The sequence below is a fragment of the Rubripirellula obstinata genome (assembly GCF_001642955.1).
Classification (GTDB): Bacteria; Planctomycetota; Planctomycetia; order Pirellulales; family Pirellulaceae; genus Rubripirellula; species Rubripirellula obstinata.
Map to the genome: position 1 here is coordinate 1 of NZ_LWSK01000051.1, position 40,765 is coordinate 40,765.

At 54.3% G+C, this 40,765-nt stretch carries 27 protein-coding genes; 17 read left to right on the top strand and 10 right to left on the bottom strand.

Annotated features, from left to right (window positions below; translation table 11 throughout):
• Nucleotides 1-693: 693 nt before the first annotated feature.
• Together RC85_RS13770 and RC85_RS13775 are read right to left on the bottom strand one after the other, a co-directional pair.
• Nucleotides 694-873, bottom strand: a complete 180-nt coding sequence (locus RC85_RS13770) for a hypothetical protein (RefSeq protein ID WP_068263744.1) — start codon at nucleotides 871-873, stop codon at nucleotides 694-696.
• Between the two features lie 289 nt (nucleotides 874-1,162).
• A complete protein-coding gene (locus RC85_RS13775; protein WP_068263747.1) occupies nucleotides 1,163-3,061 on the bottom strand; it encodes a glycerate kinase type-2 family protein in 1,899 nt (632 codons plus the stop codon).
• Nucleotides 3,062-3,108: 47 nt separating this feature from the next.
• On the opposite strand from RC85_RS13775, the gene RC85_RS13780 reads away from it, so the two are divergent.
• Nucleotides 3,109-5,583: a DEAD/DEAH box helicase gene (locus tag RC85_RS13780; RefSeq protein WP_068263750.1), complete on the top strand. Its 2,475-nt coding sequence runs from the start codon at nucleotides 3,109-3,111 to the stop codon at nucleotides 5,581-5,583.
• A 252-nt stretch (nucleotides 5,584-5,835) separates the two neighbouring features.
• A complete protein-coding gene (locus RC85_RS13785) occupies nucleotides 5,836-6,846 on the top strand; it encodes a zinc-dependent alcohol dehydrogenase family protein (RefSeq protein WP_068263753.1) in 1,011 nt (336 codons plus the stop codon).
• Between the two features lie 14 nt (nucleotides 6,847-6,860).
• On the opposite strand, the gene RC85_RS13790 is transcribed toward RC85_RS13785, so the two are convergent.
• Nucleotides 6,861-8,444: an MBL fold metallo-hydrolase gene (locus RC85_RS13790; RefSeq protein ID WP_068263756.1), complete on the bottom strand. Its 1,584-nt coding sequence runs from the start codon at nucleotides 8,442-8,444 to the stop codon at nucleotides 6,861-6,863.
• Between the two features lie 167 nt (nucleotides 8,445-8,611).
• On the bottom strand, nucleotides 8,612-9,784 hold the full coding sequence (locus tag RC85_RS13795; RefSeq protein ID WP_068263759.1) for a hypothetical protein: 1,173 nt from the start codon (nucleotides 9,782-9,784) through the stop codon (nucleotides 8,612-8,614).
• 251 nt (nucleotides 9,785-10,035) lie between these two features.
• Here RC85_RS13795 and RC85_RS13800 point away from each other — a divergent pair, with 251 nt between their 5' ends.
• Nucleotides 10,036-11,088, top strand: a complete 1,053-nt coding sequence (locus tag RC85_RS13800) for an alpha/beta hydrolase (protein WP_068263762.1) — start codon at nucleotides 10,036-10,038, stop codon at nucleotides 11,086-11,088.
• Nucleotides 11,089-11,124: 36 nt separating this feature from the next.
• Here RC85_RS13800 and RC85_RS26280 read toward each other — a convergent pair whose 3' ends face one another.
• Together RC85_RS26280 and RC85_RS13810 are read right to left on the bottom strand one after the other, a co-directional pair.
• Nucleotides 11,125-12,072: a trypsin-like serine protease gene (locus RC85_RS26280; RefSeq protein WP_084422650.1), complete on the bottom strand. Its 948-nt coding sequence runs from the start codon at nucleotides 12,070-12,072 to the stop codon at nucleotides 11,125-11,127.
• Between the two features lie 557 nt (nucleotides 12,073-12,629).
• Nucleotides 12,630-13,760: a hypothetical protein gene (locus RC85_RS13810; protein WP_068263772.1), complete on the bottom strand. Its 1,131-nt coding sequence runs from the start codon at nucleotides 13,758-13,760 to the stop codon at nucleotides 12,630-12,632.
• Between the two features lie 220 nt (nucleotides 13,761-13,980).
• Between RC85_RS13810 and RC85_RS13815 the strand changes: the two genes are divergently transcribed.
• Both RC85_RS13815 and RC85_RS13820 read left to right on the top strand, forming a co-directional pair.
• Complete coding sequence (locus RC85_RS13815; protein ID WP_160148229.1) at nucleotides 13,981-15,243, top strand: HD-GYP domain-containing protein; 1,263 nt, start codon at nucleotides 13,981-13,983, stop codon at nucleotides 15,241-15,243.
• A 305-nt stretch (nucleotides 15,244-15,548) separates the two neighbouring features.
• Nucleotides 15,549-17,006 (top strand): Gfo/Idh/MocA family protein, encoded by a 1,458-nt coding sequence (locus RC85_RS13820; protein ID WP_068263779.1) that lies wholly within the window; start codon nucleotides 15,549-15,551, stop codon nucleotides 17,004-17,006.
• Between the two features lie 13 nt (nucleotides 17,007-17,019).
• Here RC85_RS13820 and RC85_RS13825 read toward each other — a convergent pair whose 3' ends face one another.
• Nucleotides 17,020-17,988: a DUF368 domain-containing protein gene (locus RC85_RS13825; RefSeq protein ID WP_068263783.1), complete on the bottom strand. Its 969-nt coding sequence runs from the start codon at nucleotides 17,986-17,988 to the stop codon at nucleotides 17,020-17,022.
• A 143-nt stretch (nucleotides 17,989-18,131) separates the two neighbouring features.
• On the opposite strand from RC85_RS13825, the gene RC85_RS13830 reads away from it, so the two are divergent.
• The 4 genes from RC85_RS13830 to RC85_RS13845 all read left to right on the top strand — a co-directional run bounded on the left by RC85_RS13830 (nucleotide 18,132) and on the right by RC85_RS13845 (nucleotide 22,100).
• A complete protein-coding gene (locus RC85_RS13830) occupies nucleotides 18,132-18,923 on the top strand; it encodes an undecaprenyl-diphosphate phosphatase (protein WP_068263784.1) in 792 nt (263 codons plus the stop codon).
• Between the two features lie 148 nt (nucleotides 18,924-19,071).
• Nucleotides 19,072-19,671, top strand: coding sequence for a transcriptional repressor LexA (gene lexA / locus RC85_RS13835; protein WP_068263785.1), 600 nt, complete (start codon nucleotides 19,072-19,074; stop codon nucleotides 19,669-19,671).
• A 159-nt stretch (nucleotides 19,672-19,830) separates the two neighbouring features.
• On the top strand, nucleotides 19,831-20,721 hold the full coding sequence (asd, locus tag RC85_RS13840; protein WP_068263788.1) for an archaetidylserine decarboxylase: 891 nt from the start codon (nucleotides 19,831-19,833) through the stop codon (nucleotides 20,719-20,721).
• A complete protein-coding gene (locus RC85_RS13845; RefSeq protein WP_068263790.1) occupies nucleotides 20,718-22,100 on the top strand; it encodes an enolase C-terminal domain-like protein in 1,383 nt (460 codons plus the stop codon). The genes asd and RC85_RS13845 overlap by 4 nt, the downstream gene beginning before the upstream one ends.
• 183 nt (nucleotides 22,101-22,283) lie before the next feature.
• Here RC85_RS13845 and RC85_RS13850 read toward each other — a convergent pair whose 3' ends face one another.
• From RC85_RS13850 to fusA, 3 genes are all read right to left on the bottom strand, one after another.
• Nucleotides 22,284-25,496, bottom strand: a complete 3,213-nt coding sequence (locus tag RC85_RS13850) for a mechanosensitive ion channel domain-containing protein (RefSeq protein ID WP_235033464.1) — start codon at nucleotides 25,494-25,496, stop codon at nucleotides 22,284-22,286.
• Between the two features lie 303 nt (nucleotides 25,497-25,799).
• The gene (gene ylqF, locus RC85_RS13855; RefSeq protein ID WP_068263793.1) at nucleotides 25,800-26,756 is read right to left on the bottom strand and encodes a ribosome biogenesis GTPase YlqF; all 957 of its coding nucleotides are present in this window, start codon (nucleotides 26,754-26,756) and stop codon (nucleotides 25,800-25,802) included.
• 290 nt (nucleotides 26,757-27,046) lie between these two features.
• Nucleotides 27,047-29,131 carry an elongation factor G gene (gene fusA / locus RC85_RS13860; RefSeq protein WP_068263811.1) on the bottom strand — a complete coding sequence of 695 codons (2,085 nt, stop codon included), beginning with the start codon at nucleotides 29,129-29,131 and terminating at the stop codon, nucleotides 27,047-27,049.
• Between the two features lie 261 nt (nucleotides 29,132-29,392).
• Between fusA and RC85_RS13865 the strand changes: the two genes are divergently transcribed.
• The 8 genes from RC85_RS13865 to RC85_RS13900 form a co-directional block, all read left to right on the top strand.
• On the top strand, nucleotides 29,393-30,424 hold the full coding sequence (locus tag RC85_RS13865) for a lysylphosphatidylglycerol synthase transmembrane domain-containing protein (protein WP_068263796.1): 1,032 nt from the start codon (nucleotides 29,393-29,395) through the stop codon (nucleotides 30,422-30,424).
• A 373-nt stretch (nucleotides 30,425-30,797) separates the two neighbouring features.
• Nucleotides 30,798-31,850: an AAA family ATPase gene (locus RC85_RS13870; RefSeq protein WP_068263799.1), complete on the top strand. Its 1,053-nt coding sequence runs from the start codon at nucleotides 30,798-30,800 to the stop codon at nucleotides 31,848-31,850.
• Nucleotides 31,840-32,721: a DUF58 domain-containing protein gene (locus RC85_RS13875; protein WP_068263802.1), complete on the top strand. Its 882-nt coding sequence runs from the start codon at nucleotides 31,840-31,842 to the stop codon at nucleotides 32,719-32,721. Before RC85_RS13870 ends, RC85_RS13875 begins: the two co-directional genes overlap by 11 nt.
• A gap of 124 nt (nucleotides 32,722-32,845) precedes the next feature.
• Complete coding sequence (locus RC85_RS13880; RefSeq protein ID WP_084422651.1) at nucleotides 32,846-35,314, top strand: BatA domain-containing protein; 2,469 nt, start codon at nucleotides 32,846-32,848, stop codon at nucleotides 35,312-35,314.
• Nucleotides 35,311-38,214, top strand: coding sequence for a hypothetical protein (locus tag RC85_RS13885; protein ID WP_068263807.1), 2,904 nt, complete (start codon nucleotides 35,311-35,313; stop codon nucleotides 38,212-38,214). The genes RC85_RS13880 and RC85_RS13885 overlap by 4 nt, the downstream gene beginning before the upstream one ends.
• A gap of 315 nt (nucleotides 38,215-38,529) precedes the next feature.
• Nucleotides 38,530-39,045 (top strand): hypothetical protein, encoded by a 516-nt coding sequence (locus RC85_RS28265; RefSeq protein ID WP_084422652.1) that lies wholly within the window; start codon nucleotides 38,530-38,532, stop codon nucleotides 39,043-39,045.
• Nucleotides 39,046-39,162: 117 nt separating this feature from the next.
• On the top strand, nucleotides 39,163-40,101 hold the full coding sequence (locus RC85_RS13895) for an Rpn family recombination-promoting nuclease/putative transposase (protein ID WP_068263809.1): 939 nt from the start codon (nucleotides 39,163-39,165) through the stop codon (nucleotides 40,099-40,101).
• A gap of 170 nt (nucleotides 40,102-40,271) precedes the next feature.
• The coding region (locus RC85_RS13900) for a hypothetical protein (protein ID WP_202907970.1) at nucleotides 40,272-40,765 on the top strand (494 nt) is incomplete at its 3' end.

Consider the following 40,765-nt stretch of genomic DNA (forward strand, 5'->3'; position numbering starts at 1 on the left):
CTCGGTTTCGCGGCTACGCCGCGAAACCGAGCCAGAGAATTGGTGAGAGATAACGCTGCCATCCGGGGATTTACATCCCCGGCAGAGAGCTTCCGTCCCTCCGGGACTATTCACTCAGCCATTATTAATGGTGACATTTTCAAAAAAGACCGGCAAAGAGCTTCCGTCCCGCCGGGACTATTCACTCAGCCATTATTAATGGTGACATTTTCAGAAAAGACCGGCAGAGAGCTTCCGTCCCTCTGGGACTATTCACCAGCGTTATGATCGCGGATCGATCAACGACAATTTGCATTGATTTGTTCGACTTCGCTCGGGATGGGTGACGACACCAATCCGGCAGTAATTAATGCGACGTCCCGAGCGAAAGGCGACACCTATTCCCAGCTCGTTCCTTCGTTCGTTTAGCCGCGTTGGGCATCGCCCCGCGCGTTCGGGGCTGCACGACGCGCGGGGCGATGCCCACGCGGTTAAACAGTTTAGAAACCCTTCACGACGCGCGGGGCGATGCCCAACGCGGTTAAACAATTTAGAAACCCTTCATGGTGTTGGGTTCGGTCGCTCGATCGGCCGGCGCTGGACTGAACCCTGGCGGGATTAGCTACGGTCAGTTGGTGGGTGAAATAAAAAAAACGCCTGGTAACTTTCGTTGCCAGACGGTTTAAGGTTTCGTTGTTTATTGACCTAAGGCTTCTATTCGCCAGCCGGTTCTTCGGTCATTGGCGTTTCGGCCGAGGTGGTGGTGTTGCTGCTCGGTTCCACCATTTCTGTCGATGTGTCGACTTCCGGTGGTGCTGGTGGTGCACAGCCAAGTGTGAAGGTGAGTGCCAAGGCAGCAGCGGTAACGGAAACAAAACGGAAGGCAGATTTCACGGCTCAGATTCTCCTGGTTCGGTAGTTCAGTCTGGTAATTTAGATTGGTAACTCATCGCGTCTGTCAATCTAGTTTAGTCCTATCGTCAAAAATGCAACAGCGGATTGCCGTCAAATTGCATACTGATGGCTTTCCAGTGACCCGTCAGGTCAACGCAATCCGAACTTTCTTCGACAAAACCTCGAATGCAGCCCGCATATTTTACCAGTGGATTGATTCGAGTTCGCTTTTCGTCGATTCATTCAAAAGGCCTGGTCACGAATAAATCAGTGGGTTGGCGAGCTGTTTTTATAACGATCGACTTCGGAAACTCTGTCGCCATGAACATGTCACTACGCTCATTTGTTGCCAAGCACATGTTGCTGTCTCTATTGGCTGCCGCGTCGATAGCGGCAACGTCCACCGTGGCATCGGCACAAGAATCGAAAACCAAGACTCGCTCGGACGCGATCGATCGAATCCAGTTGTTCGATTCGCTAGAAGACAATGGTGGAAGCGGTCGTACGCTGCCGTCAAACGTTGAAAGACGAACCGCCAGCGAAATTCGTCAGGACCGAGCGTTGTATCGATCACGCCAGCGAATGCTTCGCCATGAACACAACTTGTGGATGGGCTACACACCATCGCGGCCACAATGGAGCGGCGTCCCGACGATGAATAGCCGCTACCGGCGTCCGACAATCTACGTACCGGTTTATGTTCGCTAGGAACTTGTACTTTGCGACTTAGGAACGAGCGGGAAATTAGTGTCGCCTTTCGCTCCGCGAAAGTAGCGAATCCGCTGCTTTCGCGGAGCGAAAGGCGACTATGAAAAGTAGCACGTTCCTTAACCAAGCCAACGCGAATGTCGCAAACGTTGGTTCCCGTTGGGCCCGTCATTAACAGCCCGCCGGTTGCTTTAAAGAAGTGATAGGCATCGTTCCGCCGCAAATGGTCAGCGATGTTCAGCGACTGACTTTCTGCCGATCGATGAACATTCGCATCGATGAACGCTCCCGCCGCGTCGGTCGGACCATCTTCGCCATCGGTACCGCCGGATAGAATGACAACGCGGCCCCATTCTTGTTGTGACAGATCATGCGTCAGTAATTGTTGGTAAGCCGCCAACACCAATTGTTGATTGCGTCCACCTTTGCCACGCACATCGCTGGGTGCGAGCGTGACGGTTGGCTCGCCACCGGTGATCAAACAATCCGTTCGATGAGCATTCGGGTCGGCTCTCAGCATTTGCACCACCATGTCAGCCAAATGACGGCCGACGTCCTCCGCTGGCCCTTCGCTTGACGTCGCCGATTGCATCACATGGTTGTAACCGAGCGACTCGGCAACGATTCCAGCTTCATCGACCGCCAAAGCGTTATTGCCCAACATCACCACGGTTGATTCGACGAGGTTGGAATCTGCGACAGGCTCCGGTGCATCTTCCAGACATTGATAAATACTCTCGCTAAGCGTTCGATCAGGATCGAACTTGGCCAACACGGCAAGTGCATCGGCTGTACTGGATGGATCCACCACCGTTGGGCCAGACGCAATTAAATCGACCGGGTCACCCAGCACGTCGGACAACATCAGTGTGACCAGATGCCTGCCACGGCAAGCTCTTAGCAAACCGCCGCCTTTGACTTTGCTTAAATGTTTACGCACCGTGTTCAGTTCATCAATCGTCGCGCCCGATCCGCTTAAATGGCGAATGACAGAAAGCTTGTCATCTAGTGAAATGCCATCGGCCGGCAAGGGTAACAACGCACTGCCGCCACCGCAGATGACCGCCAGCACCAAGTCACGCGGCCCGGCGGATCCGACGATTTGCATGATCTGTTCGGTGCCAAGAATCCCGGCCGCGGTGGGTTCGTTGACTGATGCAGGCCGGGCCGGATGAGTCACGACGCCCGCAATGTCTTTCTCAGTCCCCTCGGGCACGTTGACCCATCCGCTGACCGGTCGCCAATCGCCGATTTGACTGACCAGCCCGTCTGCCATCGCTGACGCCGCCTTGCCGGCACCGACAACGATGACACGATCAAAATTGCGGCCGTCGAAATTGTGACCGCTGATCCACAATTCGCCGCTATCTTCGTTGCTATCTTCGCTGACCACCACTTCGCGAATCACCAGCGGTCTTGCCAGCACCGCAGCAACACCCGCGTTCCAGATCTCAATTGCATCGTCTTTTGCAGTTCTCATTTTGCCAAGTCTATCATTGGCCCCGTCGCTTGCACTATCCTCTTTACATGACTGCATCCAACGACAATCCGACACGCGACGACCTGGCCGCCGAGTACTTTGATCTGCTGGCGTTCGATCCGTATCCCGTTCAAGAAGAAGCCCTGCTGGCCCACTTTGCCGGTGACCCCGACCGAGGCGATCAAGGCGTGCTGGTATGCGCACCGACGGGGACCGGCAAAACGCTGATCGCCGAAGCAGCCGTCTACGAAGCACTGCGGACCGGCAAACAGATGTACTACACGACGCCGCTGATCGCGCTGACCGATCAAAAGCTGGACGAACTGCGTCAGTCCGCCGTTCGCTGGGGATTCCCCGCTGACAGTGTCGGTTTGGTAACCGGTAATCGCAGCGTCAATGCTGATGCACCGGTGCTGGTGGTTGTGGCCGAAATTTTGCTCAACCGTCTGCTGAACCCCGACGCGTTTGATTTCAGCAACGTGACCTCCGTGGTGATGGACGAATTCCACTCCTTCAATGATCGCGAACGCGGCGTCGTCTGGGAATTGACGCTTGGCTTATTGCCCGCGCATGTCAGAACCATGTTGTTGTCCGCCACGGTTGGCAACGCGTTGGAGTTTACATCCTGGCTGGCGCGTGCCCACAATCGAAAATTGCAACTCGTTGTCGGCACTGAACGTAAAGTTCCGTTGTCTTATTCGTGGATCGACGACGAAATTCTGCCCGACTTTGCGGAACGCATTTCCGCCGGCGATGAACAGATGCGTCAAACGCCCGCGTTGATGTTCTGTTTTTCGCGAGCCCAATGTTGGACGACAGCGGAATTGCTGAAAGGCAAAAGCGTGATCGATAAGGAACGACAGAAGACCATCGTCGATTATTTAGCCGACATCGACATGTCCGAAGGTGCCGGTCCCAAACTGAAGGCGATCTTGATGCGAGGCGTCGGGGTCCACCACGCCGGTGTATTGCCTCGTTATCGCCGCGTCGTCGAGGATCTGTTTTGCAAAAAACTACTGGCGTTCTGCGTTTGCACTGAAACACTGGCAGCCGGTATCAACCTGCCCGCCCGCAGCGTAGTCCTGCCAAGCTTGTTGAAGGGACCGCGAGACAAAAAGAAACTCTGTGAGATTGCGTCGGCTCAACAAATTTTCGGCCGCGCCGGTCGCCCACAATTTGATGACCAGGGCTACGTCTTCGCGTTGGCTCACGAAGACGACGTCAAGTTAAACAAGTGGCGAGAGAAGTACGATTCAATCCCAGAGGACACCAAAGACCCGGGCTTGATGAAGGCGCGGAAGCAACTGAAAAAGAAGATGCCCAAACGGCGATCCGGTGAAACCTATTGGACGCAGGGACAGTTCGAGCAACTGCAGACTGCCGAATCAGCGAACCTGGAAAGTCGCGGTCGGTTGCCGTGGCGGTTGTTGGCCTACCTGTTTGGACGCGATGCAAACGTCCAACCGATTCGTGATATGGTCGGTCGTCGTTTGTTGCCACCCAAAGGAATCGAGGAAGCTCAGCGTGATCTCAATCGGATGCTGATCACATTTTGGACGGCCGGTTACATCGAACTGGAACCCAAGCCACGCGCGGCAGCAGCGAAAAAAGGGCCTCCGAAAAAAGGCGAGTTTTCTGAGAAGAAAGAAGGCACCGGTGGTCTGTTCGGCGACATTCTGGATCAAATGAAAACGGATGAAGAACCAGAGAAGGAAGAGTCCGAGGCAGACGAAAATTCGGATCCGGATTTGATCCAAAGTCGCGGCTACGAGGTCGATGATTATCGGCCGGAAAACGCGACGCCGACCGAAAGTTTGTCGCGATTGGTTCACCTGCGAAGCATCCATCCATTGTTGGGCGTCTACATTGCTGACCAGTTGGCGGCGGCGGATCCGAATGAGCGGATTGCGGTGTTGGAAAGTGTTCTGCAGGTTCCTGGCAGTGTGGCCAGGTATTGCCGCATGCCGTCGCTCGATGACATGCCAGCGGGCGACTTGGCGACGATGCGGTTGGATCCTCAGTTGTTACAGCTAGGTTTGGCGACGTCGGAAGAACTTGGTGCGAAGTCGGGTGAAGAAGACGAGGTCAAGGATCGCGGGTTTGGTCGAGTGATGTTTGAAGAGCCACGGGTTTGGCCGTTGACGATCGGCGAGAAGGTGTTGCGAATGTTCCAGCACGAATTTCCTCGCGTTCACGATGTGTCGATCACACCGGTTTGGATCGTGGGCGAATTGGCTGAGTTTGGATTTGATTTCAACAAATACGTGACCGCTCGTAAGTTGCAAAAAGAAGAGGGCATTCTGTTTCGTCACTGCTTGCGGATGATCATGTTGCTGGACGAAATGGCCAACATTCCTCCGTTGGAATCGACCGTGGAAACCTGGGAAGATCCGCTGGACGAGTTGGCCGACAAGTTGACCGCAGCGTGCCGGAAAGTAGATCCGCAAAGCACTGAGGAAACACTGGCAGACCCCGAGGTCCAAGATGGTGAAGAATTGATCGAGAAAGGCCGCCGCAATTAAAGTCATGTTAAAACGTAGCTGATCCCGCTAGGGTTCAGTCCACAATCGACTGATGCTCGACTGAACCCTGGCGGGATCAGCTACGGTTGGGATCAGTTCGTGCGACTTTTTATAGTCGCCTTTCGCTCCGCGAAAGAAGCGGATTCGCTACTTTCGCGGAGCGAAAGGCGACACTAATTTCCCGCTCGTTCCTTAGTTGGTACAGGGTTTGCCGTATCTGTCTGAAAAACGCACCTACAAAAAGGAATCTTGATGAAAAGTTGTCTTGTAAAAACTGACGGCGGAATTGATGCAATTGAAACGGTCGATCAACCTGAACCCGATTGCCGCCCCGGAACCGTTAAGATCCGAATGCGTGCGGCATCGTTAAACTATCGCGACCTAAGCGTTGCGGCGGGCGGCTACATGCGCAACGATACGCGGCCTGTCGTGCCGCTGTCCGATGGTGCTGGTGAGATTACCGAAGTCGGTGACGGGGTGACACAGTGGAAGGTCGGTGATCGCGTCAGTCCGATCTTTGTGCAGAAGTGGATTGACGGTTCGGTCACCGACGCGATGCTGCGATCGTCACTCGGTGGAGGCATCGATGGTGTGCTGACAGAGTCCATTGTGGTCCCTGAGCAGTCACTCGTCGCCATTCCGGATTCGATGTCGTTCGCCGAAGCTGCGTCGATTCCGTGTGCCGCTGTCACAGCCTGGCACGCGTTGTTTGAGGTGAATCGGTTGGTGGCAGGGCAAACGGTTTTGTTGTTGGGGACCGGTGGAGTTTCCATTTACGCGTTGCAGTTGGCGAAGTCCGCCGGTGCTCGCGTCATCATCACCTCGTCAAGCGACAAGAAACTAGAACTCGCAAAGTCGTTGGGGGCGGATCAAACCGTCAACTACCAGACGCATCCCGATTGGCATCGCGAAGTCAAGTCGCTGACCGATGGCGTTGGTGTCGATCACGTGGTTGAAGTCGGCGGGCCTGGAACGCTAGAGAAATCAATCAAGAGCACCAAAGTCGGTGGCAACATTCATCTAATCGGAGTCCTGGATTCACCCTCGGCAAAGATCAGCCCCATGCTGAGCGTGTTTAACTTGTTGAACATTCGAGGAATCTACGTCGGCAGTCGCACGATGCACGAGCGAACGATTCAAGCGATGACCGCCAGCGAGATCAAACCAGTGATTGATAAGTCGTTTGCTTTTGATGACGCATTAGACGCCTACCGTTACTTCGCCTCGCAAAAACACGTTGGCAAAGTCGTGATCGAGTTTTGATCAGCAAGGCCTAGCTAACCCTGTTTCAGAACTTTCCCCAAGTCCTGCATCAGCTTTTGTCGCTCGGTTGCTGAATCTGCGGCTTGCAACTGAGAACTTAGATTCAAGATGAACTTGGCGTACTCGTTGTGCCAGTCGAATTCCAATTGGTCAACGGGAATACGCGGCTGAGGTCGTTCCGACGAATGAGCGGTCCCGCCGGCGACAAGCTCGAAACTTTCGTCGAAGCCGGGCAGGAAAATCTTGTCGGCATCGATTCCTTTTGTTGCCATCAAGTCCTTCAACACTTGCCGTGATTTGTCTTCGCCATGATTTAGAAACAAACCGCCGTGGACAGGACCACGTTCGACCAACCAGTTGACCAATTCCGGCTGGTCAGCGTGTGCAGAGTAATTCCCAAGACGCCGAATATCGGCTCGCACCTGATACTCTTTGCCGTGAATACGGACCTTTTTGGCACCGCCCGTAATGATCGCCCCCAGCGTACCAGGCGATTGATAACCGACGAACAGAATCGTGGATTCGGGACGATAGATATTGTTCTTCAAATGGTGTTTGATTCGGCCTGCGGTACACATTCCGGAAGCCGAAATGATGATCGCTCCTTTTTTGACCTTCTTGATCGCTTTACTTTCTTCGACGCTTTCGGTGATGTTGAAATTTGGGTGGCGGAACAGTTCCTTTGAATCGATCTCGATGTCTTCCATGCTGCCAGCGAAATCGATGAAGACTTCGGTCGCCTTACCTGCCAGCGGTGAATCGAGATAGACGGTGGCGTCGGGAATTTCACCTGAATCCAACAAGACGGCGATGTCGTGCAGCAGTTCTTGGCTCCGTTCGACTGCAAACGAAGGGATGACGACGTTGCCGCCTCGGCTGAGACCTTTCTGCAACTCTTTTTTCATTGCCGATCGACGAGCCTCCAGCGTGTAGTCTTCGCGATCTCGGTTTCCGTACGTACTTTCGCAAATCACATAGTCGTAACCTGCGGGTGCGTCGGGTTCAGGATGAAACGCTTTTTCCTCTGGCCCCAAGTCCCCCGAAAACAGCATTCGAATCGTCTTGCCCGCTTCGGCAAGTTCGACTTCCGCCGACAACGAACCAAGCAAGTGGCCTGCGTTCCAGAACCGAACGCGGACTGCATCGGTTGGATTGAACCAGGTTTCATAGTCGAAAGTTTTTAGCTGGGTGAGAGTTTGCTTGGCGTCGTCGATCGAATAAATCGGTTCAACCGGTTTCTGACCACGACGTTCTGCTTTTCGATTTTGCCGTTCGGCGTTGGATTCTTGAATGTAGGCGGAATCAAGCAACATGAATTCCAGCAACCGTGCCGTCGCCGGCGTTGTGTAGATCGGTCCGGTAAAACCGGCTTTGGTCAGCTTTGGAAGCAGACCGCTATGGTCGATGTGTGCGTGGGTCAGAATCAGGAATTCTGGTTTGGAAGCATCGAAAGGAAACTCGCCAAGGTTCAATTGCTGGGTCGTGAAGTTGCCCTGAAAGAGGCCGCAGTCAACCAGAAAGCAAGCGGATTCCGATTCCACACGCGAACACGATCCGGTTACCGTGCCAGCGGCACCACAGAATTGAAGCGTGGCCATAAAACATCCTTTAATCGAGATTAGGTTCATGCAAGTGAGCCATGAATCTAACTGAGGGAATAGCGTCACGCTACGCAGGTGGGATGGCGAGCGACGCAGGTGAGCCGCAGGCATCCGGGTGCTCGCGCATCCGGCAGGGAGCTGCCGGCCCTCCGGGCCTAACGAATCTACGATCCATTGGTCGGTGTTGGCGAAATCATTTCTGCGATCCGCAGCAAACTCTTGTTGCGGTTGGCTTCCTGGCTTTTCGGAAACCCAATTCCTAGAATCGTAAACCCAAACATCGCATGCGTTGATGCTTGAGGGAAACCGACTTCCGCCAGCGGCACGTCGTTCAAGATCGCAATCGTGGCAATGGCAACATCACGAACTTGAGTTTGGATCAATTGTTGTTTGCCATAACCTGCTTCGCCGGTCACACGATTGTCGGTTAGCAAGTTTTTGAGCGACGCGGAATCTTTTGCGTCACCGAAGCGAGCGATCGTTTGCATCGACACTACCAACGTTTGCATGTCGTCGGTTTCGCTGAGCGTTGAGATTGCGATCGGCAATGCCTCGGGGACATCCCACTGCATCGCCTTTGTCAACGTTTCCACTCGGCCGGCCAACGTACATCGCGAAACCCAGGAACCGATCAAGCTGCGAAGTCCGGGTTCCAGCCTCGGATCGCGACGCATTTGCTGGGCGGAAAGTCGGTCCAGCACGCCGACGATCGTGTTCTCGTATCCAGGCGAAAAAGAAACCTTTGGATTGAAGGCCGGCAACAGCAATGCGATCGTGTCAGCCCTGCTGGGATGTTGTCGTTTGACGAACATACGGTTTTGAATCTTTGCATCGACGATGTCCATCGCTCGTTGCAGTTCCTTTGCATCCTGACCCAAACTTCGCAGCAGATCAGGGTGCTCCAAATGGACTTCCACAAAAAGCTCGCGAGCCGTAACTGTGTCGCCCATCAACTCACCGAAGCGATTCCATCCTTCAAAGTCAACCTCTTGGCCGGCCATGAAGCGATCAATTTTGGCCTGAGTGTTGGATTCAGTAATCTGTTTTACGAGCCCAGAAATGCGATCGCGGACTTCAGGATCTTCGGTTGATTTTTCTCGCTTGGCTAGAACCGCCAAAGCGGGTGTTCCCATTTGCATCAGCGCGGTCGCAGCACGTTCGCGGCTGGCAAATTGGTTGGAACCCAATTGAGTGACAAGATTTTCAATTTTCGTTTGCTGTTCGATACCTACATCGATTGAGTCTGCAAAGACATCTTCAGCGTGAACATTTTGAGAGAAACCGCAGATTGATCCTGAAAGCATCAAAACGATAATGAAGTTGGTTCGGAAATTCATCAATGGAATGCCTGCGTTGTAAACTCGGTTTCTCTGACGCAATTATAGGCACCCGGCTTGCGATGCTGAAAGGCGAACATTTCAGTCTGCGGTCCGCAAACGACTACTTTTGGACAGTAATTACTGCGTTAACCACTGGGTTAACCACTGGGTTAACCACTGGGATAACCATTGGGAATCCTGGTTTGACCGGTGCGGCGCATCGGTTTAATGTGAAGGAAGATGTTCTTTACCTCATACGAGACTCCCGAATGCGTGCTGCCGAAAGAATTCGACCACTTCCTTCCTCGGTGATTTACCGTCCTGAAGTCGCTATGTTTTTTATGATGGTCGCGGTCGCTGCCGTGATGGTGATGCTTTCCGGTGTCGCTTCTGCGCAGGCCCCCAAAACGCCGCCAGGCAAAGAGGCACCACCAGAAACGAAACCTGCAAAACAACGCCCATCGCCTACGCAACGACCGACGAAACGCAAATCAAAAGAGGAAGACGAAAAGCTGAAGCCAAGACCTGTCATCCTGAAGACAAAAGACGGAATCGAGGTTCGGTCGTTTTACTTTCCATCAGACAAAGGCAAGGAAGCGATCCCCGTTTTGATCGTTCACGAGTGGAGGGGACAGGCGAGTCCTTATTTGCAATTGGTTCTGGCGCTGCGTGAAGCGGGTTGTGCGGTGCTCGTTCCCGATTACCGAGGCCACGGTGGCAGTATGGTTTACGTTGACCGACGCGGAAGAGAACAAAAGTTTGATGTCGCACGGATGGGGAAGCGTGACGTCGGAAACATCATTGCAATGGACTTAGAAAAGGCGAAGGGGTTCCTGAAAGAGGAAAACGACGCTGGTAATTTGAACTTGAATGCACTGGTCATCATCGGCATCCGCGAGGGCTGTATTTTGGGGACAACCTGGGCAGCCCGCGATTGGAGCTTCCCTAGCATTGGTGCGATGAAGCAAGGGCAAGACGTTAAGGGCATCGTCATGGTGTCGCCGGACAAGCAGATCAAGGGAGTGCCGATTGATCCCGCGCTAAAGGATCCAAATATCCTTCGCTTGCCCATTTTGATCATTGGCGGATCCACCAACCCCGAAGCCAAAGAGACTCGCCGAATCGCCAAGCGAATCGAGGGCGTCAAAACACGAGTCGGCGGCGGCACCGCACCAGGTTTCAAACTCGAAATGATCGATACTTCGCTAACTGGCCCAGCATTAGTCAACGAAGCATCAGAAGTGATTCCGACGATCGTTGACTTCATCAAAGACGAAGTAAGGATTTCAGATAACGAAAATCCTTGGATCCAACGCAACTAGAAACGACATAACCAGAGGGGCTTCGAGAGTTATTAGTCAACGACGACGCTTCAAGAGTGACCCCACGACGCCCATACAAAGCAATATTGCAGTGCCGGGTTCGGGGACGGCGTTGGTGACGATAAAGCTTCGGATTTCTGCAGCATGATTGCCGACGTAGCTGACGCCCGTGCCCTGAACGGTTCGGCTAATTTCGTTGCCATCTTCATCTTCAACAATGTCCAAGAACAACGCACTATTCACGCCCAGCAACAGCAACTCACCACCATCGTCGATAAACAATGGAGCGCCTGAATCGCCACCTCTGGCGTGAGACTCGAATCCGCCAGCAGTGGAATCGTATTGCAAAAACAGCATGTCAGAATTTGTGTTGTTTTGGAAATCAACATTGTCCACAAATCCGGATATTCGATTACGTCCCCAAGCTTGGGCTGCCTTGTTGCCCACAGGCCGGTTTCTCGAAAATCCAGACATGTAAGCGTTGACATTTTGGAAACTACCTGCCGTGGTCACGGTACCTGAGGGAGTTCCTGATGGCGTGAAAAGGAATTCGTCAGCGATTTCGTAGGTCTGAAAGTTTGACGGCAGGTTTGCGTTAAGCCTCAATAATGTCAAATCGGTCTGGATGGACGAGCCAGGCGTGTCGCCAACATTTTGAGTCCCAATAACACTCCTAACTTGAGGTGTCTCGGAGGTGTCGTTATTTGGATAAAAATACAACTCAGTTGGGGCAAAGTGTCTTGCCGTCAACACGACATTTGGGCTGATTAGAGTTCCCCAGCCACGGGTGTTTCCAGTTCCATCTGAATGACCCACTCCGCTCAAATCAAAACCGCCAGCGATAAAACTGGGGTGGTTGGTAAAACGGTCATTCGTGTTGCTGGTAAATCCATTAATTTGAATGTCAGCAAACGAACTAGATTGCAAGCTTAAAAAAATGATAGTCGCAAGTAAGAGGCAAAAGGGGGACTTTGGTCTAATCATGGTTCACCTACGTTTAATCGGAATAAGATCGCGTACACCTTGTTTGATTATGAGCGGGATCCGACATGCATGAGTGGAAAAACTTGGCGGAAATCAACGTTTACACCTCAAAAATTTGTTAACTCGCACGTGAACTTGTTTGACCCCGGTACTTTCCCGTCAGTCGAAAGCCGTATTAATGAACGGATAAAAGGCTTTTCTGAATTTTTCAACTGCTTTGTTTTCATCGTTCCTCAATTATCGCCTGTCGCCCCCCCCACAATTTTTATTGAATTGATGGTTCTGCAAAACAGTTTCGTAAACGACGTCTTTCCAAATCGCTTAGGAACTGTCCTGAATTAACTTCCCGATTTATATCAGCCCATGTCGTTTAGCCGCGTGCCCAACGGGTCGCGCGAATCGCACGTAGCGTGCGGGGGGGATGCCCAACGCCGTGACGGTTTTCTAAACCGTTTAACCGCGTGGGCATCGCCCCGCGCGTTCGGGGCCGCACGACGCGCGGGGCGATGCCCACGCGGTTAAACAAAAAACCGGGAAGTTATGTCGCGACAAATCTCTTAGCGAAAATCTGCGTCGGCTTGTTTTGAATACAGGCTGATGCAAGCCCAGATGCCGAGTGGGAATATGAAGCAACCAAAACAGGGAATCGCTGCTACCGCCGCGCCCGTGCGAGCGCTGCTGATTCCGCGCTGGCGAATCATGTTGATTCCGCCAATCAGCATCGGGATGGAAAGTCCGATACCGATGGCCAATCCGCCGATCGCTTGACCCAATTGGTAAGAGTTCAACGAGTCGAAACCAACCTTGGTGAACACAAAAATTAAGCCGGCGAGTCGTAGCAAGGACATCACGAGCAGAAACGTTCCCCAAAGCGAAATGAATACACCAGGAATGACGTACTTTGCGTTACTCGGTGGGCGACCTTGATGCGGGCTGTGCGGTTGCGTTTGATTTGGTGCGGCGTAGGGATTGACGTTTGTCTTTGCGTTTCCTGCGGCGTTCGGTTGTGATGGCGACGGCAGTTGGACGCTTTCAAAGACGGGGTCGGGAAGCGGAAGCGGATTGACGTCGGCGGCATCCATGGAAAAGGGCTTCGCAGGTTCGTCCGGAATTACTGATTGTTGGCCGACTGAAAACTGCTTCGAGCATGAACCGCAAGCGATCAGTGTGCCATCGGAAAATCGAGCAACATTGACGTTGGCTTTGCAGTACGGACATGCCTGCAGGAGTTTCACTTCCGGTGGCTTGGTCTCTTCTAACACCGGCTCGGGTGTAACAGGGCGTTTTGTAACGTTCTGCTTTGATTGCGCCTTCGCCAGCACGGCCTCGAAGTGCTCCATGACTTGGCTTGCAGGACACCATGCACTCTCACGTCCGATCTTTGCTTCCAGGTTTTCAATGTTCTTACTCGACAATAGATCGTACGCTCTTGCAGGAGTGAACGGTCCGACGGTTTGGTGTTTGCCCCGATTGTCTCGCGAACGCAGGTAAACGCCGTCGCGATCCAACTTTTCTAGCTTGGCGATAATCGCGGACGCCCGCACCCAGTCGCACTCACCTTGCCGAACAAACACATCGCCAGACGCGAGTTGCATCAATCGTTTTCGCATCTGCGATTCGGTCATTGGCACCGACACGACGCCCAGGTGCCGGATCTGCCATTCGTGTTTTTGTGGGACTGGTTCCATGGAAAAATTGGGCGAAAACGGATCGGCTTAAAACGGAGCGGCTAAAAAATGAGGTGCTTAGGTAAAATTTGCTGCAGTGTGTGATTGTAACGAGGACGCGAGATCAGTTTCACGCTTGGCGAGCAAAATCTGTATCGATTTTGAGGGGACCGGATAATCGAATCAAACTGAACCCTACCGGGCGGCGATAATCAATAGAATGAAATGCAGGCGAGTCGAATTGAGTAAATTAAAGATCGGCGCGGTGCTAACATCCGCGATCGTTGACCCTGCGCAGCCGCGTTTGAAGCTTTTGGCGGCCGGAGTCAGGATTGACGAACACGTGATTGAGCGATTGGTTCAGCGTGGCATTGAAACGGTGATTGTTTCGGAACGCGACCTCGCCAGGTTGTCTGCATTCGTGCCGCAAGGGCGACGCACCAAGGTGCCACCGCCACCCGCTTACGTTCGGTCAACACTGCAGAACGATGGTTCAAAAGAGGTAGACCAACTGTTGCTGTCTGCGGATCAATCCAAGGCGGAAACGTTTGACTTGAAAGCTGACAAAGCGATCGCCGTGCAACCTGATCGCCGTCCGGGATCACCGTACGCGGATGGTTTGCAATCGCAGTGGGCGACCGAGTGTGACAATCGAATCGACGTGATGGTTGATTTTACCGAAGATTCAGTCCGTGGAAGTGGTGCGTCAGTTTCACCGCTGATGGACATCAGCAGCGAGCTTGTCGATCGTTGGGTCGAAGATGCCGACGCACTGGTTGCATTGGCAACGTCGCCCTATCAATCGGATTATCCATCACGGCATGGCGTTCATCTCGCTTCGTTGGCAATTGCGATCGGTGCCGAGATGGGATTGGATCAAAAGGCGTTAATCGACCTTGGTGTTGGCTGCCTGATTCACGATGTTGGGATGAGGTCGGTTGGTGTTGGATTGTTCGACACCAAGGATGCATTGACTGATGGCCAACTTCGGCGTCTAGCGGATCATCCTGTTAAAGCGATCGATATTGCGACACGATTCGGCGAGAAAGTTTCGATGGTGTCGCGTTTAGTGCTGTACCAAATTCATGAACGATGCGACGGCAGCGGATATCCACGCGGCTACCAGGCGGAACAAATTCATCCGCTGGCAAAAATTGCCGCCGTGGCTGATGCGTTCGTGGGAATGGTTAGCACACGAAAACACCGTTTGGCGATCCAGGGTTATCGTGCCAATGTGGCGTTGCTGCAGGAAGTGAAACAAAAACGGTTTGATGCCAACGTTGTTCGCTGTTTATTGAAAGCCACATCGTTGCATCCGATCGGCAGCGCGGTCCAGTTGAATAACGATCACGTCGGTCGCGTGATTCGCAGTGGCGGAGACGATTTTGTTCGCCCTACGATTGCGATGTGGAAACCGAGTCACGGCGAAACGGATACGTCCATTGTCGATTTGGCTCAGGAGCGACAAATCCAGATTACTCAGTCGTTACCGGCAGCAGCTTAAGAAGCTGATTTGCAACGCAGCAAATTGGGCAAGCTGCACATTTCCCTATTCGCCAGCATGTAGGCCGTAGCGAGCCATAGCGAGTTACGGCAATTTGCGCAATGCCGTAACTCGCTATGGCTCGCTACGGCCTACTTTCTGGTTCCCAGGCGTAGCTGATCCCGCCGGGGGTCAGTCGAGCTTGATCCGGTCGTGGACTGAACCCTGGCGGGATCAGCTACGTTTGAAAACCGTCTCGATGGAATTGGGTTATAATCAGTGGCGAAATTGATTGTTTCTGCCAACCCTATTCCAAGTGCCAAGCAATGAAAAAGCCTGCTAACGTTCTTTCTCGCCGTCACTTCATGGCCGCCTCTGCCGCGTTGGGCGTCACCACGTCGTTGGCTCCACGTAGCTTCGGGGCAAGTACTGCGGACGATATCAACGTCGGTTTCATCAGTTGCGGCGGACGTGCGATACAGTTGATGCGGCAATTCAGTGAAGTCAATGGCGTCAACATCGCTGGGCTTTGCGACACCGATCAGAATCGATTGGAACGAGTCGGCAAACAGTATCCCAAGGCCCAGCAGTGGAAGGATCTGCGAGATCTGATCGCTTCGGATTCGATCGACGTCGTGGTGGTCGCGACGTGCAACCATTGGCATTGCTTGGCAACGATCTGGGCAATGGAAGCGGGCAAGGATGTGTACGTTGAAAAACCTTTGTCGCACAGTCAATGGGAAGGCCGACAAACGGTCAACGCTGCTCGCAAGTACAACCGAGTCTGCCAAATCGGGACTCAGCAGCGGAGTGATCCGATGCAGGCCGAGATCAAACAGTTTTTGCATGAAGAAAAAGCTCTCGGCGAGATCAAGTCCGCACGAGTAAACCGTTACGGGATCCGACGCCCCATCGGTAAGACTGACACGCCGTTGAGTGTCGATTCAAATGTTGATTACGACCTATGGCTTGGTCCGGCGCAAGACCAACCGATTTATCGTCCCAAGCTGCATTACGATTGGCATTGGAATTGGAACACCGGCAGCGGTGAAATGGGCAACTGGGGCGTCCACGTGCTCGACGATGTCCGCAACAACGTGTTCCAGGATTCAGTCGCTCTGCCACATCGCATTCTGGGTGGCGGCGGCCGAGTGTCATGGGAGGACGCGGGTGAAACGCCCAACGTTCACTTCACCTACTTTGATACCGGTTCGATCCCAGTGGTGATCGGACTGACCAACTTGGCCATCCCACGTGGCGGAAAAACGGTGCCCGAGCATCCCGGCCCCGGTTCGGGCTACATCGCTTATTGCGAAGGTGGCGAGCTTCGCGGCAGTCGTGGTGCGGGCATCGCGTTGGACAAAGACGGGAAGACGATCAAGACGTTTACAGGAACCGGTGGCAATGTCCAGCACCAAGCCAACTTCATCGATGCCGTCAGGTCACGCGACAGTTCCATGCTCAATGCAGATGTCGCGGTAGGTAACGACAGCACCGGTTGGTGCAATCTAGCCAACATTTCCGTGCGTGCCGGCGAAGCGTTTTCAGCCGAGCGTGCCGAAGCGATTTCGCTGGACAAATGGAACGAACTGCTGGGGCAGATGGGCGACCTGGTTCAACAGCATGGCCTCGAACTAACCGACGACGCAATCAAGCTAAGTCCAATGCTTGAACTCGACGCGGCGACCGAGCAGTTTGTCGGCGACAACGCAGAAGTAGCCAACGCAATGTTGAAACGAGAATACCGCAAGGGCTACGAGGTTCCCGAAATCTCGGTTGGGTAAACGCGATCAACGTCTATTCCTTAACCGTTTGCCCTGTCTTTTCGATCGCGATCACGGCGATCATGGCTGCGATAGCCAAACCGACCAGCGTCCATAGGTTTCCGTCCCAATTGGCGGGCGAGACATACTGCATGACTCGCAGTTTTAATTCTTCGCTTGCGGTTTCCGCCGTTGGAATCTGCAGCGGCCATAGCTTTCCGATGCTGCCGATCATCAACCCCATCAACGTCGCCATCGTCACGTTGTGATGATGTTCCAGCATCCATTTCAACAATCGCGAAAAAGACAACAGCCCCACGATGCAACCGCAACCGAACACGGCAATCTGAGTCAACGAATCCGCCGTGATGTTTCCTCGCGCGGCGTCTTTAATCAAACCAGTGACCGAGTGATAAACGCCTAGCAACAACAGCACGAACGCACCGCTGATGCCCGGCAAGATCATGGCGCAAATTGCAATCGTCGCAGAGAAAAATAGGTAGGGAAGACTGGTGTTCCCCTGGGCCATCGGCATCACGGTGATCCCGATCGCTGCAATGATTCCAATCGCAAGTGCCACCCAAGTGCCGATCGACCAACGATTGATGTACCCCATCACAACCCAAACGCTGGCGATCATCAGCCCCATGAATACCGCCAACGTTTCCGGCATGTAGACGTCAAGCAAATAATGCATCACGCCGGAAAGCGTCGCCACACCGATGCCGATTCCCAGCCCAAGTGCGACCAAGAATCTGCCGTCGAAATGTTTGAACGCTTGCGTCCATTGCCGAGACATCACCAGACCAGCGAAGGTCGAATCAACGCTGCTGATTGCAGAAACGAGCTGGTGATAGTGACCCAGGATAAGCGCGACGGTGCCACCGCTGACACCTGGAACCGTATCGGCGGCACCCATGCAGAATCCGCGGATCACGTTGACGATATCGCCGGTCATTCCGCTGGATGGGGTGGCGTCACTAGTCGTTACATCTGGTTTCATCGTGATAACGATTACCTTTCGCTGATTCGTTCTTTGCAACAGTCGCTTTTAGGAACATTGGGTTACCACGACTTTGAGTTCGATCATACTGTCTGCCGCCCCAAATCAATGTCTAACTTGGCTCGACAAAACAAAATTTCAATATGCAAGTCCTTCAAATCATCCTTCTTGCGGTCGTGCAAGGAATCGCTGAGTTTCTACCGATCAGTTCGTCCGGCCACTTGGTGATTCTGGGTGCCTTGATGGGCAACTTGACCGAATCGCCGACGTTGGAAGTCATCCTGCATGCTGGGACGCTCGGTTCGATCCTGGTCGTGTTCTGGCGAAGAATCCTGAACCTACTTTCCAGCGATCGACGCGTGATTCCGTTGCTGATTATCGGCACCCTGCCCGCCGTTGTGATTGGTTTGACGATCAAAACACAGTTCGAGTCAATCCTGCGGAACCCGATGCTGGCCGGAGCGATGCTGTTGGTGACCGCGACGATGATGTTGATCCTAGGCAAGTTGAAACCGCGCGACGGCGACTATCAATCGCTCAGCTACGTGGGTGCTCTGATCATCGGAACGTTTCAAGCGGTCGCCATCCTGCCGGGAATCAGCCGCAGCGGTTCCACAATCCTGGGCGGTCGATTGCTAGGACTCAAAAATGACGATTCAGTGACTTTCTCGTTTTTGCTAGCGATTCCCGCCATCTGTGGTGCCACAATCCTGACGCTTAAGGACGTTTACGAGCAGATCAGTGACGGACAAGGACTCGAATACTCGATTAGCCACTTGTTGATCGGTGCCGCCGTCTCGTTTTTCGTTGGCATTATTGCCCTGAAATGGCTGATTCGGTGGAGTGAATCAAATCGGCTGCATTGGTTTGCTTGGTGGTGTTATCCGGCCGGCCTGGGCGTCTTGATCGCGGGCTATTTTGGTTATTTCAATTGATAAAATCCGTTTAATCGCTCGATTAAACTTGAAATTTGCATGGACGTTCGTTTAGTTTGTGGTACAATCGATCACACTGTCGTTGTAACCACTGGGCCCCCACTTTCAGTAGACAAAGTTGCCGGGGCGACCTTGCGAGGATGAATAGATGTCGAACAACCTTACTGATCGCCAGCAAAACGTTTACGACATGCTTCGCGACCTAATCGTTAAACGTGGTTACGGACCAACCGTTCGTGAAATTGGTGAACACTTTGGAATCAAAAGTCCCAACGGTGTTATGTGTCACCTTCGTGCTCTCGAGCGAAAAGGGCTGATCACTCGCAGTCCCAATAAGTCACGTGCGATCGAGCTAACGCAAACCGCTGACCGAAGCGGTCACGCAATGCCGATGGCTGGAATCGTCGCAGCGGGCCCAACAACTTTGGCGTTGGAACAAAACGATCGTGTCGATTTTAGCGAGATGCTGTTCAAGGATGATCGATTCATCTTGCAGGTCTCCGGTGATTCGATGATCGAAGCACACATTGCTGATGGCGATTATGTCGTCATTCAAAAAGCCGACAATGCAGAAACCGGCCAGATGGTGGTCGCGCAAACCAGCGATGGTGAAGCGACGCTGAAGTACTGGTATCCAGAAGGACACCGGATTCGTCTGCAGCCAGCCAACGCATCGATGGAACCGATCTACGTTCAAGATGCCAAGGTTATCGGTATCGCCGTCGGCGTCGTGCGTTCGGGCATTTAAGCAACCGGACGGAATTATTTTCCCAAACTCAATCCCAACCCGAATGCGTCAGCGAGGGATCTTGCCTGGTAGGGAATCCCTCGCTTGCGCATTCGGGTTGGGATTTTTTGAGTCCAATCTTATAAAGTTATCTGGGAACAATTCCTAAGCTTTCGACGCGTGGACGAAATTCTTTATCACGATCGGTACCTCGACAAAACCTGTCAAGAAAAAGTTTACGGGGACAGTGCTCTTCGCTGGACCTACGGAACATTGGCCGGTCGAATATCGCTGAACACGGTGGTCAAACGTACCTTGTTCTCGCACTGGTACGGTTGGCGAATGGACCGACCAGGATCGCGCGAAAAGATCGCTCCATTCATCCAGGAATACGGTCTCGATCCCGACGAGTTTGTCGAGCATCCGGATCAGTATGGAAGCTTCAACGAATTCTTCTTTCGCAAACTAAAACCAGACGCCCGGCCGATCGACGCTGATCCAAACTCGGCAGTGTTTCCGGCCGATGGACGTCACCTCTGCGTTCCTGATCTTGCGCAGTGCGACGGGCTGTTCGTCAAAGGCCAAATGTTTGACCTGCCGCAACTTTTGCAAGACGACGGGCTGGCCAAGCGGTTTTCAAACGGCAGTCTGCTGCTGTCGCGATTATGCCCCGTCGATTATCACCGGTTTCACTTTCCCGTTGCCGGCACGCCAGGCCCCACGCGGTTAATCAACGGGCCACTGTTTTCAGTCAACCCGATTGCGCTGCGACAAAACATTCACATTTTCACCGAGAACAAACGCTGCGTGACTGAATTGGAAACGGATTCGTTTGGCACCGTTTTGGTGATGGAGATTGGTGCCACCTGCGTCGGCGGAATCTGTCAAACGTACGAACCCGGAACGGCTGTTTCCAAAGGTCAAGAAAAGGGCTTCTTTCGCTTTGGTGGCTCATCGACCATCATGATCTTTGAACCCGGAGCGATCCGATTCGATGATGACCTGATTCATCAATCCAGCATGCAACGCGAACTCTACGCCAAAATTGGCGACCACATGGGAACGACATGAAAAACAAAATTTCACCGGCCTCGACTGACCTTTATTTTCTGCCCGTCGAAACCCGCGTCCCGTTCAAGTTTGGCCGCGAAATCCTGACCAACGTCACCTGTGCTCGGGTGCGAATGGTAGTTTCAAACGACGAAGGACAAAGTGCCGACGGTTGGGGCGAGACACCTTTGAATGTGCAATGGGCGTGGCCCAGCGATCTGACTTACGGCGAACGCAACGACGCAATGCTGGACTTTTGTCAGTTGCTGGCCGATGCCTGGTGCGAATCCGTTCCGCCAAGTCAAGCAATCGAAGTCGGCCATCAGTTTCTTGAAAACCGATTGCCGGCGTTGTTGTCTGAATTCAACGAATCACGATCAACCGAGGCGATGCCTTGGTTGGCGGCGTTGGTTTGCTGTTCCGCGTTTGACTTGGCGTTGCACGATGCCTACGCCAAACTGATTGGCTTGCCAGTTTTCGACACCTTCACGTCGGAATTGATGGACCACGACCTGTCGCATTACCTCGAACCTGCCGCCGGCACCGACATCTCTTTCGCTGGCAAGTTCCCATCCGATTTTTTGGTTCCACGCAAAGACGATCTGGTCGCCTGCCATCTCGTTGGCGGAAAAGACTTGCTGGACGATCAGGAACGACTGGGCGACGAACCTGACGACGGCTACCCGGTGACGTTGCCGCAGTGGATTGACCGCGACGGCCTGAAGTTTCTGAAGATCAAGCTTTGCGGAAACGATTCAGCCTGGGACATCGATCGCATTGTCCGCGTTGGCAAAATCGCGGTCGCCCAAGACGTGACTTGGTTGACCTGCGATTTCAATTGCACGGTGACAGAGCCCGATTATGTCAACGAGATTCTCGATCTGTTAAGAGACGAGCATCCGCGGTTGTATCAAATGATTTTGTATGTCGAACAACCGTTTCCGTACGAATTGGAACATCATCGAATCGACGTTCACAGCACCGCATCACGCAAACCGCTTTTCATGGACGAAAGTGCTCATGATTGGAAAATGATTCGGATGGGGCGAGAACTCGGCTGGAACGGCGTCGCGTTGAAAACATGCAAGACGTTGACCGGAGCGATCTTGAGTCTGTGTTGGGCGAAGGCACATGGAATGTCATTGATGGTGCAAGATCTGACCAATCCAATGCTGGCTCAGATCCCACACGTGCTGCTGGCCAGTCACGCTGGAACGATCATGGGCGTGGAAACCAACGGCATGCAGTTTTACCCCGACGCCTCTACGCCCGAAGCGGAAATCCATCCAGGACTCTATTGTCGCCGCAACGGAAAGATCGATCTATCAACCATCCAAGGCAACGGCTTCGGTTACCGAGTCGATGAGATCGAGCGAGAGCTTGAAGGGTTGAGTGTGTAGCTCAATATAGCAACGTAGCAACGTAGGCCGGAACAAGCTTAGCGCAGTTCCGGCAATAGCATGTTAGGTTGTTGAATTGCCGGAACTGCGCTGTGCTTGTTCCGGCCTACGGTGTTACCGAACTTAGTCTTTGTAGGCCGGAACAAGCTTGGCGCAGTTCCGGCAATTGCGTTGATGGACGCTCTACGCCGACCGTGCCCGCGTTCGGCTCCGACGCGAATCGTCGCTTTGCGTTCGCATCTCAGGTTGCGAGGGCTGGCTTGACGTCAGCATGTTCTTTTCACGCAAGAACTTGCGAACGGTACTTAGCAAGCTATCGCGGTACCTTTCCGCATTCTGACCTTCCTCGATCCAAGCTCGAACCTCGATCCGCTGCGAGCGTTGTCCGACGCAGACCAACGTTGCTTGGGGTGCGGGCGTCAGCAGCACATCGGGCTGTTCGATGACCAATTCGTGAAGCGTTCGGCAAACGTCCGCAGAACGTATGTCCCGCTTCACTGCCACCTCGATCGGAATCACGCTCAACCGACCCGCTCCCATCCAGTTAACCACATGTTCGCTGACAAAGTTCTTATTCGGCACCACGACTTCGCGGCCTTCGTCATCCGACAAAACCGTCGTGCGAAGCTTCTGGAATGAAACTCGGCCCGTCACTTTGCCAACCGTGATCAGGTCACCAAGCTTGGCCGGTTTTTCAAACAAAACAATCAACCCGCCAAACAGATTACGGACCATGTCCTGCAATCCGAACCCTAAACCGATGGTCAGCCCAACCGCCAACCACTGAATTGTTTGCCAGCGGACACCAATCAAGCTGCAAGCGATCACGCAGCCGATTCCAAACAACAAACATCGCCCCAGGACCAACGAAAAGTGCTCCATCGCTTCGTCGAACGAAACGTGTTGCAAAACAAGTGCGTCGAAGAGGGCGGGCAACAACTTGGCTAGCTGGAAAGCGACAAACAGGGTCGCCGCGGCCATCAATAAATGCATCAAGCGGATATCAGTCGTTTCCATCCGAGTCGCTGCAAGCGATGGGTTGCTGGAATCCAATGCCGCGACCGCAACTTCACTCTGGACCGACCAAACCACCGGGTTCCCCATCCGGACGTTCGGGAAAACATCGACCCACAACCAACCCAAGCAAACCAGTGCTGACAAGATCAGCACGCACTGGCACAGAAACGCCAGGTGATGTTTTAGTTCCAAAAAGTGTTCGCCCAAGGCACCCGTGACCGATTCATTGTCCGCCGGAATCTCGCCGTATTCGTCGAACCGACGCGGTGGAGGTGTCGCGCCGGTTAATCGCTGCCAACCATGCGCACAAACGATCTTGATCGCCGACCACAACGTCGCTGCAACCAAAACGCTGGTCATCGTCACGATCGCGCGTTCAATAAATTCATTTGCCGTGAATCCGTAACCCATCAACGACAGCACAATCATCGCAGCGGGGAAGGCGATGCAGGCCAAGTACATCAAAAACCGCAGGCGGTGAACGACTTTGCTGCCATACTTCGCGATCAGCGGTTCCAGGAAACCACCCTTGGGCTTCAGCGACAAATGTGCCGTCCAAGCGACCAACAACATTGCCAAAATGAACACAAGCCGAGCCAGCGATCCTCGCCACATCCCATGATCGACTGCACCCATGACTTTGACGGTGTATGCAGCAACGACTAGCCCGAGTCCGATGACCGACAAAAACCGCAGTGCGTTGGTGCGTCGTGGCAAATCGATTTCGACGTGCTTGTCCAAGTATCCATAATTGCGAAGCAGTTGCCGCGGAACCTCGATCGCAAACGCGACCAAACTAGCCGCATAAAAACCACCCGATGCATCGAGAGTCGCTTCAGAAACAATCCCCGAACCCAACCAACGCGCAATTACGTAAAAGACCGCTGGAAATGCAATCGCAACCAGCACGGTTAAAAAGCCAGCAGCAACCTTTCGCCATTTCGCGGCAACTTCACGCATTCGTTTTCGGTTTCCAATGCCGATCAACCATGACTTGGCTCGCCAGCGGACGATCAGAATCAGTACCAAACCGATCAGCAAAGACAAACTGCCAGTTGCACTGGAATCGATTTTCCGTTGGAGCGTTGGACCAAAGTCTTCGCTGCGTCGAAAATTGAACAAGGCACCAAATCCGCCGCCAAGATTTCGGAAGTCAGCGATGCTGGCCGGTTCATCGCTGGGGATCCACATCACGTGACGATCGATCAGCTTGCGATAATCGTCCGTCAACTGGTTGGATGCCGTCGTCGTTGAATCGAGCTCGCCAAGCTTTTCGCGGTAGTCGCGATATCCTTGACCGAGAGCTTGCAACCATTGCCCGCGGCGGACCAACAAATCGTGGACCTGAGAAGTGAGGTGACTGTTTTGCCGATTGTTGGAATCCAGATTTGCATCGGCCAGAACCTGTGCTGATTGGACGACCGCATCGGATCCGTCGTAGCGAACCATTTCAAGTTCTAGCTGCTGCTGTCGCGAACGTTTCAATTCTTCGTCGGCGAACAAAATCTCTGAATCGATGACTTTCCAGCGGTCCAATTGCTCGCGTTTTTGCTGCAGCAATAATCCGACCGTGGGCGTTAACCCGTAATTGTTTAGCTTGGTCGTCGCGTCTTCAAAATCTTGCGTGGTTGCAAACAGTTGTGCGTTGGCGTCGTGTACTCGCGTGGCTAATTCGTTGTACGATTCAGCCAGGGCGATCCATTGGTCAGCGAAGCTTGCGTTTTCTAAGCAGACGTCCGCAACCACCGGAGCCGATGTTTCCGCTCTTCGTCTGAGTTGATCAGCCGCCCGCAGAGCTTCTTGGATCGCTTCGATTCGGTAGGGAGATCGACGTTGTTCAAAGGGGATTTGTTGTCGATCGTTGGTCTGCGAAAACGGATTCTCAGCCGAATAACGCGAGCGTGAATCGTACAGTTTGGTACTAGCCAGTTGCGTGTCATCATCAAGTTGGATGAACGATTGCCGATTGTCGCGACGCATCGTTGGCATGCGTCGGTTGTTCGACGAAGCAGTCGGAATTGCTTCGGAGATAATCCGCGAAGGAGTCGATAGCGTTGTGGTTGGTTGCGACGTGACGGGATAAGAATGAGTCGGGTAAGAGGTGACGCCATTCTGGATGACCGGATGTGTCGGCGTTGACGGACCGATCACCCGTTCAGAAATGATCTGTTCTGAATAAACGTGCGGTGAACTAGCCGGATAAGAATGAACAGGATACGAATTGACCGGATAGGAATTCGGGTAAACGATGTTCTGCGCTTGGCTGGATTGACCAACCAGCATCAACAGCACGCCGACCAACATCAGCGATTTGAGTGGGCGTTTCAGCGTATCCAGCGTCTTGCTGGTGCGACCAAGATAGATCTTAATTGAGGTCATCGTGACCGCTTTGCCTGATGGGGGAGTCGTGCGAAGAGAATCCTGTGAAACATAGATAGGAAAATTCGGCAGCAAATTCCACCCCGATCGTGGACCTGGCAAGTTTCGCAGTTTCACGGTCTGCGGGCTTTTAGGGCAAAACGATGGTGGGGCAAAACGATGGTGCGCTGTCTTTCGGTTCGTATTTCACACGATGGCTGCGCACCATCGTTTTGCCCCTCCATCGTTTTGCCCAATTCTTTTTTGCGATCCCTCTGGCGCGTAACGCCGTAACTCGCTTCACTCGCTACGGCCTACTTTGGTTCATTCCATTTCGCGTGACTTGCGTTGGGCTCGTTGTTTGTCTCGGAAACGTTTTTTGCGTTTTAGATCCCTTTCGCTTGCCTTGGCTTCTTTTTCCGCGACCTCGCGGGCGGTTTCAGCTCGCTCGTACGCCATCATCTTGGGCGTTTCCAGGGTTAGGCGTCCGAATTCTCCGCTGCGAAGTTCGGTTACCAGGATCCGTGACGCTCGGTCGATGTCCACCATATTGCTTTTGCCCAAACAACCGCGCCGGCGACCGATCGCTTCGATCGCTTCCAATTCAGTCTTGGGTGTTTCGTCCAGATCGTAGCGAGCGACGAAACGATCCGGGTATTCGGCCAGCATGTATTTTGCCGCGAAGAAACCGATGTCGGCGTAATCCATCGCGGTTTCTTTTATCGTGCCCAACAACGCCAATCGGTAACCGCTGCGAGCGTTGTGGACGTTGGGCCACATCATCCCGGGCGTGTCCAGCAACGTGATGCCGTCACCGATGATCACTTTTTGTTGTTGCTTGGTGACCGCAGGCGTGTTGCCCGTCTTGGCTACCTTTTTACCGGCGAGGTAATTGATGATCGTTGACTTGCCAACATTTGGGATGCCCACAATCATGGCCAAAATCGACCGGTCTTTTCGATCGACCGCCATGCGTTTGATGATTCGTTTGATCTCGCGAATCGTGGGCACATCTTCGGTCGTGGTCACGTGCGCACGAACATGCTCGGTATCGTTGAAATGCTGTTGCCAAACTGCCGTCATCGACTCGTCCGCCAAGTCGCTTTTGCAGAGCAATTTCAAACAAGGCTTATCGCCACGCAATTCCGCCAGCAACGGATTCTCGCTCGAATAGGGAATCCGAGCATCCAGCACTTCAATCACGACATTGACCTTCGGCAACATCGACTGCATTTCCAGCCGAGCCTTGTGCATGTGGCCAGGAAACCATTGGACTGTCATGGGGGAGTTCTCTTGGGGTGGCAGTGTATTGGTGGAACTCAAATCAGCCGCGAAGCGGTGACAGTGAGCCGCGACGCGTGAGCGGCCGGGCAATGCGGTATGCCCGGCCGCTTACGCGTCGCGGCTCACGAAAGCGGCGCACCAAAGCTGACCGCCAAAGGTATGCCCGGCCGCTTACGCGTCGCGGCTCACCAAAGCGGTTCACCAAAGCTGACCGCCAAAGAAAAAAGGCGATGCCGTGTCGGAACAACGGCGTCGCCTTCTTTTTAGATTCAACTTCGATCGATCGACTACTTGGCTTCCGCCAATTCTTGTTGCTTCTTGGCGATGATCTCTTCTTGGATGTTCGATGGGACTTGGCGGAAGGTTGCCAATTCCATTGTGAACGTTCCTTGGCCCTGCGTCATACTGCGAAGGTCAGTTGCGTAACCAAACGTTTCGGCCAACGGCACTTCGGCTTGGATAACACAGTTGCCGTCCAAGACGTCTGATGCCGACATCACACCGCGCCGCTTGGTCACGTCGCCGACGACCGAGCCTTGGAACGATTCAGGGCATTCAATTTCGACGTTCATGATCGGTTCCAGCAGCTTTGGACCGGCTTGACGGAAGTACTCGCGGAAGCACCCTTGGGCGGCGGTATAGAAAGCCTTTTCCGACGAGTCAACGTCGTGATAAGTACCGTCTTCCAAGACGATCTTGGTTCCCACCACGGGATACTCGGCCACGGGGCCCTTGCCAAGACTGTCGCGGAAACCCTTTTCCACAGCCGGAATGTACTGCTTCGGAATGCGTCCGCCGGTAACCTTGTCCTCGAACTCGAACGAATCTTCGCTGTCGGATTCGATCGGCGTCAGGGTGCCCTTGATATGAGCGTACTGACCCGAACCACCCGATTGCTTCTTGTGCTTGTAGTCGAACGTGACTTCCTTGGTCGGGCTTTCGCGGTAGCTGACCTTTGGTGCACCGACTTCGATATCCACGCCGTATTCGCGACGAATACGTTCGACATAAACTTCCAAGTGAAGTTCGCCCATTCCGCTGATCAGAATTTCGCCGGTTTCCTCGTCACTGAACACGCGGAACGTCGGGTCTTCCTTGCGGAAACGTTGCAGAGCCTTGCCCATCTTGTCGCCGTCGCCACGATTCTTGGGCTCAACCGCAACCTTGATCACAGGATCCGGCACGAACATGGATTCCAGCGTGCATTGATCACGTTCAGCACAGTACGTGTCACCGGAGGCAGCGTCGATGCCCATGATGGCGATAATGTCGCCCGCGGATGCACTCTCGATTTCTTCACGCTTGTCACTGTGCATTCGCACGATGCGGCTGAACCGTTCGCTGCGGCCAGTACGTTGGTTGACGTAAGTGCCGCCCTTTTCGATCGTACCTTGATAGATACGCATAAAAGTTAACTGACCGAATTGATCGTCAGCGATCTTGAAACCCATTCCGACAAACTTAGCCTTCGGATCGGGAAGCAGAGGGATTTTGATCTCTTCGTTTTCAGGATCACGGCCGTGGATTTCGCGGTCCAGAGGGCTTGGCAGGTATTGATTGACTGCGTCCAACAACGGCTGAACGCCCTTGTTCTTGTAAGCACTTCCGCAATAAACGGGTGTCGCTCCGTTCAGAACCGCCGAACGAGTGATTTTGTAAATCTGTTCGACCGTTGGCTCTTCTTCGGACAACAGCATTTCCATCAGCGAATCGTCGTACATCGAAAGTGCTTCCAGCATTTCCATGCGTTTCGCTTCGGCTTCGTCTTGCAAGTCAGCCGGAATCGGGCCTTCGATGACGTTTTCGCCGTCGTTGCCTTCGTGGGTATACGCGACCATCTTGATCAGGTCGACAACGCCCTTGAAATTGTCTTCGGCACCGATCGGGATCTGCATCAGGAACGCGTCGGCGTGCAGTTTGTCACGCAGTTGCTGAACCACCTTGTACGGGTTGGCACCGGTGCGGTCCATCTTGTTGATGAACGCAACACGAGGAACCTGGTATCGTTTCATTTGGCGATCGACGGTGATCGATTGCGACTGCACACCACCGACGCTGCACAGAACCAAAACGGCTCCGTCCAGAACTCGCAGCGATCGTTCGACTTCGACGGTAAAGTCCACGTGGCCGGGCGTGTCGATCAGGTTGATCTTGTGATCCTTCCATTCGACCGATGTCGCGGCCGAGGTGATTGTGATCCCTCGTTCGCGTTCCAGATCCATGTGATCCATCGTGGCCCCGTCACCGTCACCGCGAACGTCTTCGATCTTGTGAATGCGTCCGGAATAGAACAGGATTCGTTCGCTGAGCGTCGTTTTGCCCGAGTCGATGTGGGCACTGATCCCGATATTTCGCGTTTTGGCCAGACTCATAACTTCTTTCTTACTTTCTCGATTGCATGTCGAATCGCGGCATGACGATCGCATGCACTGATTGATTTGATGGGCTGATGACCCTATCGACGGATTATCAGCCAGAACGCCAAAACCTGGCGAGCGGAGAAATATGGCAGAGCATTCGCGTTGGTGGAAGGGCAAATGCGGATTCTGGGAAGTCTGAGAGCAATTTGCAGGCCGCCCGTCGCATTTCGCGTGTCCGCTGGACGGCAACGGAGCGCCAATTATCCTTAGCCGATGCAATCGACCCGCAAAAAAATCCTGCTTTCCGCCTTCAAGTTCGCAATCCCAGCGGCGATTATCGGATTTCTGATCTGGCGAATTGAACCAGAACAGTGGCAACAACTGTCCGAGCAACCCAAGGATTACTGGTTGTTGCTGGCCGCGCTTGCGTCCGGGCTGATCGCGATGAGTCTTTCGTTCACCCGCTGGTGCGTGCTGGTGCGTTGCCAGGGAATTGAATTGAGCATGTTGGAAGCGTTCCGGCTGGGGTCGATCTGTTTTTTATTGAGCTTTGTGTCCGCCGGCAGCGTCGGTGGAGACCTTTTTAAGGCGATTTTCCTGGCCAAACGTCGGCCCGGTAAACGAGTCGCTGCCGTCGCATCAGTGTTGGTCGATCGCGGGTGTGGGCTTTATGGGCTGCTTTTATTGGTCGCGGGCGGTTTGTTGATCAGCCCCAGCGAATCCACGATCGCAAACGATTCGGCGATCGGGATCACTCAAATCAAATGGGCGACCGGGATTCTTATTGGATCGGGAACCGCGGTGCTGGCGATCCTGATTCTGGGCGGACGCGGCGTCGATCGACTGATTACCTGGGGCAGCGACTTGCCGGTGATCGGCAAAGTCGTCTCGACCGTCGGCCCTCCGCTGCGGATGTTCCACGATCACCCGGTCGGATTCGGGTTCGCGATCCTGCTTAGCCTGGGCGTTCAAGGCATGTTGGTCATCAGCATGTATTTCGTCGCACGCGGTCTGTACACCAGTCCGCCAACGTTGGCCGAGCACTTCGTGATCGTACCGATCGGGATGTTGGTGTCCGCGTTACCGCTAACGCCAGCGGGAATCGGATTGTTGGAAGCCGCCATCAACGAGCTGTACAAAATCGTCCCCGCCGTCCCCACCGCCGCGTCAGGAACCCTGGTCGCGTTGGTCTTCGAGATGGTCAAGTTCGTGATGGCCATCATCGGCACCGCCTTCTACTGGACCGCCGGAGCCGAAGTCCGAGACAGCATCGAAACCGCCGAAGTCGAAGCAGTCGCGTCGTAATCTGATAGAGCAAGCACGCAGTTTTTTTGTCTAAATGATCGGGCACATGCGGGTTCAATGGAAGATTAGACAAAAAAATTAGAGACAAAAAAATGGTGGCGAAAAGTGGTGGGCCTTAGACTCGCTCGGTCTTCACCGCCACAAGGCAAATCAGTTTTTCACACTGGGGAATTTCTTGTGAGCCGCTGGCGGTAACGCCACGGGCATTTACGTAGGCCCGGCCGCTTACGCGATCACGGCTCACAACCTAATTTGAAAAACTGACTTGCCCTGCTTCACCGCCTACGCCAACTGGACATTGTTGGTATTCTGTATCTGACTTGGGAATTAAGTACGAAATACACGAATCACACGCTCGCTAGGATCTACCTGCATGACGGCTGAAGAAGAAGTGCTCAGCGAAGCCGACGCCGCTCGCCTGCACGAAGCTCGGAAGAAAATCATCGAGCAACTCGGCAAGGTCATCGTCGGACAAGAAAATGTCATCGACGAGATCCTGATCTGCCTGTTCAGTCGCGGTCACGTGATGCTGGAAGGCGTTCCCGGACTGGCCAAAACGCTGATGATCAGCACGCTGGCCAAAACGCTTGATCTGTCCTTCAGCCGCATTCAATTCACGCCTGACTTGATGCCCGCCGACGTGACCGGCACCGAGATCATGGAAGAAGACCGATCGACCGGGCATCGTGATTTCCGCTTCATGCAAGGCCCGTTGTTTGCCAACATCGTGTTGGCGGACGAGATCAACCGGACGCCGCCGAAGACTCAATCGTCACTGCTGGAAGCGATGCAGGAACGTCAGGTCACCGTCGGCCGAAACCGTCACGAACTCGACGACCCGTTCTTTGTGCTGGCGACGCAAAACCCGATCGAACAAGAAGGCACCTACCCGCTGCCCGAGGCGCAGCAGGACCGGTTCATGTTCAAGATCTTCGTCGAGTATCCAAGCTTTGACGAAGAGTTCGAGGTCGCTCGGCGAACCACCGGCAGCCAAACGGCAGTCGTTGAACCGGTGCTGACCGGCGAAGAAATCAAACGGCTTCAGCAACTCGTTCGCCAAGTTCCGATCAGCGATCACGTCGTTCGTTACGCTCTGTCATTGGTCCGTCAAACACGCGTCGGTATCGAAGGCGTCCCGGACTTTGTCGATGACCTGGTCGGCTGGGGCGCTGGTCCGCGAGCGGTTCAGTTCTTGATCTTGGGCGGCAAGGCCCGTGCTTTGCTGGAGGGTCGATTTCATGTCAGCGTCGATGACATCGCAGCGCTGGCCGCACCGGTGCTGCGTCACCGAATGGTGGTCAACTTTGCCGCCGAGAGTGACGGGATCACCAGCGATGATGTGATCCAGCGAATCGTAGACGCCACGCCAACGACCGAAGACGAGCTTTCACGCGATGCCCGATTCCAAAAGATATTTGCGTCCTGAGGTCACCACGCGAATTCGTCGTCTGGAATTAACCGCCAGACGCGTCGTCGAAGGTTTCCTGTCAGGCATGCACCGCAGTCCCTACTTTGGGCAGTCGATCGAGTTTCTGCAGCACCGGCAATACACCGCTGGTGACGAAATTCGCCACATCGATTGGAAGGTCTACGCGCGGCAAGACAAGCTGCACATCAAACAATACGAAGAAGAAACCAACCTGCGTTTAACCCTGATGGTCGATCAATCGGCCAGCATGGCGTACGGCGAAGGCGATTCCAACAAGTACGACTTCTCCGCGTCCGTCGCCGCTTCATTGGCCTACCTCGCACTGCGTCAAAAGGATGCCGTCGGCCTGTACACATTCGACACAGAAATCCAAAACACCGTTCAAGCCAAGAGCAACCAGCAACAATTGAACCGCATCCTGTCGATGCTAAGCAGTGTCGGTGCCGATGGACGAACCGACTTGCCCGCCGTCACCAAGAAGGTCGCCCAGGCGATTCCCAAACGCGGATTGGTGGTTCTGATTTCAGACTTACTTGGCGTGGACGATCTGATGGAAGGCTTGCGAATCCTGCGCAGCCGAGGTCACGACGTTGTGCTGTTCCATGTCTTGCATGATGACGAATTAGATTTTGAGTTCGCCGGAGCGACCAAGTTCGAGGGCCTCGAGTCCGACGACTTTCTCAACTGCAATCCACGAGCGCTCCGCGAAGGCTACCTCGAAGCACTCAACAAGTTTCTCACCCAAACCAAAAAGTCATGCGGCCGTCTGTCAATCGATTACGTCGGAGTCCGCACGAGTGACCCGCTAGACGCCGTCCTAGCAAAATTCCTAGACGCAAGAACCTCACTACCCAAACTAAAAAAGTAGGAAGAGAGCTATTAGCGATTAGCTGTTAGCAATTAGCCTGCCTCGAAAAGACAAACCACAAAACGACCACCTACTCAAAAAAGCTAATCGCTAATCGCTAACTGCTAACTGCTAATCGCTCAAAGTGTTCCTCTTCCCAGCCCTAACGATCGGATTCTTGTTTATCGCGGTGCCACCGTTGGTACACCTGATCAACATGCTGCGCCACCAGCGTCGGCCATGGGCGGCGATGGACTTTTTGCTGCAAAGTTATCGCAAGCAAAAGAAGTGGATACGCGTCAGGCAACTGTTGCTGCTGTTAGCTCGCACCCTGATTGCCATCCTGCTGATTGCGATGCTATGCGGATGGAACGGTGGCGGACGCGCCCTGCAAATACTCGGCGGCACAACCACGCATCATGTCGTCATCCTGGACGACAGCTATTCGATGGGCGACGTCAGCATCGGTTCCGGCAACCAGATCAGTCAAAACATCGGTGAATCCTCAACCGAACCGGGACAACGAATCGCGACCGGCGCTTACGGACGTTCACTCAGTGCACTCAACGACCTGATCACCCGACTCGCTTCCGACGACGGCAACCATCAACTCACCGTCATGCGATCCAGTCGCGCGGCAATGGCCAGCCGCGTTGGCAGCAGTTCCGGTGACGCCGCCGCTGATCTGTCGGCGCAAACGGTCACCTCCGACGGACGGCTGGCCGCTCGCATCATGTCCACTCAAGTCTCACCGATCCGCACGGACTTATCCGCCGCCTTGGACCTGGCCGCCGAATTGGTCAACAACACGCCAGCCGATTCGACTTACGTTTACATCGCCAGCGACTTCCGTGCCCGCGATTGGGATTCACCTCAGCGGTTAGCCGAATCGCTGCGTCGGTTGCCCGCCAGCACCACGATTCGCATGATCGATTGCGCCGCGTCGCCTGCACCCAACTTGGCGGTCACCGACATCTCGCCCGTGCAAGACGTCTGGGTCGCTGGCGTTCCGGTCGTCATCAACGTCACGATCAAAAACTACTCTTCGATCGCCGCCCAAAACATCGCCATGCAAGCTCGCGTGGTTCGCTATGGTTCCAGTGCCACCGTGGTCGATCCCACCAGTTACGTCAGCGGTGAAGTCGAATCGCTTCCGACGATCATCATCGAATCGTTGGCCGCTGGTCAGCAGGTGACCAAAACGTTCCAAGTCTTCATCACGCAAACTGGAACGCACGCGATCGAAGTCACGTTGCCCGACGACGCGCTTGCGATCGACAACACACGTTCATGCACGTTGCCGCTATCCGACGTCGAAAAAGTGCTGGTCATCGACGGCGACCTGGACACTCGCGGTGCCTACCACGTCGCGTCCGTTCTGGATCCCGGATCACAAGTTCGCATCGGAGCGGTCCCCGACGTCAAGCCGCCCGCGTTCCTGCGATCGGCGACCTGGGAATCGCTTGCAGCCTACCGAGCGATCTACCTGATCGACCTTCCCGAAATTACCGACGCCGCCGCCGAAGCACTCGACCAATACGTGCGACGCGGTGGCGGCTTGGCGTGGTTCCTGGGGAAACGAGTCAGCAGCAAACAGTACAACGAAGTCCTGATGACGCGCGACCGTCGGTTGTTACCAGGATTGCTGGACGACCCGTTGCCGCTTTCGATCGGCGACGAAACCGAATCCGATTTGCGACTGGGGGAATCGTCACAGTCGTTGCTGGCACCGCTAGCGTCCGCCGGCGAAACAGCACTCGCGTTGGTCGGTGTTTCAAAGTCGTGGCAAATCGATCTGGAAAAGGTCGAAGACGAAAACGAAGATAGAGATGAAGAAAATTCAAACGCCGATACTCGAATCCGCCAAGTGATCGATCGACGCGACGGCTTGCCGTGGGTGTTGCAGCACAACGTTGGCGAAGGCCGTGTCGTGACGGTGTTGTCAGGGCTAGATGGTGAGTGGACGAATTGGCCCGGCGATCCATCGTTCGTTGTTTTTATGCTGCAATCCAACGCGTTGCTCTGGAGCGGTGCTGCGTCGCCGACTCAGCGTTTTATTGACGATCCACTGGTTCGAGTTTTGCCGCAGCAAGAGTTCACCGGCGATGTTTCTTATGTGCCCGCGTCAAACCAACCGCCCCGCGTCGCGATCGAAATCAAATCAGGTGCCGAAGGAAACGAAACCGATCAAGTCGATCCGTCCAGCGGCCGGCCAGCGTTCCGAATTCGCTTGGACCCCAAAGAGATGATGATCGCGGGCGATAGCAGCGTCGAACAATGGCTGCGTCCGGGCATTTCGGAATGGTCGATGATGGCGGTCGATGGTTCGATGGTGATCACGCCAACCGCGGGCGTGATTCGCATCGGCGAAGGTGACTTGAAGCGAGCCGACCAGGCCGAGATCTCTCAATCGTTGCTGCCGATCGAAGTCAAATTCATGACCAGCAACGCCTGGAGCAATCAAAACCAAACGGCCGGCAATTCAGCATTGTCGCTGTTGCTGCTCGGTCTGCTGGCGGCATTTTTGGCGATCGAACAGGCACTCGCCTACTGGGCCAGCTACCACGTCCGCGGATCCACGCCCACGCCAGCCAGCGGAGGTCACGCACGATGATTACGCCAATCCTGCAACCGTCCATCGCCGACACGACCCAGCGTCAAATCATCTACGAATTCACTCGCGCCACCACGCTGGAAGGCTGGTGGATGTGGGCGACGCTTCTGGTCGGCTTGGCGGCACTGCTCTACGCCTGCGTTCGTTACTATCGCCGCGACACAACTGAACTCTCGTCCGCCGTTCGCGTCACGCTGATGATGTTGCGACTCGCCACGATCGCGGCATTGGTGTTCTTCTTTTTCAACCTCAATCGACGAACCCAGCGAATGCTGACTCGCCCTAGCGAAGTCGTCATCCTGGTCGACACCAGCCAAAGCATGTCGCTGCCATCGACCTCAGCGATGGGAAGCCAGAGCCGTGATGCACGCGCCGCCGCAATCCTGGGAAAAAGCGACCTAATCGATTCGTTAGCCAGCAATCACCGCGTTTCAGTCTACGCATTCGGCGACGCTTCCGAACCAACGCTGCTTGAAACCAGAAGCCTTGATTCCGACGACCCAGCAGACTCCAACACCGACGCTGCAAACCAATCCTCCAGCACGGATACATACAACACCTCAACCGCTTCCTCAATCGCCATCCTCGCGGCGGCCCTAATCGCCATTGGATTGCTGCTTGGCGTCGTCTCGTTGCTGATCGGTGCGTTCGGATCAGGTTCCAGCAAACCGGTCTCAACATCACCCCGCAAAGCTTCCCAACAGCCAACGCCATCACCCGTCGGCCCATGGATTTTGGCGTCCGCAATCTGCCTGTTCGTCGGCATCGTCGGTCTGGGGGCGGTCGCCAGCGTCTACACCGACCAAAGCTTGGCTGAAATTTTAGGTGCGGCTTCATCGGATCAGACAGATGAAGAAAACGATGACGATGATGAAAACCAGGTCGATGCACCTGAGCAAACGGTCGAGCGTATCGACGACTGGTCCACCGTCGTTGCTGCCACCGCACCGGAAAGCCACATCGGCGACGCGCTGCGCGGCGTGCTAGCTGATCATGACCCATCGACGCTGGCGGGAATCGTGTTGCTCTCCGACGGGCAAGGCAACGGCGGCAGCGACGCAGCATCGGCAATCACCGTCGCTAGCCGTAGCGAAGTCGCGGTCTATCCCGTCGGCTTGGGCAGCAGCGATGCGCCGGTCAACGTTCGCGTCGTGGATCTGGACGCCCCCAGACGCGTCTACCCCGGTGACAAATTCGCCGTCACAGCCGTCCTGCAAGCCAGCGGCCCTGAACCGATCGCCGTGGACGTTCAACTGATCGACGGCCTGGACGTTTCCGCAAACGGCCGCAGTTCTAATAGTAGTCGCAGTTCTGACAGCAATCAGAGCAATAGCGACAGTGACGAATCGGGCATCGAAGGTCGCGTCGTCGATACCCAGCGTGTCACGATCAACAACGACGGCACCCTTTCGGGCATCCGTTTTGAAATCGAGCCCGAATCTGTCGGCCGACGGCGACTTGCGATTCGCGTCGTCCCGCCGGCCGCCGACCAAAACAAACGCGACGACCTGCGCAGCACCCGATACGAAGTCGTCTCACGCAAGCTACGCGTCCTGGCCATCGCCGGCGGACCCACACGCGAATACCGCTTCGTTCGCAACCTGCTGTTCCGCGACAAATCAATCGAACTTGATGCATGGCTGCAAACCGGCCAAAAAGGAATCAGTCAGGACGCCGATAACTTGGTCACCGAATTTCCACCGACCGCGGAAGCCCTGTTTGAATACGACGCGATCGCGATGTTCGATCCCGATTGGACAGCGATCTCGGCCGAGCAATTGGATTTGCTGGACCGATGGTTGTCACAGCAAGCGGGCGGCATGGTGTTGGTTGCCGGCCCGGTCTATCACCCGCGTTGGATTCGCCGCCGCACTGATCCTCGTGTTTCCAGAATCGCAGGCTTCTTCCCCGTCAACGTTTCAACCGGATCGACGCTGCTGTCTCGCGGTCGCCAAGGCGGTGACACGGCCTGGCCGATCGCACTGACGCCCGAAGCACGCCGAGCCGAATTTTTGTGGATCGACGAAACACCCGAATCCAGTTTCGATGTCTGGGAAAACTTCAGCGGCGTTTACGACTACACCGATTCAAAATCCGCAAAGCCCGGTGCCAAAGTCTACGGCTATTACTCGGACCCAACGACCGAACTTGGCGGTTCGCTGCCGGTTTACTTGGCGTCGCAGTTCTACGGTGCCGGCCGAGTGTTTTTCCAAGGCAGTGGCGAAATGTGGCGACTGCGTGGCGAAAGCGACGCCTACTTCGACAGCTATTACACCAAGCTGATTCGCTGGGTCAGCGAAGGACGTTTGCTACGCGACAGCAACCGCGGCATCCTGTTGCTCGATTCAACAAGAGCGATGGTGGGCGACACGGTCACCGTGCGTGCCGTGCTAACCGATGAACAGTTCGAGCCCCTGGACGTCCCAGCGGTCCCCGCAAAACTGCTCGTTCCCAGCGGCCGTATCGAAGACCTCACCCTAACACCGCTCGAAGGCGAACCACGCGCCGGCACCTACGGCGGCCGCTTCATCGTCCGCGAAGCCGGCAACTACGAAATCCGTTTAACACTAGGCGATGCACTGGAGGAACAGTTGCTCCGTCAAAACGTGCAAGTCAGACTACCCACGATCGAATTAGAACGCCCGCGCCGAAACGACACCGAACTCAACCAATACGCCACCATCACCGGCGGCCAATACTTCCCAATCGACAACGCCACCACCGACACTGAAATCGCGGACACCCTAAACGAAACCCTAAAACCCCAACCCCAAACCACGATCCTACCCGGCACCCCCGACATCGACTTCACCCGCCGCACCCACGCCGCACTGATGTGGCTAATCGCCACCATGCTAAGCATGGAATGGATCACCCGAAGACTCCACCGCCTAGCCTAACCCAGTTTTTCAAATGGTTCCGTGAGCCGGGAATCGCGTAAGCGGCCGGGCCAGCACGCTGCCTCTGAAATGGTTCCGTGAGCCGTGATCGCGTAAGCGGCCGGGCCCAACATGCTGGCAAGACCATAGGTGCAAGACCATGTTGCGTGGTGGAGCTAATCAAAAGATAGTCGAGTCTAAAATCGTTTTGCCCCCACATCGTTTTACCTAATGATCGGGCTGATTAAACCATTGGCCTAAAACAAGAACCGCTAATGGTCGCTAACAAAACGCTAATAAGACGCGAGATGGGCAAAACGATGAAGGGGCAAAACGATGCCAAGTGTGAAGGTGCTGGCGGTTAGCGGCAGTGGAATACCTTTTGCTTCCAAGCAATCCCACCCGACCGCGCGCCAGGGCCTTGCCAATTTCTTGACGCTGTTCGCCACCATCGGTCGGCAACCCAGTGGCCTGGATTGCCTCAAAACTGTCTTGATTTACCTTTCCAGTGGCACCGACCAGATCAATCGCAATCAACTTATCGAAGCCGTCCAAAACACCCTACAAGAACAAGGAGAAGACCTGATGCCAACAATCGCACAACAATGGAAGCAAGAAGGACGCGAAGAGGGGCGTCAGGAAGGGCGTCAGGAAGGACGTCAGGAAGGGCGTGAAGAAGGACGTGAGGAAGGACGCGAGGAAGGACGATTGGCCGGGCAAATCCAACTGCTCGAAAGGCTACTCGGAGTGCCAGAATCGACGCTGGACCAACTGCTGTCCAAGCCGCTTGCAAAGCTCGAACGTGACTTGCAGCGATTACAAAAGGATTTGGATCAACGTCCGCGGGAATGAGATCACCCACCCAACCGCGCACCATCGTTTTGCCCCCTCATCGTTTTGCCCACATTCACTCCTCAACGAAGCCCACATCGTCACATTTGAGCGTTTCATTTGTGGTAGGCTAAGGAGATGTGTGATGACAATCTGCCCGGGCCGCACAATCGCTTTTTCTTTCAGACCTTCTCGCAGCTTGATCGAGCTCGAGATCTGATTGCGGGGTTTTTGCCAGGCGACGTTTTGGCGGAGATCGATTTGGCTTCGCTTCGTCTGGTCAGTGGATCTTACATCGACGACCAATTGCGGCTCAGTCAATCGGACCTGCTCTACGAAGTCGATCAAGTGGGCGACAGCGGATCAGCGGCGCTTGTTTATGTGCTTTTTGAACACAAGAGTGTCCAGGACCGCCTGACTCCGTTCCAGATGCTCAAGTACATGGTCCGAATTTGGGAGACGCGGCTGCGCGATGGCGAGTCGCTTTGTCCGGTCATTCCGATGCTGCTGTACCATGGCGAAAATCAGTGGAAGACTGCCCGCACGATGAACGATCTGCTGCGACCGGCGGGATCGCTGGCGAGATTCACGCCCGATTTCGACATCGAGATTCTGGACCTGAGCCAACAAACCGACGAATCGTTACGGGAACGTGCCAATTTGAAAGCGTTCCTGTTGCTGCTAAAATACATTCGTCGAGGCGACCTAGCCGAAAAGCTACCAGAAATCTTAACACTGTTCGCCACCATCGGCCGGCAACCTAGTGGCCTGGATTGCCTCAAAACTGTCTTGATTTATCTTTCCAGTGGCACCGATCAGATCAATCGCAATCAGCTTATCGAAGCCGTCCAAAACACCCTACAAGAACAAGGAGAAGACCTGATGCCAACAATCGCACAACAATGGAAGCAAGAGGGACGCGAAGAGGGACGATTGGCCGGGCAAGTCCAATTGCTCCAAAGGCTACTCGGAGTGCCAGAATCGACGTTAGAGCAACTGCTGTCTAAGCCGCTGGCAAGGCTTGAGCAGGACGTCCAGCGATTGCAAAAGGACTTGGATCAACGTCCGCGGGAATGAGATCACCCACCCAAACGCGCACCATCGTTTTGCCCCCACATCGTTTTGCCCAATGATCGGCCTGATTGAACCGAGCGAGTAAACCATTGGCCTAAAACAAGAACCGCTAATGGTCGCTAACAAAACGCTAATAAGATGCGAGATGGGCAAAACGATGAAGGGGCAAAACGATGCCAAGTGTGAAGGTGCTGGCGGTTAGCGGCAGTGGAATACCTTTTGCTTCCAAGCAATCCCACCCGACCGCGCGCCATGGTCTTGCCACCCATGGCCTTGCCAATTTCTTGACGCTGTTCGCCAACATCGGCCGGCAACCCAGTGGCCTGGATTGCCTCAAAACTGTCTTGATTTACCTTTCCAGTGGCACCGATCAGATCAATCGCAATCAACTTATCGAAGCCGTCCAAAACACCCTACAAGAACAAGGAGAAGACCTGATGCCAACAATCGCACAACAATGGAAGCAAGAAGGACGCGAGGAAGGGCGTCAGGAAGGACGTCAGGAAGGGCGTGAAGAAGGACGTGAAGAAGGACGCGAGGAAGGACGATTGGCCGGGCAAATCCAACTGCTCGAAAGGCTACTCGGAGTGCCAGAATCGACGCTGGACCAACTGCTGTCCAAACCGCTTGCAAAGCTCGAACGTGACTTGCAGCGATTACAAAAGGA

Coding starts and splice junctions, on each gene's coding strand:
- RC85_RS13775 (WP_068263747.1), bottom strand. CDS start 3,061: ATGAGAACTGCAAAAGACGATGCAATTGAGATCTGGAACGCGGGTGTT.
- RC85_RS13780 (WP_068263750.1), top strand. CDS start 3,109: ATGACTGCATCCAACGACAATCCGACACGCGACGACCTGGCCGCCGAG.
- RC85_RS13785 (WP_068263753.1), top strand. CDS start 5,836: ATGAAAAGTTGTCTTGTAAAAACTGACGGCGGAATTGATGCAATTGAA.
- RC85_RS13790 (WP_068263756.1), bottom strand. CDS start 8,444: ATGGCCACGCTTCAATTCTGTGGTGCCGCTGGCACGGTAACCGGATCG.
- RC85_RS13795 (WP_068263759.1), bottom strand. CDS start 9,784: ATGAATTTCCGAACCAACTTCATTATCGTTTTGATGCTTTCAGGATCA.
- RC85_RS13800 (WP_068263762.1), top strand. CDS start 10,036: ATGCGTGCTGCCGAAAGAATTCGACCACTTCCTTCCTCGGTGATTTAC.
- RC85_RS26280 (WP_084422650.1), bottom strand. CDS start 12,072: ATGATTAGACCAAAGTCCCCCTTTTGCCTCTTACTTGCGACTATCATT.
- RC85_RS13810 (WP_068263772.1), bottom strand. CDS start 13,760: ATGGAACCAGTCCCACAAAAACACGAATGGCAGATCCGGCACCTGGGC.
- RC85_RS13820 (WP_068263779.1), top strand. CDS start 15,549: ATGAAAAAGCCTGCTAACGTTCTTTCTCGCCGTCACTTCATGGCCGCC.
- RC85_RS13825 (WP_068263783.1), bottom strand. CDS start 17,988: ATGAAACCAGATGTAACGACTAGTGACGCCACCCCATCCAGCGGAATG.
- RC85_RS13830 (WP_068263784.1), top strand. CDS start 18,132: ATGCAAGTCCTTCAAATCATCCTTCTTGCGGTCGTGCAAGGAATCGCT.
- lexA (WP_068263785.1), top strand. CDS start 19,072: ATGTCGAACAACCTTACTGATCGCCAGCAAAACGTTTACGACATGCTT.
- RC85_RS13845 (WP_068263790.1), top strand. CDS start 20,718: ATGAAAAACAAAATTTCACCGGCCTCGACTGACCTTTATTTTCTGCCC.
- RC85_RS13850 (WP_235033464.1), bottom strand. CDS start 25,496: ATGACCTCAATTAAGATCTATCTTGGTCGCACCAGCAAGACGCTGGAT.
- ylqF (WP_068263793.1), bottom strand. CDS start 26,756: ATGACAGTCCAATGGTTTCCTGGCCACATGCACAAGGCTCGGCTGGAA.
- fusA (WP_068263811.1), bottom strand. CDS start 29,131: ATGAGTCTGGCCAAAACGCGAAATATCGGGATCAGTGCCCACATCGAC.
- RC85_RS13865 (WP_068263796.1), top strand. CDS start 29,393: ATGCAATCGACCCGCAAAAAAATCCTGCTTTCCGCCTTCAAGTTCGCA.
- RC85_RS13870 (WP_068263799.1), top strand. CDS start 30,798: ATGACGGCTGAAGAAGAAGTGCTCAGCGAAGCCGACGCCGCTCGCCTG.
- RC85_RS13885 (WP_068263807.1), top strand. CDS start 35,311: ATGATTACGCCAATCCTGCAACCGTCCATCGCCGACACGACCCAGCGT.
- RC85_RS28265 (WP_084422652.1), top strand. CDS start 38,530: ATGCCAAGTGTGAAGGTGCTGGCGGTTAGCGGCAGTGGAATACCTTTT.
- RC85_RS13895 (WP_068263809.1), top strand. CDS start 39,163: ATGTGTGATGACAATCTGCCCGGGCCGCACAATCGCTTTTTCTTTCAG.